Raw genomic sequence first — 56868 nt, 5'->3', positions numbered from 1 at the left:
GCGTTGTGGATCTTGGATTTGAGCATGTGTAATTTCATACCGGTACAAACAGAGTCGAGTTATTTAGAAAAGGATTCACCGCTGGCATGAAAAATCTTGTACCGTTTCATGGCGTCGTCGCTTTCAAAGCCGTACCCCCGGATGGTGCGCGTGGGGCTGGTGATGGTGACATATTTGTCGGAGCGTATCATGCGTTCCTGGCTGGAACGGTTGATATATTCGGTGCGAATGACCGTGTTGTCAGCCGAACGGATGACGACGTTGTCGAATGCTTCGATATCCTGATTGTCATGCACGATGCCACGGCCTGCCGTCATGAGGGTTGCAGCGCCGTCACTGTTGATGAGTTGCACACTGACTCCGCCATCGAGACGGATTTCCTGCTTCTCCCCCTGGCGGTACTCCGCGGCATGGTGGGCGCTGACTATCGTTTTGGTTTTACCGTCGCTTGAAACCATGAGGGTGACGTTCCAGCTCTCCTGGGCAGGCATGTCAGCCGCAGAAACGGCCACCGTCGGCGCGCGAGGCTCCACTTTGGGAGCGCTACAGCCGACGGCGCTGAACGATATTGCCAGAAAGAAAAAGGTTGTCCGGCGAGAATTCAAGAGGCTTCCAGAAGAGGGTTACTTGATTTTCAGTTGGTCGAGCACCTTGTAGGTGATGTCTGACTGGTCATCGCCATACACGCGGGCGCTCTTGTCAAAAATCATGCTGAATCCGTCTTTTTTGGCGATCATTGCCACGGCGGTGTCGATTTTCTGGCGGATAGGGGCGATGAGCGCCTGCTCTTTCTGCGCCAGCAGACTCTGTTTTTCCATGGCGGTTTTCTGCAGGTTCTCCTGCTGGGCGCGAAGCTCTTTCTCTTTGGCGGCATTGGGCTTGCCTCCCTTCTGATAAGCCTGAACCGCATTCTGGAAGGCGCTCTGGAGCTTGGCAAGTTCCGCGCTGCTCTGGCTTTTCATGGTCTGGAGAGATTGGTCGGCGGCTTTGGTTTCGGGCATCATCTGGAAAATCCTGCCGTAATCGACCACGCCAATTTTTTGCGAGCTGTCAGCGAATGCTTTCGAAGCCGAGAAGCTCATGCCGAGGAGGAGCGACATGAACAAAAGCAATGAAGCTGATTTTTTAATTCCTTTGAAGTCTGACATTATCGGAGTGTTTTGGTTTTTCATGATACAACGTGTACGGTTCTTTGTCTTATCATCGAATCGATACTCCGAAAAGTAATAATTCCGTTTTGAAAATGCTATTTCAGAAAAGAAAATTGAGCCGGAGCGAGCAGACGATATGGAGGTTTGGGTTCATGCGCTTCAATGTGTGCGTTTCCTGAATATCTGACAGGGTTCCTGTTCGATGATCCGTTTCAGTTCCAGCTCGAAAAGATGCACCAGAAGGGCCTCGATCGTCAGGCCGGTTTTTTCGGCGACGAGGTCGATGTGCATCGCGCCCTGCTGGAGCGCTTCGACGATGCACGACTCCTCGATGTTGAGGTCGAGCACCTCGGCGGCTTCCGGCTGCCGGTTCAGCGCGGGGTTCCGGGCCGGGTCGAGTTCGGCGATGATGTCTTCTGCGCTGTGCACCGGCTTGGCCTGGTTCTGCTGGATGAGGTAGTTTGCGCCGCGCGAGGCGGCGGAGAAGATGCTGCCCGGCACGGCGAACACCTCGCGGTTCTGTTCGAGGGCGCAGGCGGCGGTAATCATCGAGCCGCCCTTGATGTCGGATTCGACGATCAGCGTACCCTGCGTCAGCCCGGAGATCAGGCGGTTCCTGCGCGGGAAGTTGCCCGGTTCTGGCTTGACGCCGATCCACTCCTCCGAGACGATCGCGCCGCGTTCGAGGATTCGCGGCCAGAGCCGTCCGGCGGGGTCGGTGTAGATGCGGTCGATGCCGCAGCCGAGCACGGCGACCGTCACGCCATCGCTCTCGACCGCCGCGCGGTGCGCCATCATGTCGATGCCGTAGGCCAGACCACTGAAAATCGCGTAACCGTTGCCCGCCATTTCGCGGCAGATGAATTCGGTGGCCTGCTTGCCGTAGGCCGTGGCCTTGCGCGTGCCGACGACGGCGAGCGAGGGCAGCGAGAGCGCTTCGGTATTGCCGCGCACGAAGAGCAAAAGCGGCGGATCGTAAATCTCCTTCAGATGCGCCGGATAAGCGGGGTCGAGAATCGTCACGACCGTGGCTCCGAGTCGATCCGCCCGCGCGAGCTGCTCTTCGGCGGCCCGGTGCGCCTTCTGTCGCCACGCCGGGCTGGCAAGCCGGTCGGCGGTTTCGCGGGCGATGGTTTCGCCGATGCCGGGAATCTGGCGCAGCGCCTCGTAGTTCGCGTCGAAGAGCGCGGGACCGGGGCCGAACCGGTTGATAAGGGCGCGCGCCCTCGCCGGGCCGATGCCCGGCAGTTGTGAAAGGGTAAGCAGCAAAAGCGTCACGCTTTGCCCAGGGGTCGTTGTCATGATCGGGAGCAGGGGAGTTGAAGAGGAATCGGGGGGAGGGGTTTCCCCCCGGAAAAGCTTCAGAAATCGCGCTTCATGAGAATGTTGGCGAAGCCTCTCAGATAGCCGCGTCCCTCCTCCAGCGGCAGAAGGTCGAGCGCGGCGAAGGCCGCTTCGGTATCCTCGTTGATCTTCGCCCTGGTCTCGTCGAGTACGCCGCAGCGCTCGTAGATCGCCTTGACTGCCGGGACGTTCTCCGGCGAGGTGCCGTTGTTGTCGATGATCGATTGCAGCAGTTCGCGGTCACGGCCCTCGGCAAGTTCGAGCGAGCGAAGCAAGAGCCAGGTCTTCTTGGCGTTGATGACGTCGCCGCCCGGCACCTTGCCCGACTTGCCGTCACCGGCCATGATGTCGAGGTAGTCGTCCTGGATCTGGAAGGCGCGTCCGATCTTTTCGCCGAAGGTGACGAGCGCCACGATCTGTTCCGGAGTGCCGTTGCCAGCCACGCCGCCCGCTTCGAGCGCCGCCGAGATGAGCCGTCCGGTTTTTTTGGAGATCATGTCGAGGTAATCGCCGATGGAGGCCTCCTTGCGCTGCTCCAGCTCCATGTCGAGCGCCTGCCCTTCGCAGATGGTGATGTTAGCGTCGTTGAAGATGTGGATCATCTCGGCGTGGCGAGCGGTGAGCGCCTTGAGCGCCAGTTCGTAGGCGTAGGCGATCATCATGTCGCCCGAAAGGATCGCGGAGTTGACATTCCACTGCTTGTGCACGGTTGGGCGCCCATGCCGCAGGTCGGCGGCATCCATGATGTCGTCGTGCATCAGCGTGAAGTTGTGCAACACCTCGATGCCGAGGGCCACGCCAAGCGCGTTTTCGGAAGAGCCGCTGAGCGCTTCGGAGGCGAGCAGCGTCAGGAACGGGCGGATTCGCTTGCCCTTGCCTTCGAGAATGTAGCGAGCCGGGCCGTAGAGCGTGGCGGGACTCTCCTTCTGGAAGCACCGGGCAAGAGCCTCGTTGATTCGTGCGTGGTATTGACGGTACTTGGATTCAACCTGCTCCTGGGTTATCTGTAAAGTCATGGCTCCGGTACTCAGGGTTTGTGATTGATAGGTGCTTGTTTGAGTTCTTCGATACTGGCCGATCCGGTCAGGAACATCGCCGCCTTGAGGTCGTTTGCCCAGGCGCGGATGGTTTCATCGAGCGTTCCGGCGTGGAGTGCGATGAGCATGCGCCTCGCCGATGCGGCGATGTTTGCGCCGAGCGCGATCGACTTGGCGACATCGAGGCCGTTGCCGATGCCGCCCGACGAGATGACGCTGAGTGCGCCGTACTCCGGGTTTTGCTGCTTCAGCGCCGCGATACCGGTCAGGCACTCCGAGGTCGGGATGCCCCAGTTGAGCAGCTCGTCGAGCGCCGAGGGGCTGAAGCGCTCTTCATTGCTGAAGCGTTCGATATAGCGGTGCTCCTCGACCTTCTGCCAACTGATGCCGCCCGCGCCGGCCACGTCGATGGCCCGGACGCCCGCGTCGGCGAGTTTCCGCGCGGCGCTCGGCGAGATGCCGCAGCCCACCTCCTTGGCGATCACCGGTACGCCGATGGTGGCGGTAATGTCGCTGAGCTTGTCGAGAAATCCGCTGAAGTTGGTGTCGCCCTCCGGCTGGAACAGCTCTTGGGCCGGGTTGAGATGCACGATCAGAGCGTCGGCTTCGATGAGGTCGATGAGCGTCGAGAGCTGGTCGCGGCTCAGTCCGGCGGCCACTTCGGGCGCGCCGATGTTGGCGTAGATCGGCGCCGTCGGCGCGGATTTGCGCACAACCGAAAAGCTCTCGCGATGCGATGAGCCTTCGAGCGCCTGGCGCATACTGCCCACGCCGAGCGGGATGCCGAAGCGTTCGGCGGCTTCGGCGAGCGTACGGTTCAGGGCGAGCGCGTCGCCGTAGCCGCCGGTCATCGAGGAGATCATGAGCGGCAGGCCGATCTTCTTGCCGAGGAACTCCGTCGAGAGGTTGATGGCCGAAGCGTCGATTTCGGGTATGGCGTTGTGTTGGAATCTCCACGCGCCGAGACCGGTATTTTGAAGGTCGAAACAGACCTCGCGGTTCAGACAGATATCGACGTGGCTGTGTTTGCGTTCAGCGGTTATGGCGGCGCTTGCTTCTTGCATGGTCGGAAAATACGCTTCTCGATCCGGTATGATTTTTCAGAGGAGGTCGGCTTAAAAAAGCAGCTTGAACAAAGCGTCACGGATAATTCCGGCTCGCCAGTTTCAACCCGTCGCGCGGGTCGTGGAACAGGTTTTTCAAGATGCTCTTAAAAGTATAACTTATGGCTGACTTACCAAACTTTTTATCAGGCTCCCGCCGCTCTTGCCCCGGATGTTCAGAACCCTGTTCGATATAGCCGTCAGGCACATTCTCGGCCGCAAGCGCCAGACGCTCACCACCATGCTCGCTGTGTCGGTCAGTACGATGGTGCTCATCACCACCATCTCGCTCACCAGGGGGCTGCTCGATTCCTTCACCGAAACCATCATCGACGCCGCGCCGCACATCCGGATCAAGGGCGAAAAGATCGATCCGGTGCCGACCAACCTGTTCGACGCGCCCGCCGGTTCGGGAACGGCTTTCGTGGCCGATCATATCGGCAGGGACGAACCGGAGGAGGTGCGCAACTACGGGCGAATTCTCGAAATTGTCTCCTCGCCCGCCTTTTCCGGCAAGATTACCGCCGCCTCGCCCTTCGTCGAGTCGCAGATCATGGCGGTCAAGGGGAACCGCAACCAGCCGGTGCTGCTCAGGGGAGTGGAGATCGACCGCGAAGAGCGCATCAGCCACATCGGGCGCAGCCTCGTTTCGGGCGATCTGGTGCTGTTCCGGAAAACCCCCGACGCCCTCTTGGTCGGGCGTTCCGTCGCCAACGATCTCGGCGTGGAGCTGAACGACCAGATCACCATCATTTCGTCCGACGGCCGCAGCCGCCAGACCAAGGTCGCCGGAATCTTTTTTACCGGCATCAACGCCGTCGATAACACGATTCTCTCCTCGCTCAAGCTCGGCCAGATCATCGAGGGCTTGCCGCCTAACAAAGTCACCGGCATTTCGCTGAAGGTCGCCGACCCGCTCGATGACGCGCCACTGGCCGACGAGCTTGAGCGCATAACCGGCTACCGCTGCCTGACCTGGCAGGAGGAGAATGAGAGCGTGCTGGTGCTCTTCAAGCGGATCGGCTCCATTGTGCTTTCGCTCGTGGGCTTTGTCGGCGTGGTGTCGGGCTTCGGCGTGGCCAATATCCTGGTGACGACGGTTTTCGAAAAAAGCCGCGACATCGCCATCATGAAGTCCTTCGGCTTTTCGTCGGCGCAGATGGTGGGGCTGTTCGTCTTCGAGGGGTTCCTGGTCGGCCTCGGCGGAGCGCTCGTCGGCGGCCTTCTGGCGACCGGCTCGATCGGGTTTCTGGCCAGCCTGCAGATCGAAAGCTCGCAGGGGCCGCTCACCAAAAGCGGCTTCAGCATGTCGTGGAACCCCTGGTACTTTTTCTTCGTGATTGTCGTCACGGTCATCATCAGCACCATCGCCGCCGCGATCCCCTCGCTCCGCGCCGCCAGGCTGGAGCCGGTGACGGTGCTGCGGGAGAGCAACGTGTAGCGTAGGGGTTGGAGCAATAGGTCTTATAAGACCTATTGCCAAAATTCACGCTGCGCCTTCGAGCCTGCTGCGCTCCGGGTGCTGCAAGAGGTACAGCTTGTAGTACAGCCCCCGCTGGGCGAGGAGCTCCTGGTGGGTGCCGGTTTCGCGGATGGTGCCTTTGTGCAGCACCACGATCTTGTCGGCGTGCTGGATGGTCGAGAGCCGGTGGGCGATGATGATCGAGGTGCGGTGCTTCATCAGCCGGTCGGTGGCCTGTTCGATGAGCGACTCGGTCTCGGTATCGACCGAACTGGTGGCTTCGTCGAGCACGAGAATATCGGGGTTGTAGAGTAGCGCCCGCACGAAGGCGAGGAGCTGCTTCTGGCCTGCCGAGAGTCCCGAACCGTTTTCGCGGATGCGGTAGTCGTAGCCGCCCGGCAGCTTTTCGATGAAGCGATCCGCGCCGACGATGCGCGCCGCCTCGTGAATCGTTTCGTCCGAAATCGAGGGATCGCCGAAGCTGAGATTCTCGCGGATCGAACCGGCGAAAAGCACCACATCCTGCATTACCACGCCCACGAGCTTGCGCAAATCGTGGCCGGGAATCCGGCTCAGTTCGATACCGTCAATCGTCACCGAACCCTTCGCGTAGGGGTAAAACCGCGACAGAATGTTGATGAGCGTGGTTTTTCCGCTGCCGGTTGCGCCGACGATGGCTACGGTTTCGCCCGCCTTGATCTCCAGCGAAATGTCGCGCAGCACCCAGTGATTTTCGTCGTAAGAGAACCACACCTTGTCGAATTCGATACGATCCCGAAACGCGGTGATCGTTCTGGCATTCTCCGTCGGCTCCGGATCGAGCGGCTCTTCGAGCAGGCGGAAGATGCGGTCGGAGCTGGTGATGGCGGTCTGCATGATGTTGAAGCGGTCGGAGAGGTGCTGCAACGGGCGGAAGAAGAGCCAGATGAACTGCACGAACGACACCACCACGCCCACCGAAAGATCGGCCTGCATGATCCTCGTCGCGCTGAACCACACCACCAAACCCGCCGCCGCAGAGCTGAGAAACTCGATCAGTGGGAAGTAGATCGAAAAATAATGCACCGTTTTGATGTTGGCGTCGCGGTGGTCGGCGTTGATTTCGGAGTGTTTCATGAACTCGGCCTCTTCCCGCGAAAAGAGTTGCACGATTTTCATGCCGGTGATGTGCTCCTGAAAGAAGGAGTTCAGGCGGGCCAGATTCGTCCGGACATCGAGGAACGCCTGGCGCACCCTGTTCTTGAAAAAAATGGTCGCGTAGATCATGACCGGCAGAATGCTCAGCACGACGAGCGTCAGTCGCCAATCGGTCAGGAACATCATGACGACGATGAAGAGCAGTTGCAGAATGTCGCCGATGATGGTGATGAGGCCGCTGGAGAGCATTTCGTTGAGCGCCTCGACGTCGTTGGTGGTGCGGGTGATGATGCGCCCCACCGGGTTGCGGTCGAAGTAGCGGATCGGCAGGTGCTGCAAGTGGCGGAAAATGTCGAGGCGGATGGCGTAAACCGCTTTCTGGCCGATGAGCTGCGTCAGCCAGGTGGCGGCGTACTGCTTGAGGCCGTCGAGCACGATCACGAGCAGCATCACGAGACTGATGACGGCCAGGCCCTTGTGGTCTCCCTTGGCGATGTGGTCGTCGATGGCGATGCGGGTCAGCCAGGGACGCAGTGGCGTCAGAATCGCTCCGAAGGCGGTCAGCGCCACCGCGCCCGCGACCAGCACCTTGAATGGCTTGATGTAGCCGAGAAGCCGCTTGATGATGTAGCGATCAACCGAACCCTTTTTACGATTACCAAGGGTTTCGTCCTGCTGCGTACGGAATCCCGATGCCGCGCCTGCTCCCATTCGCATATTGGTCAGCTCCGGGTCGCGGTGGCCGATTTGGCGGCGGCTTCTATCTCTTCGATGAAGCTCGCGGCAAGGGCGTCGGCCTCCTCTTGCGTCGAGGCTTCGGTGTAAATACGGACAATCGGCTCGGTGTTCGAGGGGCGAAGGTGCGCCCAGCCATTCTCGAAGTCGAGCTTGAGACCGTCGAGCCGGTTGCACTCCGCTTCGGGATGGTTTGCCGCCACCGTGTCGAAAATTTTGCCGAGCGCCTCTTTGGTCAGCGCGGCCAGCTCCACCTTCTTTTTCGACATGAAGTAGTCGGGGAAGGTTTTGCGGAATCCCGAAAGCGTACCGCCTGTCTCGGATTTCCATTCGGCGAAGGCCTGGAGGAAGAGCGCGATGCCCGCGAGCGCGTCGCGCCCGTAGTGCAGCTCCGGCAGAATGACGCCGCCGTTGCCCTCGCCGCCGATGACTGCGTTTTGCTCTTTCATCACCTCGGTCACGTTGGCCTCGCCGACCTTGGCGCTGAAGCACTCCACCTGGTGCTTGCGGGCGATGTCCCGCAGGGCGCGGCTGCTGGAGAGGTTGTTGACCACCGGCCCTTTGTGGTGTTTGAGATAGAAATCGGCGCAGGCTACCAGCGTATATTCTTCGCCGAAGAGCGTGCCGTCCTGGCACACCAGCGCCAGACGGTCAACGTCGGGATCGACGATGATGCCGAACTCGCAGCTCTCGCGGGCGACAATCTCCATCGTCCGGCGGAGATTGTGCTCGACCGGCTCCGGGTTGCGCGGAAAGATGCCCGTGCCCTCGCAGGCGAGCGTTTTGATCTCCGAAATGCCAAGCTTGCGGCACAGCTCCGGCACGATGTACGAACCTGCGCCCTCGACGGCGTCGATCAGCACGCGGAAGTTCATGCTCGCGATGAGGTTGAGGTCGAGGCAGGAGAGCTTCAGGATGCGCCCGATATGCACCGCGTCCCACGATCCGTTTGCCGTCAACGAGCCGATGCCATCCCAGCGGGCGAAGTCGAACGTTTTTTTGTCGGCGATGTCGAGCAGCTCCTCTACGTCCAACGCGGTGAGGAATTCGCCCTTTTCGTTGAGCATCTTCAGGGCGTTCCACTCGACGGGGTTGTGCGAAGCGGTAACGATCAGGCCGCCGTCGGCACCTTCACCGGCGGTGGCGATTTCGACCGTCGGGGTGGTGGTCATGCCAACGTCCACCACATCGCAGCCAGAGAGCGAGAGGGCATTGGAGACCAACCCGGTGATGACGCCGCCGGTCGGACGGCTGTCCCTGCCGATGACGATTTTCGGTTTGGACTGCAAGCCGGGGTTTAGCGACTGTTTTCGCCTCCTGATCCAGGTGGCGAACGCCATGGTGAAGGCCGTGAGGTTTTCCGGGGTGAGGCTCTTGCCGACCACGCCGCGGATGCCGGAGACGCTAATCATCAAGCTCATTGGCAGGGAATGTTGGGTGTTCACAGGGAAATACGGTTTAGCTGCGGGAATATACAGAAAAAACAGCCGAAGCCCGACGGCTGGCCGGATGGATTCTGTCAATATTTTGTTTCGATATTTTTTAATTTTCGAGGCTGGTTTGTATATTACATGCCTTTTGTTGCGGAAACCGCACATTCTTAACAAGTTATTATAACAGCACAAGGTTATGCCTCTACACAAATCAGCCGAAAAAAGACTCAGACAGGCAGCGCGCAGGAATGAACGGAACCGTGCCCGTAAAAAAGAACTCAAGGGCGTTTTGAAGAACATGCAGAAGCTGATCGATGCCAACGCCCAGAAGAGCGAAGTCGAGGCGGCATACCGCGCAGCCGTGCAGAAGCTCGACAGACTTGGCGTCAAGCGTTACATTCACGCCAACAAGGCGTCGCGCAAGAAAGCCCAGTTGACGAAGGCGCTCAACAACTACACGCCGACTGCCGGCTGAGCATCTGGCTTCCGCAAGCGTACCGCGAGCGGGCAGTGCTCCATATTCAGATCATACCCGGTCAGTATCCGGCGCCTTGACGGCGCTCTCTGATTGCAAGCCGGGTATCGTCCATCCCATTCATCATGTTCGCATTTTTGAGAGGTGAGCTGGTAACGGCCTCCCGCGAGGAGGCGGTTGTCGAGGTATCCGGCATCGGCTACCTGCTGCACATCTCGTCCGCCGCGAGCCGCCGATTGCCCCCGGAGGGGAGCCAGGTGCGTCTCTTCACCCACCATTACGTCCGCGAGGATGGCCAGCAGCTTTTCGGTTTTCTCGACGAGGGGGAGCTTCAGCTTTTCCGGCTGTTGCTCACCATCAGTGGCGTGGGGCCGAAGCTGGCGATGGCCGTGCTTTCGGGCCTCAGCGTGGGTGAAGTTCAGGAGGCGATCGTCGCGAACCGTCCGGAAACGCTCTACGGCATCACCGGCGTGGGCAAGAAAACCGCGGCCCGCATCATCCTCGAACTCCGGGACAAGATTCTCAAAATCCAGCCGGCGGCGAGCGGCAAAACGGCGGGCGAGCCTCACGCCATCCAGTTGAACGAGGACGCCCTGTCGGCGCTCATGACCCTTGGTTTTCCCAGGCAGACCGCCCAGAAAGCGGTCTGTGCTGTTCTGGAATCATCGCCCGCGCTGTCGGTCGAGGAGCTGGTCAGGGCCGCGCTTACCGCCATTCACAACAACTCCTGAAGCTACTGTGGATTACCAGCAAGCTATCGATTTTCTCTTCCCCCTTCACCGTTTCGGTATCAAACCAGGCCTCGAGCGCATCGAGGCGTTGCTCGGTGCGCTCGGCCATCCGGAGCGAAAGCTCGGTACGATCGTGCACATTGCCGGAACCAACGGCAAGGGCACGGTCGCTTCGTGCGTGGCCTCTATTTTCAAAGCGTCGGGCCGCAAAACCGGCCTGTTCACCTCGCCGCATCTGGTCGATTTCACGGAGCGGATTCGCATCGATGGCCAGCCGATCGGCAGGCAGCGGGTCGCCGAATACTGCACGAAACTGCAAGCGGCGGTGCTCGAAACCGGCGCGACCTTTTTCGAGGCGACCACGGCGATGGCTTTCGCCTTTTTCTCGGATGAAGGGGTCGATGCCTCGGTGATCGAAACCGGCATGGGTGGACGGCTCGACGCGACCAATGTCGTGCAATCCGACGTGGTCATTATTCCCAGCATCGGCATGGATCACACTGAGTGGCTTGGCGAGAGCATCCCGGAAATCGCTGCCGAGAAGGCGGCGATCATCAAGCCGGGGTCGCGGGTGTTCACTGCCGTGCCCGAATCGGGAGAGGCGTTCGAGGCGATAGAACAGGCTGCACGGAAGGCGGGCGCGGAGCTGCACCAGTTCGAGCGGGAGGCGGCGTGCACCGTGGAGGAGGTCCGTCCGGGAGCGCTCGAACTCCGGATCGCCCTCGACGGCTCCGAGCCGCGGCAGATTCAGGCTTCGCTGACCGGCTCGTTTCATGCGCCGAACGTGTGCCTTGCCGTCATGGCTGCCCGTTCGGAGGGCATTTCGTGGGAAGAGATCGGCGACGGGCTTGCGCAGCTTGGCGCTTCGGGCTACCGGGCGCGGCTGGAACGGATTGCGGACAGACCGGCAGTGATGCTCGATGTTTCGCACAATCCGGAAGGGATGCGGAAAACCGTCCAGGCGCTGCTGGAGATACGGGACCATTTTCGGTTTCTCTACCTGATTATCGGCGTCGCCGCCGACAAGGATGCCGTCGGAATCGTCCGGCAGATCGCGCCAGTCGCCGACGAAATCGTCGCCGTGGAGCTGCCGACGGAGCGGAGCCTTCCGGCGGCGGAGCTGGAGCGGTTGTGCGCGGAGGCGGGGGCGCAACACATCAGCTCGCGCCGGACGGTTGCCGAAGCGCTGGCATTTCTCGACGAGCGCGTCGAACCCGAAGACATGATCCTCGTGACCGGCTCGTTCTATCTTGCCGGAGAGGTGGCGGCGATGGAGCGGTTCGGCTCAACCGGAGAGGCATGATTAATCTGTTTTTATATAAAAAATTTTATATTCATCATAACCTCTGAGATTCTCCAGTCAGGGCCGAAGCCTTCCGCTGGCGGTTCTCTGGTAAATACCGGTTTCATTACATACCATCTTACCTCATACGGCTTCTTTTCTCATTTTCATGTCGTTTCCTACAGGATCGAAGGTGTCATTCACCATATCCGGCGATGATCGACGATGATCTCGTTGTTTCTCCTCAGTGATTACGCATGAGGCAGTTCTTTTACTGCATACTTAACCATTAAGCGTTGACCAATCAACAATGTCGAACAATTCGGTATCCAAAGGTCTGGACATCAATGCACTCCAGAAGAAAAAGGTTTATGAACTCAATGCCATAGCCAAAGAGCTGGGCGTGATTACCGCCGGCTTTCGGAAGGAGGAGCTGATCTACAAGATCATCGAAGCACAGTCCCTGAAAAATCCTGATCCGGAAAGCGGGCAGGTGATGGTCAATACCGGCGTGTTGCAGGTCATTCCCGAAGGATACGGTTTCCTCCGCTCATCGAACTACAACTACCTCTCCTCTCCCGACGACATCTACGTTTCTCCCTCCCAAATCAAGCGCTTCAATATGCGCACGGGCGACACGGTTTCGGGACAGGTTCGGGCGCCCAAAGAGGGGGAGCGCTTTTTCGCTCTGCTGAAGATCAACACCATCAATGGCAAGGATCCCGAAGTGACCCGCGAGCGCCCCTACTTCGAGAACCTGACGCCGCTGTTTCCGACCCAGCGCCTCAAGCTCGAAACCCGGCAGAACGAATACTCCGGGCGCATCATGGATATTTTCACCCCTATCGGCAAGGGTCAGCGTGGACTGATCGTCGCGCAGCCGAAGACCGGTAAAACCATTCTGCTCCAGATGATAGCCAACGCCATCATCAAGAACCACCCGGAGGTCTATCTGATCGTGCTGCTCATCGACGAGCGTCCGGAGGAGGTGACCGACATGGCTCGCAGCGTGGAGGCCGAGGTGGTCAGCTCGACTTTCGACGAAGATCCGGAACGCCACGTGCAGGTGGCCGACATGGTGCTCGAAAAGGCCAAGCGACTGGTCGAGGTGGGGCGCGATGTGGTGATTCTGCTCGACTCGATCACCCGCCTTGCGCGCGCGCACAACACCATCATTCCTCACTCCGGCAAGATTCTCTCCGGCGGTATCGACGCCAACGCCCTCACCAAGCCGAAGCGCTTCTTCGGCGCGGCCCGAAACATCGAGGAGGGGGGGAGCCTCACCATCATCGCCACGGCGCTGGTCGATACCGGCTCGCGCATGGATGACGTGATCTTTGAAGAGTTCAAGGGCACCGGCAACATGGAACTCATGCTCGACCGCCGTCTTTCCGAGCGCAGAATTTTCCCGGCCATCGATATCCTCCGCTCCGGCACCCGCAAGGAGGAGCTGCTTTTCAGCCGCGAGGAGCTGTCGCGCACCTGGCTGCTTCGCAAGTACCTGGGCGACAAGAACCCCATCGAGTGCATGGAGTTCATGCGCGAAAAGATCGTCGAGACCAAGGACAACAAAGAGTTCTTCAAGTACATGAACGGATAAGCCGACCGATGAAATCAAGCCCGGAGTTGTCACGGGGGAAAAACTGTTCTCTGGTATTTTTTTGTTTGGTGAAATGGGGTCGATGCCCTATATTACTTGCCTTCTAAAACAAAGGAAAGAATTTACTATTCATGCCCTGCGGAAAAAAAAGAAAACGCCATAAAATGGCCGTACACAAACGCAAGAAAATGCGCCGTAAGAACAGGCACAAGAAGCGTTTGAGGTACCAGAACAAGTAAGCCCGTATCGTGGCTGGATCTTGGTTGAGAATATAGCTCAGTTGGTAGAGCAACTGCCTTTTAAGCAGTGGGTCGAAGGTTCGAGTCCTTCTATTCTCACTGGGAACAATGCAGTTTCCTGGATGACGATACAGTTTGCCCGAGTGGTGGAATTGGTAGACACACCATCTTGAGGGGGTGGCGCCGTTAGGTGTAGGAGTTCGAATCTCCTCTCGGGCACATAAGTAAAAAAGCCGCATTTCGCGGCTTTTTTCGTTGTCCTGAAATTCGGCGCCGACATTGATCCTGGCTGCCGGGATATGCTCCGGTTGATGCGCGGCATTCGCCTTGTCCCCAAGGTTCTCATCGGCAATAAATAGAGTTGCCCCTCTTTGATCGAGAAATGTTTAACAGTACTTTTCTGTTAGTGACTCACGGGATCGATCCGCTCCCGCTGAAACGATAAATGTTCCCGATATATGAACAAACTACAGGTTGATATTCTCGGATTGTCAACAAGTCCTCATACCAACGGCGCGTATGCCCTGATTCTCTACGAAGTGGAGGGGAAGCGCAAATTGCCCATTATCATTGGCGGGTTCGAGGCTCAGGCCATCGCGCTCAAGCTTGAAAACATCAAGCCGCCCCGTCCGTTCACTCACGATCTGTTCAAGCAGATTGCCGATGTCTTCGATCTTCATGTCAATGAAGTCTTTATCGATGAGCTGCATAACGAAACCTTTTACGCGAAAGTGATCTGCGAGATGAACGGTATCGTGCACGAGATCGATGCCAGACCGAGTGACGCCATCGCCATTGCGGTGCGTTTCAGCGCTCCGATTTACGTTTCGGAAGAGATCATGAACGAGGCGGGCATTGTCGAAGAGCGGCAGAAAGAGGATGAAGAGCAGGCTTCCGCCGAAGAGGCTGTCGAACAACAGGGCGCAACACCGGAACCCGCCACGGGCGAATCGGTCGCGGCGGAACTCGACCGGAAGCTCGAAGAGGCGATCAACCGTGAAGATTACGAGGAGGCAGCGCGGATTCGGGATGAGCTTTCTCGTCTCAGGGAGGGCGGCCAGGGCGAAGCGTGACACAATTCCGGTCGCTAACCTGTTTTAGTACCATAAAAAAAGCCATGACTCAATCAGTTGCAGTCATGGCTTTTTTCGTTTGCTGAACAGAGAGAGCGGTCAGTTGTTGGGCTGACCGAACGAGAAGGTGAAGTTCCAGCCCTGCGAGCCTTTGTCCGGCTCAGACGGAACGGAGTCGAAACCGTAACCGTAGTCGATGCCAATTTGCCCGATGATGGGCAAGTAGAGCCTCAGCCCGATACCGGCTGATTTCTTCAGATCGGTCAAATCGAAGGTTGAGGCATCGGCCCAGAGGTTGCCCGCCTCGGCAAAAACCAGGGCATAGATGCTGGCCGACGGGCTCAGTGTCAGCGGGTAGCGAAGTTCGGTGGTGAATTTCGAATAGATTCTGCCGCCGTAAAGATCGGTTTCACCCACGAACCGTTGACCGAGGCTGTGGTCGGGATAGCCCCTGAGCGGAATGGTCGGAAGGGAAGACATGCCGCTGCCACCCATGTAGAAGTAGTTGGTGTAGGGGATGTAGTCGTCTTCGCTGAAGGTGTCGAGGTATCCCTGCTGGGCCGAGATGTTGACGACCAAATCGCGCGATACCGGGAAGTACCAGCTTGTCGTTCCGATCAGCTTGTAGAAATTGATCGTTCCGGGCAGCACACCGCCGGCCAACTGAGCGGTGAAGACGTTCTTGCTTCCATGCCGCGGATAGATCGGATTGTCGATGCTGTTGCGGCTGATCGTCTGGGTGATCGAGAACTCTTCGGCCTCTTCGGGAGCGCCCGCCTCGTCGAGGAAGCTGACGAAGCCGCCTTTGGTATGCAGGTAGCCCAGGCGCCAACTGATCGCGAAATAGTCATCCGGCCAGGTGAGCCTTCTGCCGATGGTGATGTTGGCGCCGTACTGGTTAATTGTTCTCGTTGTCTCATCTACGCCGTCATCGATCAGGTCGTAGCTCTGCTTGGTTTTGAAGGCGGTGAATCCCAAAGAGGTATGGGTGCCGAATGCCCACGGGTCGCTGGCTGAGAGCGAAAGGGTCTGGTAGTTGTTTGATCCGAACTGCCATTGCAGGGCAAGCGTCTGCCCGTCGCCATGGGGCAGGGGCTTGTATGCCGACGGATTGAAGAGGTCGCTGAACGAGAAGTTGTTGAAGGTCAGGCCGAGCGAGCCGGTGCCGCCGCTCGATGCGCTGTAGCCGATGGCGGCGTTGAACGTGTCGGTCTGCCGTTCGGTGACGTTGTAGGTCAGATCGACCGTGTCGTTTTTCGCGTTCGGCTGGATGTCGGGCGTCAGGGTTTCCGGATCGAAATAGTTGAGCATGGAGAGCTCCCTGATGCTCCTGACGACATTTTTACGGCTGAATGTGTCGCCCGGAACGGTGTAGAGTTCCCGCCGGATGACGTGATCCTTCGTTTTGGTATTGCCCTTGATGTTGATGATGTTCAGCGTGTACGGCTCGCCTTCGGTGAGCGTGATGACCAGATCGACCTGGTTGGGTTGCACCACCTGTTCCTCGATCTGCGCCCTGAACGAGAGGTAGCCCCGGTCGAGGTACAGCGAGCTGACATCCGAATGATCCTGTGAAAAATTCAGCCGTTCGTTGATCTTTTTCGCGCTGTACAGATCACCCTTTTTGATGCCGAAGGTGGTGTCGAGTATCTGGGCCGTGGCGAAATCTTTCGTGTTGCCGCTCCAGGAGACGTTCCTGATGTGGTACTTCGGCCCCTCATCGACGTAAATATCGAGGATAAGCCCCTTTTTGTCATCGGTGTAGGTGATCGTGTCCTTGACGATGCGGGCATCGCGGTAGCCGTTGTCACGATAGAATTCGACCAGCAGGCCCTTGTCTTCGTCGAACTTGTCCTTGTCGAGTTTCGGCTGCCCGAAAATTTTTCGCCACCAGGAGTTCTGCGAGGTCTCCTTGAAGACGCCGCGCAGCTTGCCCTCCTTGAAGGCGCTGTTGCCGTGGAACCGGATTTTTTCGATGACCACCTTTGAGCCTTCCTGAATGGTGAAGAGCGCCTTGACCTTGTTATCGCCGACACTCTGGAGCCGGTACTCAGCGCCCGCCGTCAGATAGCCTTTCGCGGCGTACTGCTTTTCGATCCTGTTCTCGGCGTTCAGCAGCTCCTGGGTGGTGATGCGCCTGCCGGGGTTGAGATTGGCGGTTTTCAGCAGCTCTTTGGTTTTGAACTTGTGGTTGCCCTGGAACTCGACGCTTTCGAGAAGGGGAAACTCGGTGACCACGAAGGTGAGCCTGACATTGCCATCGCCCAGATCGGTCTGTTCGATCTGGATATTGCTGAAATATTGCAGGTTCCAGAGGTATTGCAGTACGCCGGGAATCTCCTGGCCGGGCACGGTTATCCGGTCGCCAGCCTTGACGGGCAGGCTTTTGAGCAGCGCGGACTCCTTGACGCTCCGGAGGCCGCTGAAGCCTATTTCCTTCACAGTGATGGTGCGCGTTTGCGGCATGGCTGCCGAAACCGCGCTGGCTGGCGGAGGCGTTGCTTTCGCTTTTGCGGAGGCGGAGGAGGGGAAGTTGATCAGGGCCAGGGCAATCAGGAGCGCTGATAGCCTGTCTGGTTGAAATGGTGTCGTTTTCATGAAATGACTGATTGATTCTGTGGTTCAGTTCGGCGTTATTCTATGCATTGGTCTTCAGTTGCTCGCTGGTTTGGCCAAACCGCCGTTCACGTTTCTGAAACTCCCGGATGGCTTCATACAGCTCGTTCCGGCGGAAATCGGGCCAAAGGGTCTTGCTGAAAAAGATTTCGGAATAGGCGCTTTGCCAGAGCATGAAGTTGCTGATGCGTGACTCACCGCTGGTTCGTATAAGCAGATCGGGATCGGGCATCGATGCGGTTGAAAGATACGAAGCGAGCAGGTTTTCATCGATGGTTTCGGGATCGAGCGAGCCCTGTTTCACCTGAAAAGCGATCTGCCGACAAGCCTGGGTGATGTCCCACTTGCCGCTATAGCTCAGCGCGATGGTCATCGCCATGCCACGGTTCGATCCGGTCATCTCCATGGTTTCGTCAAGCGTCTGGCGCACGTCATCGGGGATCATCTCCATCTCTCCGATAACCTGCAAGCGCACGTTGTTTTCGAGCAGTTTCACGGCTTCTTTTCTGAGCACCTTGATGAGCAACTTCATCAGGGCGGAAATTTCGGGTCTCGGTCTCTTCCAGTTCTCGATTGAAAAGGTGAAGAGGGTCAGATTTTCGATGCCGAGTTGCGAGGCCGCCTCGATGATGTCTCTGACCGAATCAACGCCTGCCACATGGCCCGCAATGCGTGATTTTCCCTTGAGTTGCGCCCATCGGCCGTTTCCGTCCATGATGATGCCGATGTGCCGGGGAAGCCCACCGGTTGATTTCAGTGTTTCCTGGATGCGGATATCTTCAGGATCAGATTTTGATTTGAACCACTGGGGCATGTAAGAGTAGAAAAATCCAAGAGTTGATACTGACCACAGGAGCTTGCGGCTTTACGGCGGGAGCGGTCTCTGCCGGTGATGCGAGCAATATCCATGAAATTGAATTATAGACAGTTATTTATTATTATACAAACTTCATGGCGGCGGAGCCCCCTGGACTCTTCCGGTCGGCAGCGCCCTCTACCCGCAGGAGTTGTTGTCCCGCCGCGACATGCAGATGAACGATCTTCAATTTTATAATCCAGCCAATCAAACGTGCAGTTTCATGGATATCAGGACCTCAGGTCCAGACTGCTCTCTCGTGAGCTAACCTGCGAGCAGGTAATTTCAGATTATTTACAGCGCATCGACTCCAGCCGTGACGACAATATTTTCACCGCCGTGTTTCATGAAGAGTCGATGGCTCGCGCGCGTGAACTTGACGCCAAGCTCACGCGCGGCGAAGCGCCCGGCGTGCTCTTTGGTATGCCGATCGCCATCAAGGACAACATCGCCATCAAGGGCGCGCCGCTCTCCTGCGCCTCGAAGATTCTCGCCGGTTACGAAAGCGTTTACGACGCCACGGTCATCGGGCGGATGCAGGTCGAAGATGCAGTTTTCGTGGGTCGCACCAATATGGACGAGTTCGCGATGGGCAGCTCAAACGAGAACTCCGCCATTGGCCCGGTGCCCAATCCCTACGACAAAACCCGCGTACCCGGCGGCAGCTCCGGCGGCTCGGCGGCGGCGGTTGCCAGCGACCTCTGCATGGTGGCGCTCGGTTCCGACACCGGCGGCTCGGTTCGCCAGCCCGCGGGCTTCTGCAACATCGTCGGCCTCAAGCCAACCTATGGCCGCATTTCGCGTTACGGCCTCGTGGCTTTCGCCTCTTCGTTCGACCAGATCGGCCTGCTCGCCGCCAACTGCGACGACGCGGCGCTCGTGCTTGGCGTCATCGCCGGAAAGGATGAGCACGACGCCACCTCGTCGCACCACGACGTGCCGGAGTACGATACGACGATGGATCACGTTTCTATCGAAGGGTTGCGCATCGGCGTACCGCGCGCATTTTTCCCGGAGAGTCTGAACGCCGACGTGGCCGGAGTGGTCAAGGCGGGGCTGAAAAAGCTCGAAGAGGCGGGCGCGGAGCTGGTCGAGATCGACCTTCCGGAGAGCGACTACGCCATCGCGGCGTATTACATTCTCGTGACCGCCGAAGCCTCCTCGAACCTCGCCCGGTTCGACGGCGCGCGCTACGGCTACCGCTCGCCCGACTCGCCTGACCTCACCAGCATGTACGTCAACTCGCGCACCGAGGGGTTCGGCGCGGAGGTCAAGCGCCGCATCATGCTCGGCACCTACGTGCTTTCGGCGGGCTACTACGACACCTACTACAAAAAAGCGCAGCAGGTGCGCCGGGTGTTCCAGGACAAATACCGCGAAGCGTTCGAAAAGGTCGATGTGATCTTCGGGCCGACCTCGCCCTTTCCGCCCTTCGGCATCGGCGACAAGATGGACAATCCGCTCGAAATGTACCTGGCCGACGTCTTCACCGTCCCGGCCAGCATCGTCGGGATGCCCGCCATCAGCGTACCGGTGGGCTTCGACAGCCTCGGCCTGCCGGTGGGCGTTCACCTGATCTGCAACTTTTTCGAAGAGGGCAAGATGCTCGGCATCGCCCGCCATCTCCAGACTTTGTGTCAGGCAGTTCCGTCGAACTGACGGCTTTTTTTCATCACCTCAAAAGATTATGGGATTATGAGCGTACTGGTCAATAAAGATACTCGTCTGGTCGTGCAGGGAATCACCGGCGGCGAGGGAACCTTTCACACCTCGCAGATTCTGGAGTACGGCACCAACGTTGTCGCTGGCGTCACTCCCGGCAAAGGCGGTATTCTCTATAACGGCAACGAAAAAGATCAATTCTGCCGTCCCGTGCCGGTCTTCGACACCGTGCAGGAGGCCGTGGACAAGGCCGAAGCCAACGCGACGGTGATCTTCGTGCCCGCGCCATTCGCCGCCGACGCCATCATGGAGGCCGCCGCCGCCGGGCTGAAGGTCATCATCTGCATCACCGAAGGCATTCCGGTCAACGACATGATGAAAGCCTACAGCTACGTGCAGGAAAAAGGCGCGGTCTTGGTCGGCCCGAACTGCCCCGGCGTCATCACTCCCGGCGAAGCCAAAGTCGGCATCATGCCCGGCTTCATCCACAAAAAAGGCACCATCGGCGTCGTCTCGCGCAGCGGCACCCTGACCTACGAAGCGGTGCACCAGCTCACCGAGGTTGGCCTCGGCCAGTCCACCTGCATCGGCATCGGCGGCGACCCGATCATCGGCACCCGCTTCCTCGACGCCATCAAAATGTTCGCCAAGGATGACGACACCGAAGGCCTTGTTATGATCGGCGAAATCGGAGGCACCGCCGAAGAGGAGGCTGCCGAGTACATCAAAAAGTACTTCAAGAAACCGGTCGTCGGCTTCATCGCAGGACGCACTGCCCCTCCCGGCCGCCGCATGGGCCACGCCGGCGCGATCGTTTCGGGCGGCAAAGGCACCGCCGATGAGAAGATCAAGGCGATGGAAGCCGCAGGCATCCACGTCGTCGAAAACCCTGCCGACCTCGGCATCACCATGCTCAAAGCCCTCGGCAGAGCCTGAGATCAGGACTGACACGATTCACTAAAAGGCTGCTCCGAACGCAAAACCGGAGCAGCCTTTTTTGCGTTAGGTGGCCTGGGAGCGCCGGAATTGTGTGATTTCCTGACGGAGTGGCTATATTGAGGTCATTGCTGAACTCGAAAAAAGGACAGCAACGGAAAAACCTGAACGGAGATACTTCAATGCCATCAATTTCGATGTTTTATGGTTTGATCGTTTACCTCTACTTTCAGGATAACCGGCAGCATCATGTGCCTCATATCCATGTAAGGTATCAGGCAGAAGAGGTTATTGTCTCGATTCCTGATGGAGAAATTCTTGATGGAGCCATTCCGAAATCAAAGATGAAGCTTCTGCAGGCTTGGATAGAGCTGCATCAAGACGAACTTGTGGCAGACTGGGAGCTGGCGGTATCAGGAGAACAACCATACAAAATCGATCCATTGAGGTAATGGCTATGAATCCAAGAGTGAAAAAAGTGACTCCACTGGATGGATACAAACTCCATCTTGAATTCAGTAACGGCGAAGTCGGGATATACGATTGCACGCACCTGCTTGATTTTGGTGTTTTCCAGGAATTGAAAAACGTCGATTACTTTAAAAGGGCGACGGTTATCGGCGGTACTGTCGCATGGCCAAACGAGCAGGATATTTGTCCCGATACGTTGTATCTTGATTCTGTAAAGTCAGCGAGACAAAGCGCCTGAGGTTAAAAGCAGAATAAAATTTTTAGAAAGTCTAAAGCAGCAAGCGATCAAAGTAATATCAGCATTGCCGGAAAATGTGGATATAGAAGAGATTATTTTTCATAGACCGTATGTGTTCGATAAAGTCAAAAATGGCGAAAATGCTGTCAGGGAAGGAAAGGCGATTTCAAGCGAGGATTTAAAAAAAGAAGTCGTGTCATGGTAAATCGTAGGAGCTGTGGTGGAGCATTGGCAGATACAGAAGGCGAAAAATCATTTCAGCGATCTTGTCCGCAAGGCGGAAGAGCAGGGGCCGCAAGCAATTATGCGGCATGGGAAGGATGCGGCGGTTCTGCTTTCGATGAAGGATTATCGCAATCTGATGAGAAAGCCAGAGTCTTTGACCGAATTTTTCCGTCGTTCTCCACTTCGTGGTATTGAGCTTGATCGAAGATAATTGTCGTTGTTCCGAAGCCTCAACTGCAACTATAAAAATAAGGACTTCAAGGACATCAAGGACAGCAAAGCTATCAGGTAAAATGCAATTCGTCCTTGTAGTCATTGCTGTCCCTGTAGTCCTCTCCCGCCCATTCTTCCCTTCCGCCTCACAACCCCAGCGTTACCAGATCGTGGATGTGCACTATTCCTACCGGGCAGTGATTTTCGTCGCAGACCATGAGCTGGGTGATGCGGTGGGTTTCGAGGAGTTCGAGGCAGGCTTTGGCGAGCAGCTCTGACGTGACGGTTTTCGGGTTGGGGGTCATCACTTCCGCTGCGTTCTTGTCGAGGAATGTCTCGCCGGCCTGCACCAATCGTCTCAAATCGCCGTCGGTGAAGATGCCGGTCAGCCGCCCCTCCGCATCGACCACGCCGCTGACGCCGTAGCGCTTGGAGGTCATTTCGAGGATGAGGTCGGAGATGGTCGCCTCCTCGCTGACGACGGGCAGCGCATCTCCCTGCGCCATCACGTCGCCGACCTTCATCGTGAGCTGCTTGCCGAGCGAGCCTTTCGGGTGGGTGAGGGCGAACTGCTGGTCGGTGAAGTTCTTCTTTTTCATCAGGCAGATCGCCAAGGCGTCGCCCATCGCGAGCATCGCCGTGGTCGAGCTGGTCGGCGCGAGGTCGTAGGGGCACGCCTCCTGGTCGATGCCGGTGTCGAGCACCACATCCGCGTTCATCGCGAGGTACGATCGCGGGTTGCCGGTGAAGGCGATGATCGTCGCCTTCCGCTCCCGGAGCGCCGGGAGGATGAAGTTCAGCTCCTCGGTCATGCCGCTTTTGGAGAGGCAGATCACCGTGTCGCGCTCTGAAACCACGCCGAGGTCGCCGTGCGCCGCTTCCGCCGGATGGAGGAAGATGGCCGTGGTGCCGGTCGAGGACAATGTTGCCGCAATCTTCTGGCCGATGATGCCCGACTTGCCCATGCCGGAGATGATGATTTTGCCCGCGCAGTCGAGCATCAGTTCGACCGCACGAGAAAAGTTTTCGTCCAGCCGCTCGCTCATCAGGCGAATGGCGTCGGCTTCCTGCAGAAGGATGCTTTTGCCCTCCCGCACGGTGGTTGCGTGCTCTTTCATCGTCGCTGGTATGGTTTCGGCAGCGGCAATCGGGTTCGCCGCCAAAAGCAGGAAATATTCATTTTTTAATCCGATATTCAGCGCTATAATCTGGAAAATTCATGATATTTTCAAACTCCGGGCCGGAAGCGCCTTTTTGTCGCGAGCAATCGATTGATGAGGCGGCGGTTCCGCAATGTTCCCGGAAACTGTTCACGCTAACCACAACCTGCGGACTATGAGCTGGATTTTAATTCTCGGATTTGCGCTGTCGGTCTTTTTTCTGCTCGTGTATTTTCTCTCCAGGTTCGTCAATTACATGAAGATGGAGCAGAACATGGAGATCGAATCGTTCAAGGATAGCCTGATCGACAAGGACAATCCGGTCGGCCTGACGGGCGACGAGCTTGAAAAGATGAAGCAGCAGCAGGCCGAGGCGCAGGCGCATCTGCGCGAGGTGATCTCCAAGATTCCCGTCATCCAGAAGGATGGCAAGTTCCAGCTCGATATGGACGCCGTCAGGCAGCAGAAAGAGCAAGCCGCGGCGACCAACGGATCGGCTGGCCCGGCGACCGGCAAGAACTGACCGCTGCCTCCAGCCACCCAGCGGATGTTCTCCAAGCTCAAGCTTCTCGCGAAGGATACGGTTATCTACGGCGCGAGCACTATTCTGGCCCGCAGCCTGAACTACGTTCTCGTTCCGCTCTACGCCAACCAGCTCTCCACCTTCGACAACGGCATTCAGGCGGTGGTTTACGCCAACATCGCCCTGGCGAACGTCATGTTTTCCTATGGCCTTGAAACCTCATACCTGAAGGTTGCTTCCGACGCCATCAAGCGCAACGAGGATGAACGACCCTATTTTTCGACCGCCTTTCTCAGCCTCTTTCTGACCTCGATTCTTTTTTCCGTTTTGATGCTGCTCTTCGCTCCGGCGCTGGCCGTCGCCATCGGCCTCGCTCCCGGTTCAGGCATCTACATACAGTACGCCGCCGCGATCCTCTTTCTCGATACGCTGCTCGTCGTGCCGTTCGCCGAGCTTCGGCTGAAGCGCAAGGCGATCCGGTTCGCGCTCGCCAAGGTGATGGGCGTGGTCGGCGGCGTCATCAGCACCTTCGTGCTCATTCTCGGACTTCACGCAGGTCTCTCCGGTGTTTTCATCGGCGAGGCGCTCGGCTCGGTGGTGAGCCTCTGCTTTATCCTGCCGGTGCTGAAAAGCCTCAGGCCCGTCTTTTCGCCAAATCTCTACCGCGAGCTGCTGCGCATCGGCCTGCCCTACGTGCCGACCGGTATCGCCGGATTGCTGATTCACCTGATCGACCGGAACCTCTTGATCCGCATTCCGCAGCACGACATCGAGCGGCTGTATGGCGCGGGGTTCCAGGCGTCGGACATCACCGGAATTTACGGACGGGTGGCGGCGTTCGGCGTGGCGCTTCAGATGTTCATCCAGATTTTCCGCTTCGCCTGGCAGCCCTTTTTTCTGCAACATGCCGACGATCCCGAAGCCAAGCCGCTCTTCCGGCAGGTGATGAATCTTTCGGGCATCGCCGTGATCGTGCTTGCCGTGGCTTGCACCTTTTTCGTGCCCGATCTGGTGCGCCACCACTGGGGCGGAAAGCTCTATCTTTTGCCGCCGAAGTACTGGATGGGCCTGTCGATTCTGCCGTGGATCTTTTTCAGCTACGTGTTCGACATGGTTTCGACCAACCTGTCGGCAGGTATCCTGATTACCGGAAAGACCAAATATCTGCCGGTGGTAACTTTTGCCGGAGCCGCTGTGACGACCGTCGGGTGCTGGATTCTCATCCCGCTCGCAGGCATGGATGGCGCGGCGGTGGCGATTCTCTGCGGTACGGCGGTGATGTGCCTCTGCATGGGGTACTACTCGGTGCGCTTCTACCCGATCCGCTACGACTGGGGCCGCCTGGCGCTGTTGCTTGGCGCTGGACTGGCCTTCGCGGTGTGGCATGACGAGCTGCTCCTGTGGCTCGCCGGATTCGGCATCAGCGGTCTCTTCGCCATCGTCGTGAAGCTGCTCATCGTTTTGCTTTATCTCGCGCTGGGCACGCTCATTTTCCGCAACGAGGCGTCGGCTGTCGCGAGGATGGCGCGGAAGAAATTGCGCCCGGCGGGAGGTTCCGGCAGTCGATGATCCGCCTCGCCACCGTCCAGTTCACGCCCCGGCTCGGCGAGCGCGAGGCGAATCTCGAAGCGATCCGGGTGCTCCTCGATCCTGTCGAGGCGGACGTTATCGTGTTACCGGAGCTGTGCACGAGCGGCTATTTCTTCGTGTCGCGCGAAGAGCTTGCGCCGCTCGCCGAAGCGCCGGGCGGCGTGGCCTGCGCTTTTTTCCAGCGCCTGGCCGAAGCAAAACGTGCGATCATCATCGCCGGGATGGCCGAAGCAGCGGGCGGGAGTTTCTACAACTCGGTGTTCGTGTTCCGGCCCGGCGTCACAGAGCCGCTTGTCTATCGCAAGGCGCACCTTTTTTACAAGGAGCGCTTCGTCTTCGAGCCGGGCGACACCGCTTTTCCGGTCATCCGCGACGAGCGGCTCGACCTCTCCATCGGCATCATGCTCTGCTACGACTGGCGCTTTCCGGAGGTTTCGCGGGCGCTGGCGCTCGGCGGGGCCGAGCTCGTCGCCTGCCCGTCGAACCTCGTCACCGATGCGTGGCGGAAGGTGATGCCTGCCCGCGCCATCGAGAACAAGGTGTACGTCGCCGTGGCCAACCGGTGTGGCACGGAAACGAGAGGCGGGGAGACGTTGCTGTTCAAGGGGTGTTCGGCGGTCTATGATCCGTGGGGCGAAGCGGTCGCGCTTGCCGACGCTGAGGGTGACGCCGTGCTGCTGGCGGAGATCGATCCCCGGCCATGCCGCGACAAAAGCTTCAACGAGTTCAACGACATCTTCGCCGATCGCCGCCCCGAGCTGTACGGTGCGATTTGCCGTAAACGCTGAAATCGCTTATCGATACCTCTCCGAACGGATTATTACTCCGGCAACAATAAATCGCAAAAACCACCCCGGCAAGAGATTGGGCTAAAGCCCAGATTTATTATGCTTTATCCGCATACCCCGGACTGAAGTCCGGGGCAATTGACAAGAGTTTTTTTTCGTCGGAGTAAAAAATATTCCCGTTACCGCTTTTCGGTCATGGCGTTGATTTTCCGGATCAGATCGGGAGTGCCCAGGCCGTTTTTCGATGCAATATCGGCGATCCTCTCGTCTGGCGCGGCTTCGATGCCCTGCTGCTTCAGCGCCTGTTGCAGGGCGAGCGGAGCCACTCCGGCGGCGTTTGCAGCCTCGCCGAGCGTTTTCTTCCCCCATCCGCCACCTTCGCCAAGTCCGCCAGAGCGCTTGCCCTCAACCATGATGTCGTACAGCCGCTGTACCTCCGCGCCATTTTCAGCGGCGATTTCGAGCAGCGTCTGTTGGGTGCTGCTCGCTTTGATGCCTGCTGCCTGAAGCTTCTTGAGCAGTTCACTGCCCGGTTCGTTGACCCGGGGCATTTTTCCAAGCTCTTCGAGGGAGAGGGTTTCGGCATGAGGCACGGGCGGGCCGCCGGTTTTGTCCTCCCACGAGCCTGAGAGCCGGTCGCCGAGCGCGATGATCTGCTCGAATGGCGGCAAATGCCAGAAGGTGCCGACAGCCAGCACGGCAAAGAGCACGAGCGAAGTGAGAAGCTCGGCGGGGCTGTTCAACCCCTTCGAGGCCTTGCTCTTGATGTAGGAAAAAAACGCTTTCCAGTTGATGACGAACAGGTGGAAAATCGACAAAATGATGAAGGCGAAGCCAAAGATGACGTGCTGGTTCTGCCACCCTTTTTTGGTCAGGCCAAAGATATTCCAGTCAGTCCAGTTCGCCACCCTGCCCGGCGGAGAGATGTAGAGCACGATGCCTGAGACGAACATGACGAGAAAGGCGAGAGCCAGTCCGGCGCTGATGAAGACGCGCCACTTGAAATGCGGTGTTACAGGCATGGCAGTAGAGGATTGTTAGGGTTCGGAAGGTGGAGGCGGCATGGGTCTGTTCCGGCCATCATCGCGACCATCGCGATGGGGACGGCCTCTCCATGAACTCATTTTCTGGTATCGGACGGTGTAGATATTGTTGAGCAGCTTTTCCAGAGAGTCGCGCTGGGCAGGCGTACAGAGCGCGGCAAGTTCGTGGAAATGGAGGGCGAGATCCTTTTCGAGCCAGCTCTGGCGCTTGCCGAGGCTGTCGGCGATAGCGGCGATTTTGGCTTGGTCGGGATTCGGCTTGACGGCTTCGGAGATCATCTCTTTTTTCAATTCGATGATTTTCTGCACGGCAGGCATGGTCTTGCGGAAATGTTCGCGCCGCAGCTTGCCGAAGGCCACTCTCTGCCGATCGGTTAGATCCAGCTCTCTGCCACGATGGCCAGTATCGCGGTAATAACGGGTGATTTCGACCGAACGGTAACTGCTGCTGACAAAGTTCTGCCACCAGAGGACGCCCAGCAACGTGACGTTAAGGATGGCCAGAAGCACCAGGGCTGTCGTGACGAAGCGCTTGGAAGAGAGAAAATCCATCGGTAGTCATTAAAAATTAATACCACAAGAATCAGGCCGCGTAAAGCATTGCATCGTTGGCGGCGGTGCTGTCCATAGTTTGATGCTCCGGCGTCAGTGTTCGATAGCCGACTGATCGTCGTAATAGGAGAGCGCCGGGCCGCCGTAATCTTCGCTCAACGATTCGGCGATGGTTCCCGAAGAGCCGGTAGCTTGCGGTGTCTCGTGCATGAAGAGCATGAGGGCCGAAGCGACATTCAGCACCAGCAGGAGCGTCATGAAGGCGAGCTTTGGGCTCAAAGCGCCGCCAAACAGAGCGGTTCCCGAAGATTTTCCGGTCTCCATTGCGTCGATTCGCTGCATGAGCCGCGCCCTGAAGAGGTGATTTACCTCCACTCTGGGCATCTGGTCCAGCAGTTCGAGGGTCTTGTTGACCTCTGCGTTGCGTTGTTCAGTAGTTCTGTTCATGGTTTTTCGGTTTCTATCAAATGTGACGTCGAAACATTTTAAATCTTGTGTCGAAAGACGCGCTCACTCAGCCGATCGGTAGTGACGTTCGAGACGCGCTTGCAGATTTTTTTTCGCCCGGTGAATCAGCGATTCGACCGCCGGGATGGTGGTCTGGAGGATGTCGGCAATCTCCTGATTGCTGTATCCGTCCTGCTTGCTCAACAGGAAGGCCGTTTTCTGGTTGTCGGGCAAACCGTCGAGCGCGTTTTGCAGCACGGCAACGCGCTCCTTGCTGCCGAGCACGTCGGCAGGGTTGTCGTATTCGGGCGCCGGGATCGAGTCCGCCGGGTCGTCGATGCCGATGACCCGTTTCAGCGAGCTGAAACGCTTTTTGCGCTTCAGCCGGCGCAGGTGATCCAGCGACTTGGTGACGGCGATCCGGTAGATCCAGGTCGAGAGTTTCGACTCCTCGCGGAATTTGTCGAGTGAGCGATAGACCTCGATGAACACCTCCTGCGCAAGATCCTCGGCATCTTCGCGATTGAACACGAAGCGGTAACAGGTGTTGACGACCATCTCCTGATGTTCGGCGACAATTTCGCTGAATGATCGCTCCGTAGATGTTATGGTCTCTTGCTGCAATGGTCAACTGTTAGGGCAAATCGAAAGGAATGTCCGGTGATTTTGCCTGAAGTGATGGCGAAGTCTGGCATTTCAGGCTGTCGCCGCAAGTTGTCATGATCCGGCATGATATACTTAAATTATACAAGCGGATCGGTTTTCAAGATAACCGTAAGTATTTTATTCCTCAAAGTGTCTCAGGTTGCGGCGAAGAGCGTTGAGCTTTTGGTCCTCCGGAATCATCCGGTTTCGGGCGACACGTCGCTGTTGGACGACATGCCGCTGGGATTCTTGCGCTCATTATGCGAGTTTCGAGGCGAACGCGAGCACTTTTTCTACCTTTTCAGTTGAATCGGCCTCGCAATAGATTCTCAGCACCGGCTCGGTGCCCGACGCCCTGATGAGCAGCCAGCCGCCCTCGAAGTGGTATTTGAAGCCGTCGAGATCGTTGAAGCCGGTCACCGGGAACCCGGCGATGCTCGTCAGTTTGCCGCCCGCCGCCGCCTCGATGATCGCCTGCTTCCTGGACTCGGCCACGCGCAGATCGAGACGGTTGTAGCTGAAAAAGCCGAACTCCTCGTACAGCTCCTCGACCAGGCCGACCAGCGTTTTCTGGCGTCGCGCCATGATTTCGAGAATCAGCAGGCCGATATAGACGCCGTCGCGCTCCGGCAGGAACGAGGTGATGCCGATGCCGCCCGACTCTTCGCCGCCGATGAGGATGTCGTTGGTGGTCATCAGACGACTGACGTGCTTGAAGCCGACCGGCAGGAGGTGCATCGTCAGGTCGTGCTTCCGGCAGAGCTTGTCGATGATGTCGGTCAAAGCGAAGGTTTTGGCCACCTCGCCGCGTTGGCCCTTCTGTTCGACCAGATACTTCAGGATGATGGCGAAAAGCTTGTGCGAATCGACGAATTCGCCCTTCTCGTCGAGCATCCCCACGCGGTCGGCGTCGCCGTCGTTGATGATCGCCACGTCGGTTTCGACCTCCCTGAAGAACTCCACGAAGTCGGCGATGTAGTTGGGGATCGGTTCGGGGTTGATGCCGCCAAAGCCGGGGTTGAGCGAGCAATGGTAGCAGTTGATCATCGACTCGTCGAACAGTCGGGTAATCATGTCCTGACCCGCGCCATACATGGCGTTGTGGGCGATTTTCAGTCCCGACTCGCGAATCAGTTTCAGGTCGAGTTTCGATTCGAGATAGCCGACGTAGTAAGACTTGATGTCGGTCATCGAGATCAGCTCCGGCACGGGAGTCACTTCGGTTTCGGGATCGACCGTGAGCAGGTTCCGTTCGATTTCGTCGATCACCTCCGGGTGCGCCGGGCCGCCGTAGGAGGCCTTGACCTTGAAGCCGTTGTAGATCGGCGGGTTGTGCGAGGCGGTAATCATGACGCCGCCAGCGAGGCGATGGTCGCGGGTAAAGAGCGAGACGGCAGGCGTGGAGACGAAGTTGTCGGCCAGGAACACCTTGAGGCCCATCGAGGAGAGCACTTCGGCCGTGAAGCGGGCGAACTCCTTCGACATGAAGCGGGTGTCGTAACCGACGCAGACGCCGTTCGATTTGTCCGGGTGCTCCAGAAAGTAAGCGCCAGAGGCGAGGGCGGCAAGCTTGAGGTTGTCGTAAGTGTATTCTTTGGCTATAATTGCCCGCCAACCGTCGGTTCCGAATTTGACTTGCATTCTGTTATGGATTTGATATATAATAGTTCTGACTCGCTGGTGCTTTGTCATGAAAATGCACCGCTTTTCTGCCGGTGAGCTAACTGGTTCCTAAAATACGCTTTCCTGTTCGATGATGCAATTTCAGCAGCCGATACGCGGCAAGACTTTGTTTGTTCTGGCCGGTGAGGTTTCCGGCGACCTGCACGCCGCCGGTCCGGTCTCGACGCTGCTTGAAGAGGCTCCCGGCACGAAGGTCTTTGGCGTCGGCGGGCGCAAGCTGGCCGAACTTGGCGCGGAGCTGCTCTACACGACCGACCAGATGAGCATCATGGGCTTTGTCGAGGTGCTCAAGCAGGCGGCGTTTCTGCGCAAGGTGATCGGTGAACTCAAAGCGGCAATTCTTCGTGAAAAGCCCGATGCGGCGCTGCTCGTGGACTATCCCGGCATGAACCTGCACCTGGCGGCCTTTCTGAAAAAACAGGGCATTCCGGTGATCTACTACATCTCGCCGCAGGTGTGGGCCTGGAAGGAGCGGCGGGTCGAAAAGATTCGCGCCTGCGTTGACCGGCTGCTGGTGATCTTCGACTTCGAGGTTGACTTTTACCGCCGCCACGGCATCGAGGCCGAGTTCGTCGGCAATCCGGTGGTCGAGGAGCTGGCGGAGCTGAAGTTCGCGCCGAAGCCGGAGTTCCTCGCGCGGACGGGTATCGATTCCGACGCCCGCATCGTCGGACTGTTGCCGGGCAGCCGCAAGCAGGAGATCGAGAAGATTTTCCCCGAAATGCTCGGCGCGGCAAAGCGTATCCGGGAGCAGACGAAGACGGTGTTCCTGCTCGGCAGGTCGCCGCATATCGATCCGGCGCTCTACGAGCGGCACATTTGCGAGGCGGGCGTCGAACCGCTCGACTGCACCTCCTACGAACTGATGCAGTACAGCGATCTGGAGCTGGTGACCTCCGGCACGGCGACGCTCGAATCACTCTGCTTTGCGGTGCCGATGGTGGTGCTCTACAAGACCTCGCCCTTGAACTATTTCATCGGCAAGCGGCTGGTGAAGCTCAGCAACATCGCCCTGGCCAACATCGTTGCCTGCGGATTGCTGTCGGAAAAACAGGTGGTGCCGGAGCTGATCCAGCACGAGGCCAACGCCGAAACCATCAGTCGGAAAGCGCTGGAAATTCTTTGTGACGATTCAGTCTCTTCGGCGATGCGGCGCGAGCTCCGGGAGGCGCGGGCGCGGCTCTCCTCCGACTCGCCGTCACGCCACGTGGCCGCCGTCTTGCTTGAATATCTTTGAACGATGTGAAACGCTATGAGTGACCTTATCAACTACCTGACCGCCCATCCGCTCTTGCTTGGCGTGGCGGTGATCTTCTCTCTTTTGATTGTCCTGTCGTTTGCGCGGCGGATTCTGCGCTTTCTGCTGGTGCTGGTCGCGCTCGGCATCCTCTATGTCGCCTGGGTAAGCTGGCACGGCGGCGATCCCGCCGAAAAGGCGCAAAAGGCGGGCAAGACGGTCAAGGAGGCGGTTCACAAGAGTGAAGGGGTGATGAAGGCGTTCGACTGGCTGTTCAAGCGAGACGAAGAGCGTCCCCGGAAAGAGTGGGAGGAGTGATAGAGAGCGCCATTTGATTGCAAGTCTCACGTATCCGGCGTGATATTGCACAAGGAGGATGCCACATTAAAACTGTAGGGACGGGTCTTGTGCCCGTCCTTTTTCGTCATGGCGACAATGGACATTCATCCGTTTGAATTCTTTATTACGCGCAACCAATTGCTGGAGACGATCCGTCCTTGCTCTTGCATAAGAGGACGGCTCTTGTGGCCGTCCCTACAATCGGACATGACATGGAGCAAGAACCGGCTCTGATTTCCGAGACCTCCTTACCGGCTGATGGCCCCCGTTGGGCAGTGGTCGATCAGCTCCTCCCGGATCGTGGCCGCGTCTGCCGAAGCCGACTCCAGCGTGCGGATGCAGACGCCGCAATCGACGCACTTTTCCCGCTCGAACCGGATGTTGCCCGACCTGTCGATGCTGAAGTAGTCGTGGCTCTCCTCGACTACCGGAGTCGCTACGCCGAACGCCGTGGCCAGGTCGCGCAGGCGGCACGATTCGACCGCCTGGCAGCGGCAGCGCAGGCAGCGTTTGGCCTCCTCGCGCGCCTGTTCCGGATCGTAGCCCGTTACCGCCTCATCGAAACTCCGGCGTCTCGCTTCCGCCTCCAGCTCCGGCACGGCCACGCGCGCCGCGGGTTTTGCCCGGTCGTAGAACTGGTGCGGGGCCTTATCTCGCGCTCCGTACGATGCGTTGAACATCGCCACTCCCGTCGCCGCCGGATCGCCGCCGCCGAGGAATCGGTCGATGGCTTCGGCGGCGAGGCGTCCCTGCCGGACAGCTTCGATGGCGAGGTCAGGGCCGCTGACGCAGTCGCCCGCCGCAAAGACGCCCACGGCGCCGGTGAGCATCGAGCCGCCCTGCACCGTGATCGTGCCGTTGCGTTCGACGCCCACGCCCGCTATAGCTTCAGCCGGAAGGTCAACGTACTGGCCGGTGGCCGAAATGAGCGTGTCAGCTTCCAGCGCAAACTCCGATCCTGCGACCGGCACCGGACGGCGGCGGCCACTCGCGTCGGGTTCGCCGAGCTGCATTTCAACCGCCGTGACGATGAGTCCATCATCGCTTTTCTCAATTGAAACCGGCGCGGCGAGCAGGCGAAGTTCGACGCCCTCGGCAACCGCCTCATCGATTTCAAGGCGGTTGGCGGGCATCTCGTCGCGTCCGCGGCGGTAGAGAATCGTTACCGATTCTGCGCCAAGTCGCAGCGCGGTTCGTGCCGCGTCGATGGCCGTGTTGCCTCCGCCGATGACGATCACCGATTTGCCGGGCGCGGCGGCGTGTCCGACGGCCACGTCGGCAAGGAAGCTGATGCCGCTCTGCACGCCCGCGAGTTCCTCGCCCGGAATGCCGAGCTTCGAGGCCTGGCTCGCGCCGATGGTGAGCAGCACGGCGTCGTGCTCCTTTTGCAATCCCGTTAAATCTGCATCCTTTCCAAACACGGTCGAGAATCTGAACGTCGCGCCCATCTTCACGAGCGGCTCGACGTCGGAGTCGATCACCGCTTCCGGCAGACGGAACTTCGGGATGCCGTAGCGCATCATGCCGCCCGCTTTTTCGTTCGCGTCGAGAATCGTCACCTCGTGTCCGCCGAGCAAGAGATACCACGCGGCGGTCAGACCCGCCGGGCCTGCGCCGACGATGGCCACGCGCTTGCCGGAGGCCGGTTTGCGTTCCGGCAGTTCCGATCCGTCGGCCATCTCCTGGTCGGCGGCGAAGCGCTTGAGGGCGCAGATCGAGACCGGCTCGTCAACGCCGTGGCGGCGGCACGCCTCCTCGCACGGGGCGGGGCAGACGCGACCGAGAATGCCCGGCAGCGGGATGGTGCGGCGGATGATTTCCAGCGCCTCGTGGTCGTTGCCCTTGGCGATGGCCGAGACGAATTCGGGAATGTCGCACCCCGCCGGGCAGGCGAGCTCGCACGGCGCGAGGCAGTCGCCGCAGTGCTGGGCGAGGATGCGTTCGAGGCTCTGGCGGCGCATCGAGTCCAGCTCGGCATTGCGCGTTTCGACCACCATCCCTTCGCTCACCTTCGTGCTGCACGACGGGATGAAGCGGTTTTTGCCCTTGATCTCGACGATGCAGATCCAGCACGAGCCGGTCGCTTCGATCTCTTTGTGGAAGCAGAGCGTCGGGATGCGGATGCCGTTGTCGCGGGCCGCTTCGAGGATGGTTTGTCCCGGTGCCGCCTGCACGCTGCGGCCATCGATGATGAGGTTGACGGGTTTCATGGTCGGTAACGTTTCATGGTTGCGTTCATGCGTCCGGGGCGCTGGAGCCATCGCCGAAGGTCTTGTCGATATAGTTGGCCACCTTTTCGAGCAGCCACATGGGGGTCGAGGTCGCGCCGCAGATGCCGACGCTCTGCACCGGTTTGCCGTCGTCGCCGACGAACCACTCCGGCAGAATCTCCTCGACATCCTCGATGAAGTAGCTGTGCGGATTGGCGTCGCGGCAGATCGAGTAGAGCACCTGCCCGTTCGAGCTTTTGCGCCCCGCAGCAAAGACGATGCAGTCGTTGGAGAGCGCGAAGTCGCGCAACTTCCCGTTGCGGCTCGAAACCTGACGGCAGATGGTGTCCTTGTAAACCAGCTCCGGCATCGCGCGCGCGCCGGTTTTTTCGGCGGTGATGTCAATGTCGCGCACGGCCATCCATTCGCCGCTTTCCGTGCCGGGGTTGCGGTGGCCGTGTTCGGCGAAGAGCTTTTCGAGGTTCTTTTTCAACTCGTAAAAGCCGGGCACATCCATCGTGGTCTGGGAGATCAGCGCGGTCTTGCGGCTGAGGTCGAGCGGCTCGGTTTCTTCCGGATAAGACAGGTCGGGATGCTTGATGACGACCCCCTCGTCGTTGCACTGGCCGTTGATGCCGATCACCTCCGGGTGAACTTTCTTGCCGTAGATCACCACCTGATAGCCGAGCTGGTGGAGCATTTTGGCGGTCTTCTGCAACTTCGCCACCACCGGGCAAGTGGTGTCGGTGATCGCGAGGTTGTTTTGTCGTGCGGTCTGGTAGGTCGAAGGCGGTTCGCCGTGAGCGCGGATCAGCACCTCGGCATCGCGCAGTTCCTCGAACGCCGGGATGTCGATGGTCTCCATGCCGAGCGCTTCGAGCCGCTTGACCTCCACCTCGTTGTGCACCACATCGCCGAGGCAGTAGAGCGCGCCCGACTCTGCGAGCTTCTCTTCGGCAACATGAATCGTGCCCTGCACGCCGATGCAGAAGCCGGATGATGTTCTGTCAAGATTGATTTTCACTGGTCTCTCCGGAATGGTAAGGCCGTCGCCTTCAAGGTTCAGATTTTGCCGGAAAAGATACAATTAAAATGGGAAAGGCAATGGGGGAGAAGAAGGCAATGGGACGAATAGGACTGATAGGACAAATAGGACGCAGAGGAGGAAGAGAAAAGCAGGTTCTTTCTTTGTCCTTGATGTCCTTTTTTCTGAAATTCAGCGCCCCTACACTCCAACCAGCTCGACGTCGGGCAGTTCGGTGCCCATGAAGAGGCGGTAGAGTTCCCGGAATTTCTGCGGGAGGTCGCTGACCATGAGGTGGGGGAGCGCTTTTTCGGTGCTCTGGTTGAGCAGACCGCGAAGGGAGAGCAGCTCTCCGGCTTTTTCGGCGACCGCTTCGGCGGAGTCGATGATGGTGATCTGTGGCCCGGAGATGCTTTCGATGATCTTCCGCAAAATCGGGTAGTGGGTGCAGCCGAGCACGAGGGTGTCGATCTCCTTGCCGGTGAAGGCTGACAGGTACTCTTCGGCCACGAGCCGGGTGGCGGGGTGGTCGATGAATCCCTCTTCGGCGAGCGGCACGAAGAGCGGGCAGGCTTTCGGGAACACTTCGAGCTCTTCGTTTTCATCCCGGATGGCGCAGGAGTAGGCGTTCGAGCCGATGGTGGCCTGGGTGCCGATGACGCCGATGCGGCCCGACCTCGTCCGCCGGGCGGCCAGCTCCGCGCCCGCCTTCAGCACACCGATCACCGGAACGCCGCCCGCGGTCTGTTCGACCACGTCGAGCGCCAGCGCCGAGACGGTGTTGCAGGCTACGATGATGAGCTTTGGCTGGTGCTTCATCAGAAGCTCGGTATCTTCGCGGGCGTACTTGCGGATCGTCACCTGCGATTTGGTGCCGTACGGCACACGCGCCGTGTCGCCGAAGTAGATGATCCGCTCCGAAGGCAGCGCGGCCTGCATCGCCTTGACCACCGTCAGGCCGCCGATGCCCGAGTCGAAGATGCCGATCGGGCTGCCGGATGAAATCTTGTGCTGCGGCATTGGTTAATTAGTGCTCCGGGTGAGGTTCATTCTCAATAGGACTTATAGGTCGTATAAGTCCTATTCTTCAGAGTTTTCGGTTACACATTGAACCTGAAGGTAATCACGTCGCCGTCTTTGACGATATACTCCTTGCCTTCGGAGCGCATTTTGCCGGCCTCTTTGACCTTCTGCTCCGAGCCGAGGGCGATCAGGTCTTCGTAGGCCATCACCTCGGCGCGGATGAAGCCCTTCTCGAAGTCGGAGTGAATCGCGGCGGCGGCTTCCGGGGCGGCTGCGCCCTTGCGGATCGTCCAGGCGTGAACCTCCTTGACGCCCGCCGTGAAGTAGTTGTGCAGGCCGAGCAGGTCGTAGGCTTCGCGGATGAGGCGGTCGAGGCCGGACATTTCGAGGCCGAGGCTTTCGAGGAACTCCGGGCGCTCCTCTTCGGGCAGCTCGGCGATGTCGGCTTCGGCTTTGGCGCTGATGATGAGCATGTTCGCTCCGCTGGCGGCGGCGATTTCGGCCACCTTCGCGGTGTGCTCGTTGCCGTCCGGCAGGTCGCTTTCGGCGACGTTGGCCGCGTAGAGTACCGGCTTGGCGGTGAGCAGGAAGAACTGGCGGGCCAGCTCGCGCTCTTCGTCCGTCTCCGTGATGCGGCGCACCGGCACGCCCTGGCCGAGACCGGCCACGATCTTTTCGGCCAGCTCGACCAGCGCCTGCTGATCTTTCTCCTTGCGGGCGTTCTTGCGCAGCTTGTCCATGCGCTTCTCCATGCTGTCGAGGTCGGACAGCATCAGCTCGGTCTCGATGGTCGTGATGTCGTCCGCCGGGTCGATCTTGCCCTCGACGTGGATAATGTTCGAGTCCTCAAAGCAGCGCACCACGTGGATGATCGCATCAACCTCGCGGATGTGCGACAGGAACTGGTTGCCCAGTCCCTCGCCCTTGCTGGCTCCCCTGACCAGACCGGCAATATCGACGATTTCGAGTACCGCCGGAACGATCACCGGGGTCTTGACGACTTTTGCCAGCTCGTTGAGGCGCTGGTCAGGCACCAGAACGGTTCCGACGTTGGGTTCGATGGTGCAGAACGGGTAGTTGGCGGCTTCGGCCTGCTTGGCCGTAATGGCATTGAACAGCGTCGATTTGCCGACATTCGGCAGACCAACTATGCCGCAGCGGAGTGACATGGGCGGAAGAAATTTGTGGTCATCTCATGGAAGCTATTGCGCGTCCCGATTGCTGCGTTGGGTGGTGCTCGAAATCCTCACGTACTTTAAGTACGCTCCGGTTTCTGCGCTCCATCCGCCGTGCACTCGGGCCGCTCATCACGCTTTTCAGAGATGCCTTTATTGTTGAACGAAAAATCCGAAAATCCGGATTTTGAATGGCTTTAACATGTAATCAATCTGTTTGGAAAAAGCAAATAAATTTTTTACAATTACAGGCTCAATCAAAATTGTGTTAGAGAGGAGAAGTCCTATCGAAAAGAAACCGATCATCGTCGCCATAGACGGCCCGGCCGCATCCGGCAAAAGCACGACCGCCAAGCTTCTTGCGGCTCGGCTTGGATACACCTACATCGACACCGGAGCCATGTACCGCGCGGTCACCCTCAGGGTGCTCCGCGAGGGTTTGCTCGACGAGATTCGCCGGGACGAATCCGGAATTGCCGAACTGCTTGAGCAGATCACGATCGGCTTTCAGGGCCATCGGGTTTTGCTTGACGGCGAGGATGTGTCCGGGGCGATCAGGGAAAACCGGGTCAGCCGCGAGGTCAGTTTCATCAGTTCCCTCAAACCGGTCAGAGACAAGCTTCGCGAGCTTCAGCAAGAGATGGGCCGGAAGCGTGGCATCGTTATGGACGGGCGCGACATTGGCACGGTCATTTTTCCCGACGCCGAGCTGAAAATCTTTCTCGTCGCCGATCCCCGTGAACGCGCCAGGCGGCGTCACGCCGAACTCTCGCTCAAGGCCAGCGGCGCGGCGGTTCCCAGCATCGAAGAGCTTGAAGCGGAGATCGTCAAGCGCGACCGCGACGACGAGGAGCGCACGCATGCGCCGCTCAGGCGGCATGCCGATGCGGTTTTGCTCGATACCTCGAAGATGACCATCGACGAGCAGGTCAATGTCGTCTATGAGCTGGTCAATAAAATTGCAGGGCAATGAGGCAGGTGACGGCGCATTGTCTTTGTTAAGTATAAAGTGTTCTTTCGTGTCATAACTCATAACCATAAAAACCGGCAGCCGAAATCTCTCGCGGCTGACGGCAAATCTATCAGAGAGGAAGGAAAACATTAATGTCAGAAACAACAACGCTGGAAACGCCGAAGCCGAAAGTGCCGGGCAGAAAGAAAATCAAGATTTTCGCGAGCTACGATCCCTCCGAACTCGAACAGATGGAGTCGCTCTATACGAGCACCCTGTCCGAAATCACCGAAGAGGAGATCGTGAAAGGAAAGATCGTCTCTATTTCCAACAAGGATGTCACCATCGACGTTGGATTCAAATCGGAAGGTATCGTTTCGCTTCTTGAGTTCCGTGACGAAGACGAAATTCAGGTCGGCGATGTCGTCGAGGTTTATCTCGAAAACATCGAAGACAAGATGGGTCAGCTCATCCTCTCCAAGAGGAAAGCCGACGTGCTTCGCATCTGGGACAAGATTTACGATTCAATCGAGAACGACACCATCATCACCGGCAAGATCATCAACCGCGTCAAGGGCGGCATGACGGTTTCGCTGTCGGGTGTCGAGGCCTTCCTTCCCGGTTCGCAGATCGACGTCAAGCCGGTTCGCGACTTCGATGCCCTGGTCGGCAAGACCATGGACTTCAGGGTCGTCAAGATCAACCCGGTTACCCAGAATATCGTCGTCAGCCACAAGGTCATCCTCGAAGAGGAGTATGCGGCCAAGCGTGAAGAGATGCTCGCCAACATCAAGGTCGGCATGGTCCTCGAAGGCACCGTCAAGAACATCACCGACTTCGGTATCTTTGTCGATCTCGGCGGTCTGGACGGTCTGGTGCATATCACCGACATCACCTGGGGCAGGATCAACCATCCGTCCGAGGTGGTCGAACTCGACCAGCCGATCAAGGTTGTGGTCGTCGGCTTCGACGAGAACACCAAGCGCGTCTCGCTCGGCATGAAGCAGCTCGAACCCCATCCGTGGGAAAATATCGAAATCAAATATCCTGTCGGTATCAAAGCCCAGGGCCGCGTGGTTTCGATCACCGATTACGGCGCTTTCGTCGAAATCGAGAAGGGCATCGAGGGCCTCGTTCACATCTCCGAGATGAGCTGGACGCAGCACATCAAGCATCCGAGCCAGTTCGTGTCGCTCAATCAGGATGTGGAGGTCGTGATCCTCAACATCGACAAGGAGCACACCAAGCTGTCGCTGTCGATGAAGCGCGTCATGGAAGATCCGTGGATCGCCCTGTCCGAAAAATATATCGAGGCTTCGCTGCACAAAGGCACGGTCAGCAACATCACCGATTTCGGCGTGTTCGTCGAGCTGGAGCCTGGCGTTGACGGTCTGGTGCACATCTCCGATTTGTCGTGGACCAAGAAGATCCGCCACCCCAGCGAGCTGGTCAAGAAGGGCCAGGAACTCGATGTCAAGGTGCTGAAATTCGACGTCAACGCACGTCGCATCGCGCTTGGCCACAAGCAGATCAACAACGATCCGTGGGGCGAGTTCGAGCAGAAGTACGCCGTCGGCGCAGAATGCACCGGCGCTATTTCGCAGATTATCGAGAAGGGCGTGATCGTCATTCTCCCCGGCGAAGTCGATGGCTTCGTGCCGGTGTCGCACCTGTTGCAGGGTGGTGTGAAGGACATTCACTCCTCCTTCAAGATCGGCGATGAGCTGCCGCTCCGCGTCATCGAGTTCGATAAGGAGAACAAACGCATCATTCTCTCGGCTCTTGAATATTTCAAGGACAAGAGCAAAGAGGAGATCGAGGCTTATCTTCAGGCTCACCCAAACGAGAAGAAAGAGATCGAGGCTGCAACCGCTGAGTTGGAGCCACAGCCGAAAGGCCGCTGATTTTTTTTACCGGTTGTTACAGCCAAAGCCGGAAAGACCCCTTCCTTCGTGAAGGGGTTTTTCCGTTGTGTGGGGGGGAGGAAAGAGGGTGGACGCTGTGGACTTGGTGGACGAAGTGGACAGGGGAAGAAGAATTTTTTTCGGGTTTTTGTCCACAACGTCCACTCAGTCCACTATTCTTTCAGTAGCCGTAACTCTTCAGAAGGTTCTTTTTTTTGCGCCAGTCTGGTCTGATCTTTACGAAGATTTCGAGGTACACCGGGCGGTCGAGGAGCTCTTCGATCTCCTTGCGGGCGGCCTGGCCGAGTTTTTTGATGGCCGAGCCTTTCTGGCCGACGATGATCTGCTTCTGGCTGTTGCGCTCGACGATGACCGAACAGCGGATCAGCTCTTTGCGGGTCGGGTCGTTTTCGTGCTGCTCCTTGAATTCGTCGATGACCACTTCGGTGGAGTAGGGAATTTCGCGTCCGTATTGCAGAAAGATTTTTTCGCGAATGATCTCGCCGACAAAGAAGCGTTCCGGCTCGGTGCTGAGGATGTCGTCCGGCCAGAGCGGTTCGTCGAGCGGCAGGAGCGGCCTGAGCAGCTCGACCAGCTCCGGAATGTTGCCGCCGGTGAGGGCCGAAAGGGCGAGCGTCGCCACGGGCTTGTACGCGCTCATGATCTCCGCCTGCACCTCGCGGACGCTCTCTTCCGTTACCAGGTCGGCTTTGTTCAGGGCGATGACGAAGGGCTTTCCGGCAGGGCGCACCCACTCGTCGATCAGTTCGCTGGCGAACTGCCGGTCAAAGGGTTCGTCGCCTTTCCGGAACGGGATGAGCGCCACAATGACATCCGACTCCCGGAGCGAGCGCCGGGTGATTTCGAGCATCGACTCGTGCAGCGATTGCTGCGGCTCCATGATGCCGGGCGTGTCGAGAATGATGATCTGGCTTCGGCTGTCGTGATAGATGCCGGTAATTTTTTTGCGAGTCGTTTGCGGTTTTGGGGTGACAATCGATAGCTTGTGATCGAGCAGCCGGTTCAGCAGAGTCGATTTGCCGGCATTCGGCGCGCCGACAAAAGCGACATGGCCGCAGGAGAATGGTGGTGGTTGCACTGTGGTGGTTTTTCTTCTATGATTTCGCAGCCGGAGCAGGCGTGAATGGTTGTTCCGGCGATTTTTAAAGTTGTTTACCGGCAAGATAACATGATCTCTCTCCTCTTTACGGACAAGTGATGGAAAAGTACAATAAACTCGATCAATTGTGGCTTCTGGTGCCCACGGCGGGGTTGATCATCATGGGGCTTATGGCTGTATTCAGCGCCACCAACGGTTCTGCCGAATCGGTTTCTCTCTTTTACAAGCAGCTCTCCTGGGCTGTGACCGGAGCCGTCGCGGCCTCCATTATATACTTTATGGATTATCGCATCATAAAGGATAACGCCTACATCATGTATGCGGCAGGTATCATTCTCTTGATCGCGGTGCTTGTTTTTGGAAAAAAGGTGGCTGGAGCTACGAGCTGGGTGCGTTTCGGCATGTTCAGTTTTCAGCCCTCCGAACTCACCAAAATGTTTACCATCATCGCGATGGCGAGGTTTCTGTCCGATGACCAGACCGATATTGGCAACATGATGGACCTCGGTAAAGCGCTCGCTCTTGCGCTGATTCCTGCCGGCCTTATCATGCTTCAGCCGGATATGGGCACGACCCTGACCTGTCTGTCATTTATCGTTCCTATGATCGTCCTCGCCGGTTTCGAACTCTATTATATTTTGCTTGCGGTGGTTCCGGTGGCCTTGATGCTTTCGGGTTTTTTCAATTTTACCATTCTTGCCACCATCGCTGTTCTTTCGATGGTCATGTTTGTTCTGCTCAGGAAAAAGTTTTATATCCACCAGTTGCTCGTTACCGGTGGTGGTTTGTTGGGCGGATTGCTGACCTGGAAGTTTACCTCGATTATTCTCAAGCCTCACCAGATCAAGAGAATACAAATATTTCTCGACCCGACAGCCGACCCGCAGGGCGCGGGTTACAATGCGCTTCAGGCAAAAATCGCCATTGCCTCGGGCGGGATTTTTGGCAAGGGATTTCTTCACGGCACCCAGACGCAGCTTCGATATATTCCCGCGCAGTGGACCGACTTTATTTTCTGCGTGATTGCCGAAGAACTCGGTTTTTTTGGTTCAACCTTGTTACTGCTCTTTTTTCTGGCGCTTGCGCTTCGCCTGATCTGGATGGTTGGAGCCATCAAAAACCGCTTTGTCGAACTGATGCTTGTCGGCTATGCCTCGTTGCTCCTGACCCATGTGATTATCAATGTCGGCATGACCATTGGCGTGATGCCTGTTATTGGCGTACCCCTTCCGTTTATTTCATACGGGGGTTCGTCTCTGGTCGCTAATATGATGATGGTCGGTCTGGCGATGAATTTTTCGAAAAACCGCAGGCATATCGGGTATTGAAATGAGAGGGAAGTGATGAAAAACAAAAAAGGCCGTCGTTCGGACAGGCCTTTTTTGTCAGGAAAACCGTGTGATTTGGATCGGTTTTTTCGATCACCTTTTGATCTGATAGATGAAGCGTTTGCCGCCTTCGCCAACGGGAATGCGTTCGATTTCCGGATCCTGGTTGCCATACTTGTTGAACCACAGGCTGACAGCGGTGCCTTTGGTCTGAAGAGCTGCCGCGATTTCACGTGGTTTGAATGCCTTGTCGGGATTGGCCTGAAGCAGAGTTTTGATCGATATGCCGAGCTTTCCACGCCCGAATTTGGTGGTTCCTGTTTTGGCTGGAGCAGTACCTTCCATTTTCGAAAGGTTGTTTTCGAGCTTTTTGATGATAACATTCAGTTCGGTTTCGTAAGGCTGAATGCTTTCCTCGAACTGACGCTGTAACTCGGTAATTTTTTCCTTCAGTTCATTTTTCTGCTCATTCAGTGCCTTGAATTCATCGACATTGAGAATGTACAGATCAAATTTGTCCGGAGCGGATTCTTTTCTCATGGTATTCACTATTTGCTTGTGTAATAAGTATACTTATAAGACGAAAGAAATATAACAGGTTTATCTGCAATAGTGCAATAAAAAAAAATATCTCTTTTTTTAAATTCAAAATATAAGCGCTGTATTTCAGATGTATATAAGTTTTGCGTTTAACTTGCAGTGTAGTGAGTATTATTATTTCATTGATGAACAAAATTACATGTTTTATGAAACAGAAAAGTGTTGCTGCTGTAACTCTTGGGTGTAAAGTGAATTATGCCGAAACGTCTTCTATAGTCGATATGTTGTTGTCTGAAGGCTGGCATCTGAACGCCATCGATGACAGGGCGGATGTTATTATCATTCATACCTGCGCTGTTACCGGCGAGGCTGAGAGGAAGTCGAGGCAACAGATACGCAAAATCATAAGAAATAATCCGGGAAGCAGGGTAGGGGTGATTGGTTGCTACGCCCAGCTCGATCCGGAACGGATTGCTGCTATTGAGGGTGTTTCATTCGTGCTTGGCACAACCGACAAGTTCGAGATCGCTTCTTATCGTTATAAGTTGTCTCTGGATAATCCTGCGCCTTTGATAAAGGTCTCTCCGCCTGATGAGGCCAAAACCGCCCATCCGGCCTGTTCGATGCTTTCTCAACCTGAAAAGGGAAGAACGAGGGCGTTTCTGAAAATTCAGGATGGTTGCAGTTTTGGTTGCGCCTATTGTTCTATTCCTCTGGCGCGGGGGCGTTCACGCTCGGTGCCGTTTTCGCAGGTGCTCGACAGGGCGCGAAAAATTGCCGATGCCGGTTATAGCGAAATCGTGCTGACCGGCATCAACATCGCCGATTACCGTGATGGCGATATCCGGCTCGTTGCTCTGCTCAGGCGTCTCGAAGCTATCGATGTCAGCCGGATTCGCGTCAGCTCGGTCGAGCCGCAACTGCTCGACGACGAACTCATCGACCTGGTCGCGAGTTCAGGCAAGATCATGCCGCACTTCCACCTGCCGTTGCAGAGCGGTTCCGACAAGGTGCTGCGGTCGATGGGGCGGCATTACGATACGGCGTTCTATCGCGAACGCCTCGACAGGGCGGTCTCGTCGATCAGGGATTGCGCCATCGGCGCGGATGTGATGGTCAGCTATCCCGGCGAGAGCGACGAGGAGTTCGAGGAAATGTGCCGTTTTATCGAGGCGTTACCGGTGGCTTATCTGCATGTGTTTACCTGTTCGCCGAGGCCGGGCACCCGGCTTTTCGCGCAGATCGCCGAAAAGAGGCTGGTTCGCATACCCTCCGCCGAAGCGTCGGCGAGAGCGGCCCGGCTCGGCGCGATCGGCGAGCGGATCGGGTGCCGTTTTGCCGAAACGTTCATCGGCCGTCGCCTGAAGGTGCTGTTCGAGGAGTCAGTGGCGCTTGCCGGTGGAATGGTGCAATGGAGCGGTTACAGCGAAAATTACCTCCGGGTGAGCGTCGAAACAGGCGCGGAAGCCGGTGCCGGGGATTTGAGAGGTCGGATGCGGGAGGTGATCATCGACGGCTTCGGAGAGGGTTTGCATTTAAAGGGCAGACTCTTATCTTGAATTTCTGCAAGCAGAAGGCGTCTTTCCGGAGCGCAGCGTCGGAGAGGCCCGGTATCCGGCAGTTTTCATCAATACCGTAAAATCTCAAGAGCAATGCCCATCAAATCCAGAATTCGCACTGTTCCCGATTATCCGAAAAAAGGGATCATGTTCCGCGACATCACCACCCTTATCAAGGATCCGGTCGGTTTCCGCCTGGTGATCGACAACATGACCCAGCACTATCTGTCCAACGGCGTCGATTTCGATGTGATCGTGGGTATCGAAGCCAGGGGCTTCATTCTTGGCGGAGCTCTCTCCTACACGCTCGGCAAGGGGTTCGTGCCGGTCCGTAAGCCGGGAAAGCTTCCGGCTGATGTGGTGCAGCTCGAATACGAACTCGAGTATGGTACCGACAAGATCGAGATGCATACCGATTCCCTGGTTGAAGGGCAGCGCGTTCTTCTGGTCGATGACCTGCTGGCCACGGGCGGAACGGCTCTTGCCGCCGCGGGATTGGTCGAGAAGCTGGGTGGCGTTGTGGCCGGCATGGCCTTCATCGTCAATCTGCCCGATATCGGCGGTGAAAAGAAAATTCGTGAAAAAGGCTATAACATCTACTCCCTTACGGAATTTGAAGGCGATTGACACGCCTTTGAACTCCGATTCTTATGAAGCATTACTCTGGTTTGTTGAAACATAGCGCAGCAGCGGCGGCAACGCTGATCTTCTCTTTCGCCGTACCCTCCGTGGCGTTTTGCGCATCCGGGGGCGGGGGGCATGCCTCCCTGCCTCCGGTCTGGCTGGCGTCGCCCTTTGTGCTGCTGCTTCTGATGATCGCCACTGGCCCGCTCTTCTATCCGAGATTCTGGGAACACCACTACCAGAAGGTCTCGATCGTTCTCGGCGCTTCCGTTACGCTCTGGTACGCATTCATGGTAGAGCACGGCGGGCACATGCTGCTGCACACCCTTGAAGAGTACATCTCCTTCATCGTGCTGATCGCCTCGCTTTTTGTCGTGGCGGGAGGCATCCTCGTCAAGATCGAACGGCGGGGGACGCCGGTGCTCAATGCGATTCTGCTCCTGTTTGGCGCGGTGCTCGCCAACGTCGTCGGCACGACTGGCGCGTCGATGCTCCTGATCCGGCCCTATCTCAGAGTCAACGAGGGCCGTCTGAAGCCGTTCCATATCGTCTTTTTCATCTTCATCGTCAGCAATATCGGCGGTGCGTTGACCCCTATCGGGGATCCACCGCTTTTTCTCGGCTTTCTGCGCGGGGTGCCGTTTTTCTGGGTGTTTCAGCATCTCTGGCTGCCATGGCTGTTGACGGTTCTCCTTCTGGTTGCCATTTTTCTGGCGTTCGATGTGAAAGCCGGGCGAAGCGAGGCTGATCTGGACTATTCTGGCCGCATCACGCTGATCGGCCGCAGGAATTTCCTCTACCTGATTCCCCTTATCGGGTCGATCTTTCTCGATCCCGCCGTGATTGAAGGGTTTCCGAGTCTTCAGGAGATGCTGCATGTGCCGTTCGGCATCAGGGAGGTCATTATGCTGACCATTGCGGTGGTGGCTTACAAGACGGCCAATCAGGACGCTCTCGGGGGCAACGAGTTCAACTTCGAGCCGATCAGGGAGGTCGCGTTCCTGTTTGTTGGCATTTTCGCCACCATGATCCCCGCGCTCCAGCTTATCGGCGCTTATGCGCAGTCTCACGCAGCCGATTTCACGGTTACGAAGTTCTACTGGTTCACCGGAATCCTGTCGGGAGTGCTTGACAATGCTCCGACCTATCTGAACTTCCTGGCCGGAGCGCTCGGCAAGTTCGGTCTCGATTCCAACAGCATTGCGGATGTCGTGAAGTTTGCCTGGGGCATGGACTCACCGGTTGCCGGTGACGTATCTTCGAGGCTGTATCTGATGGCCATTTCGGTGGCGGCGGTCTTTTTTGGCGCGATGACCTATATCGGCAACGCGCCGAACTTCATGGTCAAGAACATCGCCGAACAGACTGAGGCCGACGTACCCTCTTTCGTGGAATATATTTACCGCTATTCTATTCCGGTGCTGCTGCCGGTCTTCGGCGTCATCTGGTTTATTCTGTTCCACTGGTAATCGAGCCGCGCGACCTGCCGTTCAGAAAAGCAAACGGCAGGCGCGAAATCCGGAAGCCGAGAAGTCACTCTCATCCGGTACTCAACGACAAGAGTGACTGAGGCTCTCCATTCCGCCTCCATTCCGCAGTTATCCTGAAACAATTTCCTCCCTTTTTGCGCGCAGGCATTTTGTCCTGCAAAAGAGAACGCCTTTCAGGGAAGCCGCCGGGAGCTTTACTCCTCTGCTTTCAGGCTTTCGCTGACCGCGTGCTTGAACTCTTTGGAGATTTTGAAGGTCGGCACGTTTTTTGGCTCGACGGTCACCTTCTCGCCCGTCCGGGGATTCCGTGCCTGCCGGAGATTTTTGTAGCGGATGTTGAATGATCCGAATCCACGGATTTCAATCCGTTTCCCAGCTTTCAGCGAGTCGATGATGCTTTCAAAGAGGCTGTCAACGACCGCTTCGGTTTCGTTTTTGGTCAGACCGGTGCGCTGGGCGATAACGTTCACCAGGTCGGCTTTGGTGGTTGTCTGTCCCATGGTGGTGTGTGCTTGAGTTATAGGTTTGCCCGTACTGCTTGGTTAATACCAAAGGCGTATTGCTACTAATACAAGAAAAACAGCGAACATCCGTCTCAGAAGGTCACTTGAGAGTTCAATGGCTATCAGTGCTCCGAAAAAAGCTCCGGCAAAAAGTCCCAGCGCTACGGTCAGGCCGAACCAGACGTGTTCGACCGAAATGTTTCCTGAACGGTAATATTCATAAACTCCGAGCAGCCCGACCGGCAGCAACAGGGCGATGAGCGAGGTTGCGCTGGCGGTTTGCTGGGTCATGCCAAAAAAGAACACCAGCGCCGGAACGATAATCACGCCGCCGCCGACGCCGAACATGCCGGAGAGCAACCCGGCGGCAAGTCCCGTGACGAACAGAATGAGATACTGCATGATGCTTTCCGAATAATGTTCCGTTATGGCCTTTTCAGCGTCACTCAGGCCGGAGCGCCTGCCACGGCTCCGTTTGAGCCTACGATGGTGTCGATTTCATCCGAATCGAGCGACTCTTTTTCAATCAGCAGGGCAGCCATTTCGTGCAGTATCCGGCTGTGCGACGACAGAATGTTCCGTGCATTGTCCATACATTCGGTGATGATTCTGCGCACCTCTACATCGATCTGAAGCGCAGTATCCTCGCTGTACTCCCTGACGTGCGAGTAGTCTTTGCCGAGGAATACCTCCTTGTGCCCGTCGCCGTAATTGATCGGCCCGAGCTTGTCGCTCATGCCCCAGTTCTTGACCATCTTGCGGGCGATCTCGGTCGCCTTTTCTATATCGTTGGCCGCGCCAGTGCTCACCTCGTCGAAGATCAGCTCTTCTGCCGCCCGTCCGCCAAGCGCGTAGGTAATCATGGCGATCAGGTACTCCCGGTTCTGGGTGTAGCGGTCTTCGAGCGGCAGGTAGGCGGTCTGGCCGAGGCTGCGGCCCCGAGGAATGATCGTCACCTTGTGAATCGGGTCGGAGCCGCTGGTGAACTTCGCGACGATCACGTGGCCCGCCTCGTGATAGGCGGTGAGTTTTTTCTGGTCGGGGGAGATGAACATGCTCTTCCGCTCCGGCCCCATGAGCACCTTGTCGCGCGCCTCCTCGAAATTCTCGCCAGTGATCTGCGTCTGCTCTTTTCGCGCCGCGAGCAGCGCCGCTTCGTTAACCAGATTGGCCAGGTCGGCGCCCGAAAAGCCGGGCGTGCTTTTGGCGATGACGGCAATATCGATGTCGCTCGCGAGCGGGGTGTTGCGGGCGTGAATCTTCAGGATCGCCTCGCGCCCCCGGATGTCGGGCTTGTCGATGACCACCTGCCGGTCGAACCTGCCGGGGCGCAACAGCGCCGTATCGAGCACGTCGGGCCGGTTGGTGGCGGCGATGAGAATGACGTTGTCCCTGGCGGTGAAACCGTCCATCTCCACCAGGAGCTGGTTCAGCGTCTGCTCGCGCTCGTCGTGGCCGCCGCCGACACCCGCGCCGCGGCTCCGGCCAACGGCGTCGATCTCATCGACAAAGACGATGCACGGCGCATTTTTCTTGGCGGTCTCGAACAAATCGCGTACTCTGGCCGCGCCGACGCCGACGAACATCTCGACGAAATCCGCGCCGGAGATCGAGAAAAACGGCACCTTCGCCTCACCGGCAATCGCCTTGGCGAGCAGGGTCTTGCCGGTGCCGGGAGGGCCGAGCAGGAGGACGCCTTTTGGAATCTTGCCGCCAATTTTCTGGAACTTCTCCGGGTTCATGAGGAACTCGACGGTCTCCTTCAGCTCTTCGACCGCCTCATCGACGCCTGCCACATCGTTGAAGGTCACCTTGACGTCGAATTCGCTGATGAGCTTGGCGCGGCTTTTGCCGAAGCTGAAGATGTTTTTCTGCGCGCCGTTTTGCATCGACATCCGCCTGAAAATGAAAAAGTAGGCGAAACCAAAAAGAAGCCACGGCAGCAGGAGCAGCAAAATATTGGAAAACTCGTCACTGCTCTGGGCGATCTTGAGCTGGACGCCGCTTGCCGAGAGGCTGTCGGCCTGGGCGCGGTCGAAGCCCGGAAGTCGCACCATGAAGCGCTCGGAGCGCACCGTGGCACCGTTGGTCAGCCGGAGGCTGTCAGCAGCCTTGAGCTTGCCGGTCAAGAGCGCGGAATTGTCCTGACTGGTCTTGACGGTCACTTCGGCCAGGGAGCCGTCACTGACGAGCGCGCGGTATTCGTTATAAGAAATTTCCGGGGAGATATCCTTTGAGAAAAAGCGCTGGAATACGAAAAGGCCAAGCAGCGCCAGCATCAGGAAAAGGATGAATTTGGGGAAGTTTCCTCCCTCACGCCCCTCTTTTCCGGAAAAACCGCCATCAGGCCCGGACTCTTTGGCCGGAGGCATGAATCGATTTGCGGGCCGGGTTTTCGGAGTCTTGTCGCTGCTTTTCTTTGACTGCATCGGGAGTTGTTCGGGTAACGCAAGATAACTTGCGGAATAATAAGTAATTAAAAGTAAAACTATGGTGGAAACCAAAAAGTTTATCGCAAACCGCCTCTTGCAAGGTTTTTTAACCGTTATTTTCTTGCCGCAGCCGGAGATATGGCTCCCATCGAGCGCCAGGCGAGCTTTTTGTTCCGCGGTTGTTCAAATTCTCTTCCGATTGCCGAATGCGGCGAGATTTTTTTTAAATTCCATGCGTTTGGACGGCGCTGCAAAAACACCTGAATGTTCGGGTTCGCTGGCCGTCACAGTTTGCCGAAATCACAAAATCTGGATCTTCGTACTATGGCCGGTCAAAAGGTTAGAACGCGATTTGCCCCATCTCCCACGGGATATCTCCATGTCGGCGGTCTTCGCACCGCGCTGTACAACTATCTGTTCGCCAAGAGAATGAACGGGGAGTTCGTCATCAGGATCGAGGATACCGACCAGAGTCGCAGGGTCGAGGATGCCGAGAAGAACCTCATCAGTACGCTTGAATGGGCGGGCATCATCGCCGACGAAAGCCCGATGCACGGCGGCAACTACGGCCCCTACGTGCAGTCGCAGCGCCTGTCGATCTATCGCGACTACTGCACCCGCCTGCTCGAAGACAAGAACGCCTACTACTGCTTTTCGACCTCCGAGGAACTCGAAGAGAACAGGCAGCTTCAGCTCAAGCAGGGAGTTCAGCCCAAGTACAACCGCAAGTGGCTGCCCGAGGAGATGGGCGGAAACATGCCGGAGTCGGAGATCAAAAAGAAGCTCGACGAGGGCGCGCCCTACGTGGTGAGGATGAAGGTGCCCGATTACATTTCGGTCTGGTTCGAGGATATGATTCGCGGCCCTATCGAGTTCGATTCGGCCACCATCGACGACCAGGTGCTGATGAAGTCCGACGGTTTTCCGACCTACCACTTCGCCAGCGTTATCGACGACCATCTGATGGAGTTCACCCATATCATCCGTGGTGAGGAGTGGCTGCCGTCGATGCCGAAGCATCTGTTGCTCTACGAATTCTTCGGCTGGGAACCGCCGAAGTTCGCGCACCTGCCGCTTCTGCTCAATCCCGACCGCTCCAAGCTCAGCAAGCGCCAGGGCGACGTGGCCGTGGAGGACTACATGCGCAAGGGTTACAGCAACGAGGCGATTGTCAACTTCGTCGCGTTGCTCGGCTGGAACGAAGGCGAAGGCAGCGAGCAGGAGGTTTTCAGCATGGACGAGCTGATCTCGAAGTTTTCGCTCGAACGGGTCGGCAAGGCCGGAGCTGTGTTCAACGTCGAAAAGCTCTCCTGGCTCGAAAAGCAGTACATCAAGACCCGGCCCATCGAAAAGATCGTGGAGGGCATCAAGCCGGTGCTCCAGGCCAAGCTTGCCGAATTCTCTCCGGAGATGTCGGTCGAGCGCATCAGCTCCGACGACTATCTCGGCAAGGTGGTCGAGCTGATGCGGGAGCGCGTCAACTTCGAGCACGAGTTCGTGACCTTCAGCAGCTATTTCTTCTTTGAGCCGGAGAGCTACGAACCGGAAGCCGTGGCCAAGCGCTGGACGCCCGAGGTGCCGTCGCTGATTCAGGAGTTTGCCGAAGTGCTCGAAGCGAGCGACGACTTCACCGCCGAGAACATCGAGGCGCAGCTCAAGGCGTTTGTGGCGCCGAAGGGGCTGAAGCCCGCCGTGCTGATTCATCCGCTCAGGATCGCCGCCTCCGGCGTCAGCTTCGGGCCGAGCCTCTACCACATGCTCGAAGTGCTTGGCAAGGAAGCGGTGCTCCGCCGCATCCGCCGCGCTGTCGAGCGCATCGAGCTGCCCGTGGCCTGACCCCGTCCGACTGCGGGGCACTTTGGTGCCTCGCAGCAAAAAAAGTTTTTTCTGTTTTGAGTTAAAAGTGCAATTGCTATATTCACCTCACTTCAGTTGGACAGATAGCTCAGTTGGTAGAGCAAAGGACTGAAAATCCTTGTGTCGGGGGTTCGATTCCCTCTCTGTCCACCACATAGTTCTGCTGTTCAAGCCCCTGAGAATTCAGGGGTTTTCGCTTTTCTGGCGTTGCGGGCAGTCAGCAAGTCAGCCGGCCAGCATTCAGTCGTCGCACGTTTTTTCATGCCACGCATCGTCAGAGGAACCGTTTCTGTTATTGCTCCGGTCATTATTACTCTGGCAACAATAAATCGCAAAGAGATTCCGGAGAAAAGGCTGTCATTCTGCCTCGACTTGTCGGGGCAGAATGACAAGCAAGAAACCTCTTGTTGCTTGCAGGTATTGATATTTTTAATCGCCGAAGCATGAAAACTCTTAAATAATTGCCCCGTCCGGCAAGCTTTCGGGACGGGGCGTACGGATAAGGCATAATAAATCAGGGCTTTAGCCCAATCTCTTACTGCGAGAGTGTTTGCAGTTTATTGGTTGCAGGAGTAATAATATCCCCATGCGCTCCCCCGGTTTTGCACGTCGCATGCTGTAGCCGTCGCTTCGGGACGTTTCCGTGGCGCTTCATGTTCATGGCAAGGAATTCCTTTCTGGAGTTTTGGCAATGCGCCGGGACTTTTTGGCTCGCTTTCGGAGTGTGCCGGTACCGTTCGTCGATGATTCGTCCGCTCTTCCCGCCAGCTACATGCCAAGGGGATCGGGTCAGCTCCCTTGCTGACTTTTTGTTCCGGTTATGACCCTTTTATTTTACGCTCTTTTCTTCCGTCTCGTCTTTGCAGCGCATTTGCTCCCGAACCAGAAGCCCGACTGCTGAATTGCTCGCCCTGTTTTGACCACATCATTCGCCGCGCCTGCCCGCCCCCAACAATGGCTATCATTGGTTGTATAAATAAAAACCTATAAGGTGTAAGGAATTTTTTGGATTGTTTCGCAATTATACGTACTCTTTACAACTAAACTACGAGTTAAAACGAGCGGTGTCAATCTGAATGTTACTTGGTGTATATATATAAGGTATAGTGTTGTGAGAAAACACTTTAACGTTTTAGCGCAATAATAAAGAAAAATATCATGCTACAGTTAATCACTCCATTACTCAAAGAGGTATCGAACTTACCCACTACGATGCAGGTCATGGTGGTATCGGCGCTGGGAATCGCGGTGGTATGGATGGCCATGAGGCATATCGACAGACATGCCGGCGGGAGTTATTGAAGTCCGCAATTGAATGGTTCTTGCTTCGGCCAATGGGCGCCGAAACTCGCGACTCAGTAACTTTATCGGCCCGCCGCTTGAATACCCGCCGGAATTCTGAAAAAAGGCCTACCCGGCGGCATTTGGCGGTCGGGTCTGCGCTGCGCGAAGCATGGTTCCCGGCAAATCTCAGTATCTCAAATCTGAAATTCATCAGTCGCCACACCCCCTGATCCGATAGGCGCTCTGATCGTTCGGAATGAGTTCTCTCTATTGTTCCATAACCTCCCGGCCTGATCCGGACGCATAAACGGGCGGCATATTCCTGCGTTCAACGCAGGCTTTGTCAGCCGGGCTGTCAGGGCGACTGAACACCGGTTTTACCTTGTTGCCACAAAACCCGCATCCGTATTTTGCCGATGAATTACGGGTCATTCTTACCGCGCTCATTGCCGATTTGTCAGGCTCGATGAGCCTGTCAGAATCTCCGTAGTGTCACGATTTTAGTGCATGCAAGGAGTGCTGACAGGCTATTGTTAGCCAGATTCTCAAGATCGCCAGTGGTGCTTTATCGCCGGGAAAGCGCTATCTTGGTTGAAATTTTTTGACTTTCATGTTGGTAGTTGTGGGTTTAACCAGATCGTTGGCGAAGTTTTTGACGTATGTGCATCCGATCATTTCTCTCTTCTCAACGCTCTCTTTCGCCGGTTGTCGAGCTTTTCCGGCTGTCTTGCAGTGATTCTGTCAGCTCGTTTTTCCACCAGCTGCGTCTGGCATGAACATCACGACCGATCCGCTTCAGGAGGCATGGCACCGGCTCGATGCTCCGGGTTCCTACGAGTGGTGGTATTTCGATGCCGAAGATGAAGCGCAGGGAATCTCCGTCGTCTTCATCTGGTTTGCCGGTTTTGCCTTCTCGCCTTACTACCTGAGCCATTACGAAGATTGGAAAGCCCGCCGCCGGGCCGATCCGCCGAATCCGGTCGATTACGCCGGTTTCAGCTTTCAGTTCTATGAAAACGGCAAGGAGGCCATCAATTTCATCAAGGAGGGGGGGCGTGAGCTTTTCGCCTCCGAAGACGGGGGAGTCGGCGTTCGGTTCGAAGGGAACCGTTTTGTCTATGATCGGCAGCGCGACGAGTATCGCCTCAGCATCGATTTTTCGTTTCCGGCACGAGACCGGTCGGTTCACGCCTCGTTTTCATTCAGGCCTCAGCACCGTTTCGACTATCATCTCGACACTTCTCTGCACGACAGCCTTGATTTTCGTCACCAGTGGGTGCTGAGTGTACCCAAAGCCGAAGTGCTCGGCATACTCGACATCAGGTCGCTCGCCACCGGCAAGCGGAAGGTGGTGCAATTCCGTGGGCGAGGCTATCACGATCACAACCTCGGCACGGTGCCGATGTACGAATCGATCGACCGGTGGTATTGGGGGCGGACCTTTTCTGAACGTTACGACCTGATCTATTACGTGGTTTTTCTGCGTGGCCGGTTATCCTCACCGCAGGCGGTCATGATGCTTCGCGATCACCAAAGCGGAAAAGCCCCGGTTTTCGAGGCGGTAAGCGTCACCGAGAGCCGCTTTACGAGAGGCCTGTTCGCGCCGGTTCACGGAAAAAAGTTGCGGCTCGAAACGGTGGGCGTCAGCGTCGAGATTCGGCACCAGAAGGCGCTCGATGCAGGGCCGTTCTACCTTCGTTACACTTCACGCCTCTCCATGACGATCGGAGATGAGCGGCTGGAAGAGGTCAAGGGAATCTCGGAGTTCCTGAATCCAGCCCCCTTGCGTTCAAAATTGATGCAATTTTTTACGGCAAGCCGTGTCTTGCGTGCCGGCAAGCGCTCCGCGATGTATTTTCTTTACAATTTTTTCAAGCGGCAATTCGATTGGTTTAACAAGAAAAAATTTTAAATTGCGTGCCATTCTGTAAGTCCGTTTTTTGTCTCCGGCTCACGCAAAACGCCGGGACGGGCTTTGGTTCCGCTGCGATTTCTGCGAGATGCCGTCAGGCGGCGGATGCTTTCTGGATACATACAACTCAAGTCATTAAAAGGAGATAGATACGTAATGGCGCAAACTGGTAATTTCAAAAGCCCGGCAAGGATGAGTTCGCTGGGTCAGGGAGCAGCTCCCGCTTCGGCCGGTGCCGTTACCGGCGGCAAACCTCGTGAAGAGGGGCTTAAAGGGGTCAATTTCGAGCGTAGAGGCTTTCTGCACAAGGTTGTCGGTGGCGTTGGCGCAATCGTGGCCGTCAGCACGCTTTATCCGGTCGTCAAATACATCATTCCGCCGGCCAAAAAGGTTAAGATTGTCAACGAACTCACCGTCCCTGCGTCGGAAGTTCCGGATGGCAAAGGCAAGATTTTCCAGTTCAACGAAGACAAGGTGATCGTTGTCAACAGCGGCGGCTCCCTTACGGCGGTCAGCGCCGTCTGCACCCACCTCGGTTGCCTGGTCAACTGGGTCGATGCCGACAAGCAGTACTTCTGCCCCTGTCACGGCGCGAAGTACCAGAGGAACGGCGAAATCATCTCCGGTCCGCAGCCCCTGCCGCTGAAGCAGTACAGCGCAAGGATCGAGGGCGACAGCATCATCATTTCAAAAGCTTAAGAATCAATACCTGAAAATCAAGGGAGTCAAGATACATGGCTGAAAATACCCAGAAGCCGGCCGCAGGCACCGCTCCTGCCAAGCCGAAACCGGCAGCCCCCGGAGCGGCAAAGCCCGCCGCCAAGGGTGCCGCGCCGGGCGCTGCGAAACCTGCCGCGAAAGCTCCGGCCAAGCCGGCTGCACCCGCTGCCGCCGCTCAGTCGGGCGTTTACAAACCACCGGTTGACCGTCCGGACCCGAATCCTTTCAAGGACTCGAAAATGAGCGTTTTGGGATCATGGTTCCAGGAGCGTTTCTACATGATTATGCCGATCCTCGATTACCTGAAGAAAAAAGAGGTGCCGAAGCATCGTCTCTCCTTCTGGTACTACTTCGGCGGTCTCGGTCTGTTCTTCTTCATCATCCAGATTCTCACCGGTTTGCTGCTGTTGCAGTACTACAAGCCGACCGAAGCCGAAGCTTTCGCTTCGTTCCTGTTCATTCAGGGTGAAGTTCCTTTCGGCTGGCTGCTTCGCCAGGTCCATGCCTGGAGCGCCAACCTGATGATTATGATGCTGTTCATCCACATGTTCAGCACCTTCTTCATGAAGTCTTACCGCAAACCGCGTGAGCTGATGTGGGTCAGTGGCTTCATTCTTCTCGTGCTCAGCCTTGGCTTTGGCTTCACCGGCTACCTGCTGCCGTGGAACGAGCTGGCCTTCTTCGCTACCCAGGTTGGCACCGAAGTTCCGAAGGTCGCCCCCGGCGGCGCGTTCCTGGTCGAGATTCTTCGCGGCGGCCCCGAGGTCGGCGGCGAAACCCTCACCCGCATGTTCTCGCTGCACGTCGTGCTGCTTCCCGGCTTGGTCATGCTGGTGCTTGCCGCTCACCTGACGATGGTGCAGATGCTTGGCACCTCCGCTCCGATCGGCTACAAAGAGGCCGGTCTCATCAAGGGCTACGACAAGTTCTTCCCTACCTTCCTTGCCAAGGACGGCATCGGCTGGCTCATCGGTTTCGCCTTGCTCATCTATCTGGCCGTGATGTTCCCCTGGGAGATCGGCGTGAAGGCTGACGCGCTCGCTTCGGCTCCTGTCGGCATCAAGCCTGAGTGGTACTTCTGGGCGCAGTTCCAGTTGCTTAAGGACTTCACCTTCGAGGGCGGCGAACTGCTGGCCATCATCCTCTTCACCATCGGTGGCGTGGTCTGGATGCTGGTTCCGTTCA

Annotated in this window: 52 protein-coding genes and 3 tRNA genes (2 of these 55 only partly in view); 30 read left to right on the top strand and 25 right to left on the bottom strand. The window is 57.3% G+C overall.

Features of this window, described 5'->3' with window-relative positions:
• The 6 genes from panD to fni form a co-directional block, all read right to left on the bottom strand.
• Window positions 1-38, bottom strand: the 5' portion of a protein-coding gene (gene panD, locus EST62_RS02230) for an aspartate 1-decarboxylase (RefSeq protein ID WP_129050465.1). The gene continues 349 nt to the left of window position 1, outside the view; only the first 38 of its 387 coding nucleotides appear in the window; its start codon is at window positions 36-38; its stop codon lies off the left edge, out of view.
• Between the two features lie 21 nt (window positions 39-59).
• Window positions 60-605 carry an LPS export ABC transporter periplasmic protein LptC gene (lptC, locus tag EST62_RS02225; protein WP_245153400.1) on the bottom strand — a complete coding sequence of 182 codons (546 nt, stop codon included), beginning with the start codon at window positions 603-605 and terminating at the stop codon, window positions 60-62.
• Window positions 606-623: 18 nt separating this feature from the next.
• Window positions 624-1100, bottom strand: a complete 477-nt coding sequence (locus EST62_RS02220) for an OmpH family outer membrane protein (RefSeq protein ID WP_245153399.1) — start codon at window positions 1098-1100, stop codon at window positions 624-626.
• Between the two features lie 210 nt (window positions 1101-1310).
• Window positions 1311-2453 carry a DNA-processing protein DprA gene (gene dprA / locus EST62_RS02215; protein ID WP_129050463.1) on the bottom strand — a complete coding sequence of 381 codons (1143 nt, stop codon included), beginning with the start codon at window positions 2451-2453 and terminating at the stop codon, window positions 1311-1313.
• Window positions 2454-2512: 59 nt separating this feature from the next.
• Entirely contained in the window at window positions 2513-3511 is a 999-nt protein-coding gene (locus EST62_RS02210; RefSeq protein WP_129050462.1) for a polyprenyl synthetase family protein, read from the bottom strand.
• A gap of 11 nt (window positions 3512-3522) precedes the next feature.
• Window positions 3523-4596: a type 2 isopentenyl-diphosphate Delta-isomerase gene (fni, locus tag EST62_RS02205; protein ID WP_129050461.1), complete on the bottom strand. Its 1074-nt coding sequence runs from the start codon at window positions 4594-4596 to the stop codon at window positions 3523-3525.
• Window positions 4597-4807: 211 nt separating this feature from the next.
• Here fni and EST62_RS02200 point away from each other — a divergent pair, with 211 nt between their 5' ends.
• The gene (locus tag EST62_RS02200) at window positions 4808-6076 is read left to right on the top strand and encodes an FtsX-like permease family protein (RefSeq protein WP_129050460.1); all 1269 of its coding nucleotides are present in this window, start codon (window positions 4808-4810) and stop codon (window positions 6074-6076) included.
• A gap of 45 nt (window positions 6077-6121) precedes the next feature.
• Here the strand turns inward: EST62_RS02200 and EST62_RS02195 are convergent, their stop codons facing one another.
• A complete protein-coding gene (locus EST62_RS02195; protein ID WP_129050459.1) occupies window positions 6122-7951 on the bottom strand; it encodes an ABC transporter ATP-binding protein in 1830 nt (609 codons plus the stop codon).
• A 5-nt stretch (window positions 7952-7956) separates the two neighbouring features.
• Window positions 7957-9390, bottom strand: a complete 1434-nt coding sequence (gene glmM / locus EST62_RS02190) for a phosphoglucosamine mutase (protein WP_129050458.1) — start codon at window positions 9388-9390, stop codon at window positions 7957-7959.
• A 208-nt stretch (window positions 9391-9598) separates the two neighbouring features.
• Here glmM and rpsT point away from each other — a divergent pair, with 208 nt between their 5' ends.
• The 7 genes from rpsT (at window position 9599) to EST62_RS02155 (ending at window position 14802) form a co-directional block, all read left to right on the top strand.
• Window positions 9599-9877, top strand: a complete 279-nt coding sequence (gene rpsT / locus EST62_RS02185) for a 30S ribosomal protein S20 (protein WP_129050457.1) — start codon at window positions 9599-9601, stop codon at window positions 9875-9877.
• Window positions 9878-10002: 125 nt separating this feature from the next.
• Window positions 10003-10608, top strand: coding sequence for a Holliday junction branch migration protein RuvA (gene ruvA, locus EST62_RS02180; protein WP_129050456.1), 606 nt, complete (start codon window positions 10003-10005; stop codon window positions 10606-10608).
• Between the two features lie 7 nt (window positions 10609-10615).
• A complete protein-coding gene (locus EST62_RS02175) occupies window positions 10616-11911 on the top strand; it encodes a folylpolyglutamate synthase/dihydrofolate synthase family protein (RefSeq protein ID WP_167599125.1) in 1296 nt (431 codons plus the stop codon).
• 289 nt (window positions 11912-12200) lie between these two features.
• The gene (gene rho / locus EST62_RS02170) at window positions 12201-13490 is read left to right on the top strand and encodes a transcription termination factor Rho (RefSeq protein WP_129050455.1); all 1290 of its coding nucleotides are present in this window, start codon (window positions 12201-12203) and stop codon (window positions 13488-13490) included.
• Window positions 13491-13755: 265 nt separating this feature from the next.
• A tRNA-Lys gene (locus EST62_RS02165) sits at window positions 13756-13828 on the top strand.
• Between the two features lie 38 nt (window positions 13829-13866).
• Window positions 13867-13948, top strand: a tRNA-Leu gene (locus EST62_RS02160).
• Window positions 13949-14187: 239 nt separating this feature from the next.
• Window positions 14188-14802 carry a bifunctional nuclease family protein gene (locus EST62_RS02155; RefSeq protein ID WP_129050454.1) on the top strand — a complete coding sequence of 205 codons (615 nt, stop codon included), beginning with the start codon at window positions 14188-14190 and terminating at the stop codon, window positions 14800-14802.
• Between the two features lie 99 nt (window positions 14803-14901).
• On the opposite strand, the gene bamA is transcribed toward EST62_RS02155, so the two are convergent.
• On the bottom strand, window positions 14902-17400 hold the full coding sequence (gene bamA, locus EST62_RS02150) for an outer membrane protein assembly factor BamA (protein WP_129050453.1): 2499 nt from the start codon (window positions 17398-17400) through the stop codon (window positions 14902-14904).
• 40 nt (window positions 17401-17440) lie between these two features.
• Entirely contained in the window at window positions 17441-18232 is a 792-nt protein-coding gene (locus tag EST62_RS02145; RefSeq protein ID WP_129050452.1) for an isoprenyl transferase, read from the bottom strand.
• Window positions 18233-18487: 255 nt separating this feature from the next.
• Between EST62_RS02145 and gatA the strand changes: the two genes are divergently transcribed.
• The 5 genes from gatA (at window position 18488) to EST62_RS02115 (ending at window position 22017) form a co-directional block, all read left to right on the top strand.
• Window positions 18488-19933, top strand: a complete 1446-nt coding sequence (gene gatA, locus EST62_RS02140) for an Asp-tRNA(Asn)/Glu-tRNA(Gln) amidotransferase subunit GatA (protein WP_129050451.1) — start codon at window positions 18488-18490, stop codon at window positions 19931-19933.
• A 36-nt stretch (window positions 19934-19969) separates the two neighbouring features.
• Window positions 19970-20872: a succinate--CoA ligase subunit alpha gene (sucD, locus tag EST62_RS02135; protein WP_129050450.1), complete on the top strand. Its 903-nt coding sequence runs from the start codon at window positions 19970-19972 to the stop codon at window positions 20870-20872.
• Between the two features lie 182 nt (window positions 20873-21054).
• Window positions 21055-21324, top strand: coding sequence for a DUF4160 domain-containing protein (locus EST62_RS02130; protein ID WP_129050449.1), 270 nt, complete (start codon window positions 21055-21057; stop codon window positions 21322-21324).
• A 5-nt stretch (window positions 21325-21329) separates the two neighbouring features.
• Window positions 21330-21581: a DUF2442 domain-containing protein gene (locus tag EST62_RS02125; protein WP_129050513.1), complete on the top strand. Its 252-nt coding sequence runs from the start codon at window positions 21330-21332 to the stop codon at window positions 21579-21581.
• Between the two features lie 220 nt (window positions 21582-21801).
• Window positions 21802-22017 carry a type II toxin-antitoxin system Phd/YefM family antitoxin gene (locus tag EST62_RS02115; RefSeq protein WP_129050448.1) on the top strand — a complete coding sequence of 72 codons (216 nt, stop codon included), beginning with the start codon at window positions 21802-21804 and terminating at the stop codon, window positions 22015-22017.
• A 148-nt stretch (window positions 22018-22165) separates the two neighbouring features.
• On the opposite strand, the gene EST62_RS02110 is transcribed toward EST62_RS02115, so the two are convergent.
• Window positions 22166-23065: an SIS domain-containing protein gene (locus EST62_RS02110; protein ID WP_129050511.1), complete on the bottom strand. Its 900-nt coding sequence runs from the start codon at window positions 23063-23065 to the stop codon at window positions 22166-22168.
• A gap of 289 nt (window positions 23066-23354) precedes the next feature.
• Here EST62_RS02110 and EST62_RS02100 point away from each other — a divergent pair, with 289 nt between their 5' ends.
• From EST62_RS02100 to EST62_RS02090, 3 genes are read left to right on the top strand one after another with little or no spacing between them, the layout of a single operon-like run.
• Window positions 23355-23702 (top strand): hypothetical protein, encoded by a 348-nt coding sequence (locus tag EST62_RS02100; RefSeq protein ID WP_167599124.1) that lies wholly within the window; start codon window positions 23355-23357, stop codon window positions 23700-23702.
• A 24-nt stretch (window positions 23703-23726) separates the two neighbouring features.
• Window positions 23727-25271, top strand: coding sequence for a lipopolysaccharide biosynthesis protein (locus tag EST62_RS02095; RefSeq protein ID WP_129050447.1), 1545 nt, complete (start codon window positions 23727-23729; stop codon window positions 25269-25271).
• Window positions 25268-26080 carry a nitrilase-related carbon-nitrogen hydrolase gene (locus EST62_RS02090; protein ID WP_129050446.1) on the top strand — a complete coding sequence of 271 codons (813 nt, stop codon included), beginning with the start codon at window positions 25268-25270 and terminating at the stop codon, window positions 26078-26080. Before EST62_RS02095 ends, EST62_RS02090 begins: the two co-directional genes overlap by 4 nt.
• 179 nt (window positions 26081-26259) lie before the next feature.
• Here EST62_RS02090 and EST62_RS02085 read toward each other — a convergent pair whose 3' ends face one another.
• The 5 genes from EST62_RS02085 to EST62_RS02065 form a co-directional block, all read right to left on the bottom strand.
• Window positions 26260-27102, bottom strand: a complete 843-nt coding sequence (locus EST62_RS02085) for a DUF4405 domain-containing protein (RefSeq protein ID WP_129050445.1) — start codon at window positions 27100-27102, stop codon at window positions 26260-26262.
• Window positions 27103-27117: 15 nt separating this feature from the next.
• Entirely contained in the window at window positions 27118-27675 is a 558-nt protein-coding gene (locus EST62_RS02080) for a Spy/CpxP family protein refolding chaperone (RefSeq protein ID WP_129050444.1), read from the bottom strand.
• Window positions 27676-27768: 93 nt separating this feature from the next.
• Window positions 27769-28122 (bottom strand): hypothetical protein, encoded by a 354-nt coding sequence (locus tag EST62_RS02075; protein ID WP_129050443.1) that lies wholly within the window; start codon window positions 28120-28122, stop codon window positions 27769-27771.
• 63 nt (window positions 28123-28185) lie between these two features.
• Complete coding sequence (locus EST62_RS02070) at window positions 28186-28680, bottom strand: RNA polymerase sigma factor (protein WP_129050509.1); 495 nt, start codon at window positions 28678-28680, stop codon at window positions 28186-28188.
• Between the two features lie 345 nt (window positions 28681-29025).
• Window positions 29026-30408, bottom strand: a complete 1383-nt coding sequence (locus tag EST62_RS02065; RefSeq protein ID WP_129050442.1) for a phosphoglucomutase/phosphomannomutase family protein — start codon at window positions 30406-30408, stop codon at window positions 29026-29028.
• A gap of 112 nt (window positions 30409-30520) precedes the next feature.
• Between EST62_RS02065 and lpxB the strand changes: the two genes are divergently transcribed.
• Together lpxB and EST62_RS02055 are read left to right on the top strand one after the other, a co-directional pair.
• A complete protein-coding gene (lpxB, locus tag EST62_RS02060; RefSeq protein WP_167599123.1) occupies window positions 30521-31687 on the top strand; it encodes a lipid-A-disaccharide synthase in 1167 nt (388 codons plus the stop codon).
• Window positions 31688-31702: 15 nt separating this feature from the next.
• Window positions 31703-32005 carry a hypothetical protein gene (locus EST62_RS02055; protein WP_129050441.1) on the top strand — a complete coding sequence of 101 codons (303 nt, stop codon included), beginning with the start codon at window positions 31703-31705 and terminating at the stop codon, window positions 32003-32005.
• 269 nt (window positions 32006-32274) lie between these two features.
• Here EST62_RS02055 and EST62_RS02050 read toward each other — a convergent pair whose 3' ends face one another.
• The 4 genes from EST62_RS02050 to ychF form a co-directional block, all read right to left on the bottom strand.
• A complete protein-coding gene (locus EST62_RS02050) occupies window positions 32275-34236 on the bottom strand; it encodes an FAD-dependent oxidoreductase (protein WP_129050440.1) in 1962 nt (653 codons plus the stop codon).
• A gap of 25 nt (window positions 34237-34261) precedes the next feature.
• Entirely contained in the window at window positions 34262-35260 is a 999-nt protein-coding gene (locus EST62_RS02045; protein ID WP_129050439.1) for a 4-hydroxy-3-methylbut-2-enyl diphosphate reductase, read from the bottom strand.
• Window positions 35261-35461: 201 nt separating this feature from the next.
• Window positions 35462-36280: a glutamate racemase gene (gene murI, locus EST62_RS02040; RefSeq protein WP_129050438.1), complete on the bottom strand. Its 819-nt coding sequence runs from the start codon at window positions 36278-36280 to the stop codon at window positions 35462-35464.
• An 80-nt stretch (window positions 36281-36360) separates the two neighbouring features.
• Complete coding sequence (gene ychF, locus EST62_RS02035; RefSeq protein ID WP_129050437.1) at window positions 36361-37452, bottom strand: redox-regulated ATPase YchF; 1092 nt, start codon at window positions 37450-37452, stop codon at window positions 36361-36363.
• A gap of 271 nt (window positions 37453-37723) precedes the next feature.
• Here ychF and cmk point away from each other — a divergent pair, with 271 nt between their 5' ends.
• Together cmk and rpsA are read left to right on the top strand one after the other, a co-directional pair.
• Complete coding sequence (gene cmk, locus EST62_RS02030) at window positions 37724-38431, top strand: (d)CMP kinase (RefSeq protein WP_129050436.1); 708 nt, start codon at window positions 37724-37726, stop codon at window positions 38429-38431.
• 131 nt (window positions 38432-38562) lie between these two features.
• The gene (gene rpsA, locus EST62_RS02020; RefSeq protein WP_129050435.1) at window positions 38563-40314 is read left to right on the top strand and encodes a 30S ribosomal protein S1; all 1752 of its coding nucleotides are present in this window, start codon (window positions 38563-38565) and stop codon (window positions 40312-40314) included.
• Window positions 40315-40495: 181 nt separating this feature from the next.
• Here rpsA and era read toward each other — a convergent pair whose 3' ends face one another.
• On the bottom strand, window positions 40496-41413 hold the full coding sequence (gene era / locus EST62_RS02015) for a GTPase Era (protein WP_129050434.1): 918 nt from the start codon (window positions 41411-41413) through the stop codon (window positions 40496-40498).
• Window positions 41414-41532: 119 nt separating this feature from the next.
• On the opposite strand from era, the gene rodA reads away from it, so the two are divergent.
• On the top strand, window positions 41533-42762 hold the full coding sequence (rodA, locus tag EST62_RS02010; protein WP_167599122.1) for a rod shape-determining protein RodA: 1230 nt from the start codon (window positions 41533-41535) through the stop codon (window positions 42760-42762).
• 93 nt (window positions 42763-42855) lie between these two features.
• Here the strand turns inward: rodA and EST62_RS02005 are convergent, their stop codons facing one another.
• Window positions 42856-43302 (bottom strand): hypothetical protein, encoded by a 447-nt coding sequence (locus EST62_RS02005; protein ID WP_129050432.1) that lies wholly within the window; start codon window positions 43300-43302, stop codon window positions 42856-42858.
• A gap of 185 nt (window positions 43303-43487) precedes the next feature.
• On the opposite strand from EST62_RS02005, the gene mtaB reads away from it, so the two are divergent.
• The 3 genes from mtaB to EST62_RS01990 all read left to right on the top strand — a co-directional run bounded on the left by mtaB (window position 43488) and on the right by EST62_RS01990 (window position 46954).
• On the top strand, window positions 43488-44861 hold the full coding sequence (gene mtaB / locus EST62_RS02000; RefSeq protein ID WP_371414668.1) for a tRNA (N(6)-L-threonylcarbamoyladenosine(37)-C(2))-methylthiotransferase MtaB: 1374 nt from the start codon (window positions 43488-43490) through the stop codon (window positions 44859-44861).
• Window positions 44862-44954: 93 nt separating this feature from the next.
• Window positions 44955-45488, top strand: a complete 534-nt coding sequence (locus EST62_RS01995; RefSeq protein WP_129050430.1) for an adenine phosphoribosyltransferase — start codon at window positions 44955-44957, stop codon at window positions 45486-45488.
• 23 nt (window positions 45489-45511) lie between these two features.
• Entirely contained in the window at window positions 45512-46954 is a 1443-nt protein-coding gene (locus tag EST62_RS01990; protein ID WP_129050429.1) for a sodium:proton antiporter, read from the top strand.
• A gap of 215 nt (window positions 46955-47169) precedes the next feature.
• Here EST62_RS01990 and EST62_RS01985 read toward each other — a convergent pair whose 3' ends face one another.
• The 3 genes from EST62_RS01985 to ftsH are packed head-to-tail and all read right to left on the bottom strand — an operon-like array spanning window position 47170 to window position 49907.
• Entirely contained in the window at window positions 47170-47496 is a 327-nt protein-coding gene (locus tag EST62_RS01985) for an HU family DNA-binding protein (RefSeq protein ID WP_256372346.1), read from the bottom strand.
• 21 nt (window positions 47497-47517) lie between these two features.
• A complete protein-coding gene (locus EST62_RS01980; protein ID WP_129050427.1) occupies window positions 47518-47880 on the bottom strand; it encodes a sulfite exporter TauE/SafE family protein in 363 nt (120 codons plus the stop codon).
• Between the two features lie 44 nt (window positions 47881-47924).
• On the bottom strand, window positions 47925-49907 hold the full coding sequence (gene ftsH / locus EST62_RS01975; RefSeq protein ID WP_129050426.1) for an ATP-dependent zinc metalloprotease FtsH: 1983 nt from the start codon (window positions 49905-49907) through the stop codon (window positions 47925-47927).
• A gap of 327 nt (window positions 49908-50234) precedes the next feature.
• Here ftsH and gltX point away from each other — a divergent pair, with 327 nt between their 5' ends.
• The 6 genes from gltX to EST62_RS01945 all read left to right on the top strand — a co-directional run.
• A complete protein-coding gene (gltX, locus tag EST62_RS01970) occupies window positions 50235-51746 on the top strand; it encodes a glutamate--tRNA ligase (RefSeq protein ID WP_129050425.1) in 1512 nt (503 codons plus the stop codon).
• 98 nt (window positions 51747-51844) lie between these two features.
• Window positions 51845-51920: transfer RNA gene (locus tag EST62_RS01965), tRNA-Phe, on the top strand.
• A 108-nt stretch (window positions 51921-52028) separates the two neighbouring features.
• On the top strand, window positions 52029-52214 hold the full coding sequence (locus EST62_RS01960) for a hypothetical protein (protein ID WP_129050424.1): 186 nt from the start codon (window positions 52029-52031) through the stop codon (window positions 52212-52214).
• Between the two features lie 1609 nt (window positions 52215-53823).
• Complete coding sequence (locus tag EST62_RS01955; protein WP_129050423.1) at window positions 53824-54963, top strand: carotenoid 1,2-hydratase; 1140 nt, start codon at window positions 53824-53826, stop codon at window positions 54961-54963.
• 156 nt (window positions 54964-55119) lie between these two features.
• Window positions 55120-55662: a ubiquinol-cytochrome c reductase iron-sulfur subunit gene (locus tag EST62_RS01950; RefSeq protein WP_129050422.1), complete on the top strand. Its 543-nt coding sequence runs from the start codon at window positions 55120-55122 to the stop codon at window positions 55660-55662.
• Between the two features lie 35 nt (window positions 55663-55697).
• Window positions 55698-56868: the 5' portion of a cytochrome b N-terminal domain-containing protein gene (locus EST62_RS01945; protein WP_129050421.1), read on the top strand. Its footprint extends 122 nt past the window's final position; 1171 of the gene's 1293 nt are visible here — the first part of the coding sequence; it begins with the start codon at window positions 55698-55700; its stop codon lies off the right edge, out of view.

Origin of the sequence: Chlorobaculum sp. 24CR, assembly GCF_004118635.1 — a bacterium.
Lineage (GTDB): Bacteria > Bacteroidota > Chlorobiia > Chlorobiales > Chlorobiaceae > Chlorobaculum.
This window is presented reverse-complemented; position numbering and strand designations above follow the sequence as displayed.

Bases quoted from the DNA above. Each gene is read 5' to 3' on its own strand.
- EST62_RS02220 (WP_245153399.1), bottom strand. From the start codon at position 1,100: ATGTCGCTCCTCCTCGGCATGAGCTTCTCGGCTTCGAAAGCATTCGCT.
- dprA (WP_129050463.1), bottom strand. From the start codon at position 2,453: ATGACAACGACCCCTGGGCAAAGCGTGACGCTTTTGCTGCTTACCCTT.
- EST62_RS02210 (WP_129050462.1), bottom strand. From the start codon at position 3,511: ATGACTTTACAGATAACCCAGGAGCAGGTTGAATCCAAGTACCGTCAA.
- fni (WP_129050461.1), bottom strand. From the start codon at position 4,596: ATGCAAGAAGCAAGCGCCGCCATAACCGCTGAACGCAAACACAGCCAC.
- EST62_RS02200 (WP_129050460.1), top strand. From the start codon at position 4,808: ATGTTCAGAACCCTGTTCGATATAGCCGTCAGGCACATTCTCGGCCGC.
- EST62_RS02195 (WP_129050459.1), bottom strand. From the start codon at position 7,951: ATGCGAATGGGAGCAGGCGCGGCATCGGGATTCCGTACGCAGCAGGAC.
- glmM (WP_129050458.1), bottom strand. From the start codon at position 9,390: ATGAGCTTGATGATTAGCGTCTCCGGCATCCGCGGCGTGGTCGGCAAG.
- rpsT (WP_129050457.1), top strand. From the start codon at position 9,599: ATGCCTCTACACAAATCAGCCGAAAAAAGACTCAGACAGGCAGCGCGC.
- ruvA (WP_129050456.1), top strand. From the start codon at position 10,003: ATGTTCGCATTTTTGAGAGGTGAGCTGGTAACGGCCTCCCGCGAGGAG.
- rho (WP_129050455.1), top strand. From the start codon at position 12,201: ATGTCGAACAATTCGGTATCCAAAGGTCTGGACATCAATGCACTCCAG.
- EST62_RS02155 (WP_129050454.1), top strand. From the start codon at position 14,188: ATGAACAAACTACAGGTTGATATTCTCGGATTGTCAACAAGTCCTCAT.
- bamA (WP_129050453.1), bottom strand. From the start codon at position 17,400: ATGAAAACGACACCATTTCAACCAGACAGGCTATCAGCGCTCCTGATT.
- EST62_RS02145 (WP_129050452.1), bottom strand. From the start codon at position 18,232: ATGCCCCAGTGGTTCAAATCAAAATCTGATCCTGAAGATATCCGCATC.
- sucD (WP_129050450.1), top strand. From the start codon at position 19,970: ATGAGCGTACTGGTCAATAAAGATACTCGTCTGGTCGTGCAGGGAATC.
- EST62_RS02130 (WP_129050449.1), top strand. From the start codon at position 21,055: ATGCCATCAATTTCGATGTTTTATGGTTTGATCGTTTACCTCTACTTT.
- EST62_RS02125 (WP_129050513.1), top strand. From the start codon at position 21,330: ATGAATCCAAGAGTGAAAAAAGTGACTCCACTGGATGGATACAAACTC.
- EST62_RS02110 (WP_129050511.1), bottom strand. From the start codon at position 23,065: ATGAGCGAGCGGCTGGACGAAAACTTTTCTCGTGCGGTCGAACTGATG.
- EST62_RS02100 (WP_167599124.1), top strand. From the start codon at position 23,355: ATGAGCTGGATTTTAATTCTCGGATTTGCGCTGTCGGTCTTTTTTCTG.
- EST62_RS02095 (WP_129050447.1), top strand. From the start codon at position 23,727: ATGTTCTCCAAGCTCAAGCTTCTCGCGAAGGATACGGTTATCTACGGC.
- EST62_RS02090 (WP_129050446.1), top strand. From the start codon at position 25,268: ATGATCCGCCTCGCCACCGTCCAGTTCACGCCCCGGCTCGGCGAGCGC.
- EST62_RS02085 (WP_129050445.1), bottom strand. From the start codon at position 27,102: ATGCCTGTAACACCGCATTTCAAGTGGCGCGTCTTCATCAGCGCCGGA.
- EST62_RS02080 (WP_129050444.1), bottom strand. From the start codon at position 27,675: ATGGATTTTCTCTCTTCCAAGCGCTTCGTCACGACAGCCCTGGTGCTT.
- EST62_RS02075 (WP_129050443.1), bottom strand. From the start codon at position 28,122: ATGAACAGAACTACTGAACAACGCAACGCAGAGGTCAACAAGACCCTC.
- EST62_RS02070 (WP_129050509.1), bottom strand. From the start codon at position 28,680: ATGGTCGTCAACACCTGTTACCGCTTCGTGTTCAATCGCGAAGATGCC.
- EST62_RS02065 (WP_129050442.1), bottom strand. From the start codon at position 30,408: ATGCAAGTCAAATTCGGAACCGACGGTTGGCGGGCAATTATAGCCAAA.
- lpxB (WP_167599123.1), top strand. From the start codon at position 30,521: ATGATGCAATTTCAGCAGCCGATACGCGGCAAGACTTTGTTTGTTCTG.
- EST62_RS02055 (WP_129050441.1), top strand. From the start codon at position 31,703: ATGAGTGACCTTATCAACTACCTGACCGCCCATCCGCTCTTGCTTGGC.
- EST62_RS02050 (WP_129050440.1), bottom strand. From the start codon at position 34,236: ATGAAACCCGTCAACCTCATCATCGATGGCCGCAGCGTGCAGGCGGCA.
- murI (WP_129050438.1), bottom strand. From the start codon at position 36,280: ATGCCGCAGCACAAGATTTCATCCGGCAGCCCGATCGGCATCTTCGAC.
- ychF (WP_129050437.1), bottom strand. From the start codon at position 37,452: ATGTCACTCCGCTGCGGCATAGTTGGTCTGCCGAATGTCGGCAAATCG.
- rpsA (WP_129050435.1), top strand. From the start codon at position 38,563: ATGTCAGAAACAACAACGCTGGAAACGCCGAAGCCGAAAGTGCCGGGC.
- rodA (WP_167599122.1), top strand. From the start codon at position 41,533: ATGGAAAAGTACAATAAACTCGATCAATTGTGGCTTCTGGTGCCCACG.
- EST62_RS02005 (WP_129050432.1), bottom strand. From the start codon at position 43,302: ATGAGAAAAGAATCCGCTCCGGACAAATTTGATCTGTACATTCTCAAT.
- mtaB (WP_371414668.1), top strand. From the start codon at position 43,488: ATGAACAAAATTACATGTTTTATGAAACAGAAAAGTGTTGCTGCTGTA.
- EST62_RS01995 (WP_129050430.1), top strand. From the start codon at position 44,955: ATGCCCATCAAATCCAGAATTCGCACTGTTCCCGATTATCCGAAAAAA.
- EST62_RS01990 (WP_129050429.1), top strand. From the start codon at position 45,512: ATGAAGCATTACTCTGGTTTGTTGAAACATAGCGCAGCAGCGGCGGCA.
- EST62_RS01980 (WP_129050427.1), bottom strand. From the start codon at position 47,880: ATGCAGTATCTCATTCTGTTCGTCACGGGACTTGCCGCCGGGTTGCTC.
- ftsH (WP_129050426.1), bottom strand. From the start codon at position 49,907: ATGCAGTCAAAGAAAAGCAGCGACAAGACTCCGAAAACCCGGCCCGCA.
- gltX (WP_129050425.1), top strand. From the start codon at position 50,235: ATGGCCGGTCAAAAGGTTAGAACGCGATTTGCCCCATCTCCCACGGGA.
- EST62_RS01960 (WP_129050424.1), top strand. From the start codon at position 52,029: ATGCCACGCATCGTCAGAGGAACCGTTTCTGTTATTGCTCCGGTCATT.
- EST62_RS01955 (WP_129050423.1), top strand. From the start codon at position 53,824: ATGAACATCACGACCGATCCGCTTCAGGAGGCATGGCACCGGCTCGAT.
- EST62_RS01950 (WP_129050422.1), top strand. From the start codon at position 55,120: ATGGCGCAAACTGGTAATTTCAAAAGCCCGGCAAGGATGAGTTCGCTG.